52 protein-coding genes and 7 tRNA genes (2 of these 59 running past the window's edge) are annotated in these 56,585 nt (G+C 67.1%); 26 read left to right on the top strand and 33 right to left on the bottom strand.

Features of this window, described 5'->3' with window-relative positions:
- From VG566_RS08225 to VG566_RS08215, 3 genes are all read left to right on the top strand, one after another.
- Positions 1–1,054, top strand: partial view of a Y-family DNA polymerase gene (locus tag VG566_RS08225; RefSeq protein WP_046431214.1) — the 3' portion only. The gene continues 356 nt to the left of window position 1, outside the view; only the last 1,054 of its 1,410 coding nucleotides appear in the window; its start codon lies off the left edge, out of view; it ends in the stop codon at positions 1,052–1,054.
- Between the two features lie 6 nt (positions 1,055–1,060).
- Complete coding sequence (locus VG566_RS08220; protein WP_032957267.1) at positions 1,061–4,171, top strand: error-prone DNA polymerase; 3,111 nt, start codon at positions 1,061–1,063, stop codon at positions 4,169–4,171.
- Between the two features lie 81 nt (positions 4,172–4,252).
- Positions 4,253–4,759 (top strand): hypothetical protein, encoded by a 507-nt coding sequence (locus tag VG566_RS08215; protein WP_032957269.1) that lies wholly within the window; start codon positions 4,253–4,255, stop codon positions 4,757–4,759.
- A 102-nt stretch (positions 4,760–4,861) separates the two neighbouring features.
- Here VG566_RS08215 and ptsJ read toward each other — a convergent pair whose 3' ends face one another.
- Positions 4,862–6,148: a transcriptional regulator PtsJ gene (ptsJ, locus tag VG566_RS08210; RefSeq protein ID WP_241884041.1), complete on the bottom strand. Its 1,287-nt coding sequence runs from the start codon at positions 6,146–6,148 to the stop codon at positions 4,862–4,864.
- Between the two features lie 76 nt (positions 6,149–6,224).
- Here ptsJ and VG566_RS08205 point away from each other — a divergent pair, with 76 nt between their 5' ends.
- From VG566_RS08205 to VG566_RS08165, 9 genes are all read left to right on the top strand, one after another.
- Positions 6,225–6,998, top strand: a complete 774-nt coding sequence (locus VG566_RS08205) for a YggS family pyridoxal phosphate-dependent enzyme (protein WP_164167525.1) — start codon at positions 6,225–6,227, stop codon at positions 6,996–6,998.
- The gene (locus VG566_RS08200) at positions 6,995–7,696 is read left to right on the top strand and encodes a glutamine amidotransferase (protein ID WP_046431222.1); all 702 of its coding nucleotides are present in this window, start codon (positions 6,995–6,997) and stop codon (positions 7,694–7,696) included. The genes VG566_RS08205 and VG566_RS08200 overlap by 4 nt, the downstream gene beginning before the upstream one ends.
- Complete coding sequence (locus tag VG566_RS08195) at positions 7,693–7,917, top strand: hypothetical protein (RefSeq protein ID WP_014647516.1); 225 nt, start codon at positions 7,693–7,695, stop codon at positions 7,915–7,917. Before VG566_RS08200 ends, VG566_RS08195 begins: the two co-directional genes overlap by 4 nt.
- A 115-nt stretch (positions 7,918–8,032) precedes the next feature.
- Complete coding sequence (locus tag VG566_RS08190) at positions 8,033–8,539, top strand: hypothetical protein (protein WP_241884510.1); 507 nt, start codon at positions 8,033–8,035, stop codon at positions 8,537–8,539.
- A gap of 123 nt (positions 8,540–8,662) precedes the next feature.
- Complete coding sequence (locus VG566_RS08185) at positions 8,663–9,172, top strand: RNA polymerase sigma factor (RefSeq protein WP_014647518.1); 510 nt, start codon at positions 8,663–8,665, stop codon at positions 9,170–9,172.
- The gene (locus VG566_RS08180; protein WP_423172615.1) at positions 9,169–10,095 is read left to right on the top strand and encodes a FecR family protein; all 927 of its coding nucleotides are present in this window, start codon (positions 9,169–9,171) and stop codon (positions 10,093–10,095) included. The genes VG566_RS08185 and VG566_RS08180 overlap by 4 nt, the downstream gene beginning before the upstream one ends.
- 64 nt (positions 10,096–10,159) lie before the next feature.
- Positions 10,160–12,631 carry a TonB-dependent receptor gene (locus VG566_RS08175; protein ID WP_241884511.1) on the top strand — a complete coding sequence of 824 codons (2,472 nt, stop codon included), beginning with the start codon at positions 10,160–10,162 and terminating at the stop codon, positions 12,629–12,631.
- Positions 12,618–13,418, top strand: coding sequence for a ChaN family lipoprotein (locus tag VG566_RS08170; RefSeq protein ID WP_032957281.1), 801 nt, complete (start codon positions 12,618–12,620; stop codon positions 13,416–13,418). Before VG566_RS08175 ends, VG566_RS08170 begins: the two co-directional genes overlap by 14 nt.
- Positions 13,411–14,124: an energy transducer TonB family protein gene (locus VG566_RS08165; RefSeq protein WP_049406194.1), complete on the top strand. Its 714-nt coding sequence runs from the start codon at positions 13,411–13,413 to the stop codon at positions 14,122–14,124. The genes VG566_RS08170 and VG566_RS08165 overlap by 8 nt, the downstream gene beginning before the upstream one ends.
- Here the strand turns inward: VG566_RS08165 and VG566_RS08160 are convergent.
- The 8 genes from VG566_RS08160 to VG566_RS08125 form a co-directional block, all read right to left on the bottom strand.
- Positions 14,121–14,555 carry a RidA family protein gene (locus VG566_RS08160; RefSeq protein WP_049406192.1) on the bottom strand — a complete coding sequence of 145 codons (435 nt, stop codon included), beginning with the start codon at positions 14,553–14,555 and terminating at the stop codon, positions 14,121–14,123. The two genes, VG566_RS08165 and VG566_RS08160, sit on opposite strands and share 4 nt — an antisense overlap.
- Before the next feature lie 185 nt (positions 14,556–14,740).
- Entirely contained in the window at positions 14,741–15,643 is a 903-nt protein-coding gene (locus tag VG566_RS08155; RefSeq protein ID WP_014647524.1) for a cation diffusion facilitator family transporter, read from the bottom strand.
- Positions 15,644–15,671: 28 nt separating this feature from the next.
- Positions 15,672–17,960 (bottom strand): Orn/Lys/Arg decarboxylase N-terminal domain-containing protein, encoded by a 2,289-nt coding sequence (locus VG566_RS08150; RefSeq protein WP_014647525.1) that lies wholly within the window; start codon positions 17,958–17,960, stop codon positions 15,672–15,674.
- Positions 17,961–17,980: 20 nt separating this feature from the next.
- On the bottom strand, positions 17,981–19,333 hold the full coding sequence (gene adiC, locus VG566_RS08145) for an arginine/agmatine antiporter (protein WP_021204506.1): 1,353 nt from the start codon (positions 19,331–19,333) through the stop codon (positions 17,981–17,983).
- A gap of 76 nt (positions 19,334–19,409) precedes the next feature.
- A complete protein-coding gene (locus VG566_RS08140; RefSeq protein WP_241884512.1) occupies positions 19,410–20,843 on the bottom strand; it encodes a DcaP family trimeric outer membrane transporter in 1,434 nt (477 codons plus the stop codon).
- A gap of 525 nt (positions 20,844–21,368) precedes the next feature.
- The gene (dsbG, locus tag VG566_RS08135) at positions 21,369–22,211 is read right to left on the bottom strand and encodes a thiol:disulfide interchange protein DsbG (protein WP_032957294.1); all 843 of its coding nucleotides are present in this window, start codon (positions 22,209–22,211) and stop codon (positions 21,369–21,371) included.
- Between the two features lie 30 nt (positions 22,212–22,241).
- Positions 22,242–23,045, bottom strand: a complete 804-nt coding sequence (locus VG566_RS08130; protein WP_032957295.1) for a redoxin family protein — start codon at positions 23,043–23,045, stop codon at positions 22,242–22,244.
- Positions 23,046–23,126: 81 nt separating this feature from the next.
- Positions 23,127–24,194, bottom strand: a complete 1,068-nt coding sequence (locus tag VG566_RS08125) for a GlxA family transcriptional regulator (protein WP_032957296.1) — start codon at positions 24,192–24,194, stop codon at positions 23,127–23,129.
- A 186-nt stretch (positions 24,195–24,380) separates the two neighbouring features.
- Between VG566_RS08125 and VG566_RS08120 the strand changes: the two genes are divergently transcribed.
- The 7 genes from VG566_RS08120 (at position 24,381) to VG566_RS08090 (ending at position 25,692) form a co-directional block, all read left to right on the top strand.
- Positions 24,381–24,779 (top strand): heavy metal-responsive transcriptional regulator, encoded by a 399-nt coding sequence (locus VG566_RS08120; RefSeq protein WP_241884513.1) that lies wholly within the window; start codon positions 24,381–24,383, stop codon positions 24,777–24,779.
- A gap of 78 nt (positions 24,780–24,857) precedes the next feature.
- Positions 24,858–24,933 (top strand) — tRNA-Ala (locus tag VG566_RS08115).
- A 54-nt stretch (positions 24,934–24,987) separates the two neighbouring features.
- A tRNA-Glu gene (locus VG566_RS08110) sits at positions 24,988–25,063 on the top strand.
- 184 nt (positions 25,064–25,247) lie between these two features.
- Positions 25,248–25,323: transfer RNA gene (locus VG566_RS08105), tRNA-Ala, on the top strand.
- Positions 25,324–25,372: 49 nt separating this feature from the next.
- Positions 25,373–25,448, top strand: a tRNA-Glu gene (locus tag VG566_RS08100).
- A gap of 45 nt (positions 25,449–25,493) precedes the next feature.
- Positions 25,494–25,569, top strand: a tRNA-Ala gene (locus VG566_RS08095).
- Positions 25,570–25,616: 47 nt separating this feature from the next.
- Positions 25,617–25,692: transfer RNA gene (locus tag VG566_RS08090), tRNA-Glu, on the top strand.
- Between the two features lie 101 nt (positions 25,693–25,793).
- On the opposite strand, the gene VG566_RS08085 is transcribed toward VG566_RS08090, so the two are convergent.
- Positions 25,794–26,210 carry a GNAT family N-acetyltransferase gene (locus VG566_RS08085; protein WP_032957300.1) on the bottom strand — a complete coding sequence of 139 codons (417 nt, stop codon included), beginning with the start codon at positions 26,208–26,210 and terminating at the stop codon, positions 25,794–25,796.
- 76 nt (positions 26,211–26,286) lie between these two features.
- On the opposite strand from VG566_RS08085, the gene VG566_RS08080 reads away from it, so the two are divergent.
- Complete coding sequence (locus VG566_RS08080; RefSeq protein WP_197557357.1) at positions 26,287–27,243, top strand: SOS response-associated peptidase family protein; 957 nt, start codon at positions 26,287–26,289, stop codon at positions 27,241–27,243.
- A gap of 124 nt (positions 27,244–27,367) precedes the next feature.
- Here VG566_RS08080 and VG566_RS08075 read toward each other — a convergent pair whose 3' ends face one another.
- On the bottom strand, positions 27,368–27,748 hold the full coding sequence (locus tag VG566_RS08075) for a response regulator (protein ID WP_032957303.1): 381 nt from the start codon (positions 27,746–27,748) through the stop codon (positions 27,368–27,370).
- 132 nt (positions 27,749–27,880) lie between these two features.
- Between VG566_RS08075 and VG566_RS08070 the strand changes: the two genes are divergently transcribed.
- Together VG566_RS08070 and VG566_RS08065 are read left to right on the top strand one after the other, a co-directional pair.
- Positions 27,881–27,966, top strand: a tRNA-Leu gene (locus VG566_RS08070).
- 305 nt (positions 27,967–28,271) lie between these two features.
- Entirely contained in the window at positions 28,272–29,711 is a 1,440-nt protein-coding gene (locus VG566_RS08065) for a GGDEF domain-containing protein (protein WP_241884514.1), read from the top strand.
- On the opposite strand, the gene VG566_RS08060 is transcribed toward VG566_RS08065, so the two are convergent.
- On the bottom strand, positions 29,708–31,534 hold the full coding sequence (locus VG566_RS08060; RefSeq protein WP_069118262.1) for a methyl-accepting chemotaxis protein: 1,827 nt from the start codon (positions 31,532–31,534) through the stop codon (positions 29,708–29,710). The genes VG566_RS08065 and VG566_RS08060 overlap by 4 nt on opposite strands.
- Positions 31,535–32,113: 579 nt before the next feature.
- Between VG566_RS08060 and VG566_RS08055 the strand changes: the two genes are divergently transcribed.
- On the top strand, positions 32,114–33,202 hold the full coding sequence (locus tag VG566_RS08055; RefSeq protein ID WP_241884516.1) for a DUF5694 domain-containing protein: 1,089 nt from the start codon (positions 32,114–32,116) through the stop codon (positions 33,200–33,202).
- Positions 33,203–33,264: 62 nt separating this feature from the next.
- Complete coding sequence (locus tag VG566_RS08050) at positions 33,265–33,555, top strand: putative quinol monooxygenase (protein WP_046431272.1); 291 nt, start codon at positions 33,265–33,267, stop codon at positions 33,553–33,555.
- Here the strand turns inward: VG566_RS08050 and VG566_RS08045 are convergent.
- The 16 genes from VG566_RS08045 to ppsR form a co-directional block, all read right to left on the bottom strand.
- A complete protein-coding gene (locus VG566_RS08045) occupies positions 33,497–33,799 on the bottom strand; it encodes a hypothetical protein (RefSeq protein ID WP_080052993.1) in 303 nt (100 codons plus the stop codon). The genes VG566_RS08050 and VG566_RS08045 overlap by 59 nt on opposite strands.
- 62 nt (positions 33,800–33,861) lie before the next feature.
- The gene (locus tag VG566_RS08040; RefSeq protein WP_014647539.1) at positions 33,862–36,051 is read right to left on the bottom strand and encodes a PAS domain S-box protein; all 2,190 of its coding nucleotides are present in this window, start codon (positions 36,049–36,051) and stop codon (positions 33,862–33,864) included.
- A gap of 207 nt (positions 36,052–36,258) precedes the next feature.
- Complete coding sequence (locus VG566_RS08035) at positions 36,259–38,646, bottom strand: Tex family protein (RefSeq protein WP_241884518.1); 2,388 nt, start codon at positions 38,644–38,646, stop codon at positions 36,259–36,261.
- A gap of 207 nt (positions 38,647–38,853) precedes the next feature.
- Positions 38,854–39,069, bottom strand: coding sequence for a hypothetical protein (locus tag VG566_RS08030; protein WP_005410085.1), 216 nt, complete (start codon positions 39,067–39,069; stop codon positions 38,854–38,856).
- Between the two features lie 828 nt (positions 39,070–39,897).
- The gene (locus VG566_RS08025; protein ID WP_046431279.1) at positions 39,898–40,350 is read right to left on the bottom strand and encodes a hypothetical protein; all 453 of its coding nucleotides are present in this window, start codon (positions 40,348–40,350) and stop codon (positions 39,898–39,900) included.
- The gene (locus VG566_RS08020) at positions 40,347–40,550 is read right to left on the bottom strand and encodes a PspC domain-containing protein (protein ID WP_014647543.1); all 204 of its coding nucleotides are present in this window, start codon (positions 40,548–40,550) and stop codon (positions 40,347–40,349) included. Before VG566_RS08020 ends, VG566_RS08025 begins: the two co-directional genes overlap by 4 nt.
- Before the next feature lie 64 nt (positions 40,551–40,614).
- Positions 40,615–40,983: a YfeK family protein gene (locus VG566_RS08015; RefSeq protein WP_241884520.1), complete on the bottom strand. Its 369-nt coding sequence runs from the start codon at positions 40,981–40,983 to the stop codon at positions 40,615–40,617.
- 33 nt (positions 40,984–41,016) lie between these two features.
- Complete coding sequence (locus VG566_RS08010; RefSeq protein ID WP_423172722.1) at positions 41,017–41,496, bottom strand: SMI1/KNR4 family protein; 480 nt, start codon at positions 41,494–41,496, stop codon at positions 41,017–41,019.
- A 97-nt stretch (positions 41,497–41,593) separates the two neighbouring features.
- Positions 41,594–42,661 (bottom strand): class III poly(R)-hydroxyalkanoic acid synthase subunit PhaC, encoded by a 1,068-nt coding sequence (gene phaC / locus VG566_RS08005; RefSeq protein WP_241884522.1) that lies wholly within the window; start codon positions 42,659–42,661, stop codon positions 41,594–41,596.
- Positions 42,658–43,737, bottom strand: coding sequence for a class III poly(R)-hydroxyalkanoic acid synthase subunit PhaE (gene phaE, locus VG566_RS08000; RefSeq protein ID WP_241884524.1), 1,080 nt, complete (start codon positions 43,735–43,737; stop codon positions 42,658–42,660). The genes phaC and phaE overlap by 4 nt, the downstream gene beginning before the upstream one ends.
- Positions 43,738–43,759: 22 nt before the next feature.
- The gene (locus VG566_RS07995; protein WP_014647547.1) at positions 43,760–44,374 is read right to left on the bottom strand and encodes a CDP-alcohol phosphatidyltransferase family protein; all 615 of its coding nucleotides are present in this window, start codon (positions 44,372–44,374) and stop codon (positions 43,760–43,762) included.
- Between the two features lie 455 nt (positions 44,375–44,829).
- Complete coding sequence (locus tag VG566_RS07990; RefSeq protein ID WP_241884526.1) at positions 44,830–46,191, bottom strand: MATE family efflux transporter; 1,362 nt, start codon at positions 46,189–46,191, stop codon at positions 44,830–44,832.
- Positions 46,192–46,309: 118 nt separating this feature from the next.
- Complete coding sequence (locus tag VG566_RS07985; RefSeq protein ID WP_032956104.1) at positions 46,310–46,927, bottom strand: DUF2239 family protein; 618 nt, start codon at positions 46,925–46,927, stop codon at positions 46,310–46,312.
- Positions 46,928–47,051: 124 nt separating this feature from the next.
- Positions 47,052–47,540 carry an NUDIX hydrolase gene (locus VG566_RS07980; protein ID WP_014647550.1) on the bottom strand — a complete coding sequence of 163 codons (489 nt, stop codon included), beginning with the start codon at positions 47,538–47,540 and terminating at the stop codon, positions 47,052–47,054.
- A 41-nt stretch (positions 47,541–47,581) separates the two neighbouring features.
- Positions 47,582–48,091 carry a DUF1249 domain-containing protein gene (locus VG566_RS07975; RefSeq protein WP_049444258.1) on the bottom strand — a complete coding sequence of 170 codons (510 nt, stop codon included), beginning with the start codon at positions 48,089–48,091 and terminating at the stop codon, positions 47,582–47,584.
- 178 nt (positions 48,092–48,269) lie between these two features.
- Positions 48,270–49,091 (bottom strand): posphoenolpyruvate synthetase regulatory kinase/phosphorylase PpsR, encoded by an 822-nt coding sequence (ppsR, locus tag VG566_RS07970; RefSeq protein ID WP_014647552.1) that lies wholly within the window; start codon positions 49,089–49,091, stop codon positions 48,270–48,272.
- Between the two features lie 144 nt (positions 49,092–49,235).
- On the opposite strand from ppsR, the gene ppsA reads away from it, so the two are divergent.
- Together ppsA and VG566_RS07960 are read left to right on the top strand one after the other, a co-directional pair.
- Positions 49,236–51,614 carry a phosphoenolpyruvate synthase gene (gene ppsA, locus VG566_RS07965; protein WP_241884528.1) on the top strand — a complete coding sequence of 793 codons (2,379 nt, stop codon included), beginning with the start codon at positions 49,236–49,238 and terminating at the stop codon, positions 51,612–51,614.
- 148 nt (positions 51,615–51,762) lie between these two features.
- Positions 51,763–52,656, top strand: a complete 894-nt coding sequence (locus VG566_RS07960; RefSeq protein WP_241884529.1) for a mechanosensitive ion channel domain-containing protein — start codon at positions 51,763–51,765, stop codon at positions 52,654–52,656.
- A 114-nt stretch (positions 52,657–52,770) separates the two neighbouring features.
- On the opposite strand, the gene VG566_RS07955 is transcribed toward VG566_RS07960, so the two are convergent.
- The 5 genes from VG566_RS07955 to VG566_RS07935 all read right to left on the bottom strand — a co-directional run.
- The gene (locus VG566_RS07955; protein ID WP_014647555.1) at positions 52,771–53,886 is read right to left on the bottom strand and encodes an alkene reductase; all 1,116 of its coding nucleotides are present in this window, start codon (positions 53,884–53,886) and stop codon (positions 52,771–52,773) included.
- Positions 53,887–54,095: 209 nt separating this feature from the next.
- Entirely contained in the window at positions 54,096–54,968 is an 873-nt protein-coding gene (locus VG566_RS07950) for an EcsC family protein (protein ID WP_049441668.1), read from the bottom strand.
- Between the two features lie 170 nt (positions 54,969–55,138).
- Positions 55,139–55,711, bottom strand: a complete 573-nt coding sequence (gene orn / locus VG566_RS07945; protein ID WP_014647557.1) for an oligoribonuclease — start codon at positions 55,709–55,711, stop codon at positions 55,139–55,141.
- 75 nt (positions 55,712–55,786) lie between these two features.
- A complete protein-coding gene (tadA, locus tag VG566_RS07940; RefSeq protein ID WP_069118269.1) occupies positions 55,787–56,311 on the bottom strand; it encodes a tRNA adenosine(34) deaminase TadA in 525 nt (174 codons plus the stop codon).
- A gap of 75 nt (positions 56,312–56,386) precedes the next feature.
- Positions 56,387–56,585: the 3' portion of a winged helix-turn-helix transcriptional regulator gene (locus VG566_RS07935; protein WP_032961582.1), read on the bottom strand. The gene runs 161 nt beyond the window's last position; 199 of the gene's 360 nt are visible here — the last part of the coding sequence; the start codon falls outside the window, past its right edge; the stop codon is at positions 56,387–56,389.

Genomic DNA, 56,585 nt, shown 5'->3' with positions numbered 1-56,585 from the left:
GATCGAAAAGCGCCTGCGCAACGAACTGCATGAACTCGGTTTCCGCCACCGCCTGGTGGCCGCGCCCACGGCGCATGCCGCGCGCGTGCTGGCCAACGTCCACGACGGCCTCGGCATCGATGCGCAGCAGCTGCCAGCGGCACTGGCGCAGCTACCCTTGCCGCGCTGCGGCCTGCCCAGCGACGCGGTGACCGTGCTCGGCCGTTCCGGCCTGCGCACGCTGGGTGCGGTGCTCGAGCTGCCGCGTGACAGCCTGGCCCGGCGCTTCGCACCGGAGGTACTGCAGCAGCTGGATGCACTGCGCGGCCTGCCCACCGCGCCGCTGCGCTACTACCAGCCACCGGACCGTTTCGATGCGCGCATCGAATTCGAATACGAGATCGAATCCAGCCAGGCCCTGCTGTTCCCGCTGCGCCGCCTGCTGCTGGACCTGGCCGCCTTCCTGTGTTCGCGCGATGGCGGCGTGCAGCGCTTCGACCTGCATTTCGAGCACGACCTGCTGCCGGCCAGCGTGCTGACCATCGGCCTGCTGGCCCCCGAACGCGATCCTGCGCTGCTGTTCGAGATCGCACGCAACCGCATGGAAGCGTTCGCCCTGCCGGCCGGCAGCCGCGCACTGCGCCTGCAGGCCGAGCAGCTGCCACCGTTCGTGCCCGCCGCGCGCGACCTGTTCGATACCCGGCCGGCGCAGGCGATGCCCTGGAACCAGCTGCGCGAGCGCCTGCGTGCGCGGCTGGGTGATGACGCCGTGCAGCCGCTGGCGGTGCAGGCCGACCATCGCCCCGAACGCGCCAGTGGCACCCAGCCACCGGCCAAGCCCCCGTCGTACTGGCCACTGCGCCCCGGCTGGTTGCTGGACACCCCACAACCGTTGCGTGACCCGCGCCTGCGCATCGTCGCCGGGCCGGAGCGGATCGAATCGGGCTGGTGGGACCAGGCCGACGCACGCCGCGACTACTACGTGGTGGAAACCGCACACGGCCAGCGCGGCTGGGCCTTCCGTGAGCGCAACGATCCGCATGCGCCGTGGATGCTGCACGGCTGGTTCGGCTGAGCCGCCATGCACAGCGAACTGCCCGGCTACGCCGAACTGCACTGCCTGTCGGCCTTCAGTTTCCAGCGCGGTGCTTCGATCGCCGAAGAACTGTTCGCGCGCGCCGCTGGCCAGGGTTACCGGGCACTGGCGATCACCGACGAATGCTCGCTGGCCGGCATCGTGCGCGCCTGGCAGGCGGCGAAGGCGCATGGCGTGGCGCTGATCGTCGGCGCCGAATTCCAGGTCGAGGACGGCCCGAAGCTGGCCCTGCTGTGCACCGACCAGGCCGCCTATGCCGGGCTCTGCCAGTTGATCACCACCTGCCGGCGGCGCGCAGCCAAGGGCGAGTACCGCTGCCTGCGCGAGGATCTGCTCGGCCTGCCCGACGGCCTGCTGTGCCTGTGGCTGGACCGGCAACCGGCCGCCACCGACCTGGAACTACTGCGCGCCGGCTTCAATGATCGGCTGTGGTTGGCGGTGGAGCTGCACCACGAACACGACGACGCACGCCGCCTGCAGCAGCTGCAGGCCTTCGGCCAACGCCACCGCCTGCCGCTGGTCGCCAGTGGCGACGTGCACATGCACGTGCGCCGCCGCCGCGCCCTGCAGGACACCCTGACCGCGATCCGCCACCGCTGCAGCGTGGCCGAGGCTGGCTGGCGCCTGTTCCCCAACGGCGAGCGCCATCTGCGTCCGCGCACCGCGCTGGCCCAACTGTATCCGCCCGAATTGCTGGCCGAGACCCTGCGCATCGCCGAGCGCTGCCACTTCACCCTGGAACAGCTGCAGTACACCTACCCACGCGAGCTGGTGCCCGAGGGGCATGACCCGGACAGCTGGCTGCGCGTGCTGGTCGAGCGTGGCATCCCCTGGCGCTGGAAAGGCGGCATCGAACCGAAACAACGCGAGCAGATCGAACACGAACTGGCGTTGATCAAGCAGAAGAACTACGCCTCGTACTTCCTCACCGTGCAGGACATCGTGCGCTTCGCGCGCAGCCAGGACATCCTCTGCCAGGGCCGCGGCTCGGCGGCCAACTCCGCGGTGTGCTTCGTGCTGGGCGTGACCGAGATCGACCCGGCACGCAGCAACCTGCTGTTCGAGCGCTTCATCTCCGCCGAGCGCGACGAGCCACCGGATATCGACATCGATTTCGAGCACGAGCGCCGCGAGGAAGTGCTGCAGTACGTGTTCAAGCGCTATGGCCGCGAGCGCGCCGCACTGACCGCGGTGGCAATCAGCTACCGTGGCCGCAGCGCGATCCGCGACGTGGCGCGTGCACTTGGCCTGCCGATGGACCAGGTCAACGAACTGGGCGCGGCGATGGACCACTGGGGCGGCAACATCCCATTGCCGGAAACCCTGCGCGAGCGCGGTTTCGATCCGGACACGCCCTTGATGCGACGCCTGCTGGCGCTGACCGCCGAGTTGATCGACTTCCCGCGCCACCTGTCGCAGCACCCCGGCGGTTTCGTGATTTCCGAACATCCCCTGTCGACCCTGGTGCCGGTGGAAAACGCGGCGATGGCCGACCGCACCGTCATCCAATGGGACAAGGACGACCTCGACGCCACCGGCCTGATGAAGGTCGACTGCCTGGCGCTGGGCATGCTTACCGCCATCCGCAAGTGCCTGGCCATGCTGAAACAGCATGGCCTGCATGAAGGACGCATGGATGCGATCCCGCCCAAGGATGCAAAGACCTTCGACATGATCTGCGCCGCCGACACCATCGGCGTGTTCCAGATCGAATCGCGCGCACAGATGGCGATGCTGCCGCGCATGCAGCCACGCACGTTCTATGACCTGGTGATCGAGGTGGCAATCGTGCGCCCTGGCCCGATCCAGGGCGACATGGTGCACCCCTATCTGGAGCGGCGCCGGATCCTGCGCGAACAGGGACCGGACGCGTTGAACGACCCGGACAACCCGCTCTACCCACCGCAGCTGGAACGCGTGTTCGCACGCACGCTGGGCGTGCCATTGTTCCAGGAACAGGTGATGCAGCTGGCGGTCGAAGCAGCCGGTTACACGCCTGGCCAGGCCGATGCCCTGCGCCGTTCGATGGCGGCCTGGAAACGCCGTGGCGGCTTGGAACCGCATCGTGAAAAACTGCTGGCAGGCATGTTGAAAAACGGCTTCAGCCGCGAATACGGTGAGCACCTGTTCGAGCAGATCAAGGGGTTCGGTGATTACGGTTTCCCGGAAAGCCACGCCGCCAGCTTCGCCCTGCTGACCTATAACAGCTGCTGGCTGAAATGCCACCATCCGGCCGCGTTCACCGCCAGCCTGATCAACAGCCAGCCACTGGGTTTCTACAGCCCCGACCAGCTGCTGCAGGACGCGCGCCGGCATGGCATCCGCGTGCTTCCCGTGGACGTGCGCCACAGCGACTGGGACTGCACGCTGGATTTCAGCAGGGGCGCGGCCGCGATCCGGCTCGGCCTGCGCCTCGTCGACGGCTGCAATGAAGCGGCTGTACAGGCCATCATGCGCGAACGTGCACGGCGCCCGTTCGACGATGTGGGCGACCTGTGCCAGCGCACCGCCCTGGATCGCCGCCAGCAGGGCCTGCTGGCCGATGCCGGTGCGCTGCGCGGGCTCAGCGGCCATCGCCATCGTGCACGCTGGGATATCTCCGGCGTGGAGAACCGGCTGCCGCTGTTCGACCAGGCCCGCGCCACCGCTGAAGCACGTGTGCCGCTGCCCCTGCCCAGCGCCTGGGAGGACATGCAGGCCGATTACCGCAGCATCGGCACCACCCTCGGCCGCCACCCGATCTCGTTCCTGCGCACGCAGCTGCGCAGCCGCGGCTGCCTGGATGCCGCGCAGCTTGCGGGCCACGGCCATGGCCGTCGCGTGCGCATCGCCGGCCTGGTCCGCATGCGCCAGCGCCCGCAGACCGCCAGTGGCGTTACCTTCCTCACCCTTGAAGACGAGACCGGCATGGTCAATGCCGTGGTCTGGCGGCACCTGGCCGATCGCCAGCACCGGGTCCTGGTCGATACCCGGCTGATGCAGATCGACGGCCGCCTGGAACGCGTCGATGGCGTGCAGCATGTCATCGTGCAGCGCATGCACTGCCTGGATGAACTGTTGCAGGGGTTGCGCAGCCACAGCCGCGATTTCCATTGACGATACACAGCGTCACACAATGAACTGGCCATCGGTCGCCCGCATCCGCTATCGTCGCTGCATCCAAGGAAGGACGACACGATGCCGCGCGCACTGCTGCTGACCACGCTGGTGGTCTCCACACTCGCCCTGCTGGTTTCCGGCTGGACCGCCTGGAGCCTGCATCGCAGCCAATCGCCACAGCGCATCATCGAAGCGCGCGGGCTGATCATCCACGATGGCACGGGCCAACCCCGGGTGATCCTAGGCGCGCCGGTGCCCGACCCCCTCAGCCGGGGCCGTATCCAGGGGCCGCGCGCCACCGCCCTGTCCGGCCTGATCCTGCTCGGCCCGGATGGCTCCGAACGCGGGGGCTATGGCACCAGCGATCGCGGCGGTGAAGCCGTGCTGACCCTGGACGATGCCAATGGCACCACGGAAGTGTTCAAGGTGGTGGCCAACCCGGACCGTGGTGCCAGCCTGATGGTCAAGCACCAGAACAACACCGGCGCCATGCTCACCTCATGGCAGGGCAAGCCGGAACTGATGTTCGTCGATGACAGCGGCCAGTCCTACTACGTGCGCCCGGGCGCCAACGCCGCGCCCTGATCTGCTTCTGTAGCGTCGAGCCATGCTCGACTGCTTCTACCAACAGCAGCCGAGCATGGCTCGGCTCTACAAAGGCGAAGCAACGTCGAGCATCGCTCGACGCTACAGACCGCACACCGCCGCCAGGTCGTCAGCCAGCGGCCGCAGTTGCGCCGCGCCCAGCGCCGCGCAGGTGATGCGCAGGCCATGTGCCGGCGCCGCCACCGCGAACACCTCGCCAGCGCGCACATGCCATCCGCGCGCGGCCAGCGCCAGCACCTGCGGATGGCTGTCGCCCGGCAACGGCAGCCACAGGTTCAATCCCTCCATCGGCAGCGGCGTCGGCACGCCACGCGCGCGCAGCAGTTCCTGCAGCGACTGCAGGCGCTGCTGGTAACGCTCGCCTGCCGAGGCGATCTTCGCCCGCTGCGTTGACGACGCCAGCACCGAGGTTGCCGCGTCCTGCAGCAGGTGACTGACCCAGCCGATACCGGATGCCAATCGCAGCCGCAACCGCATCGCGGTTTCTTCATCGCAGGCCAGCCAGGCCAGCCGCAGGTCCGGGCCGAGCGGTTTGGACAACGAACGCAGCAGCGCCCAGCGCCGCCCATCCAGCGGCAGTACCGAGTGATAGGCCTGCTGCGAGAGCAGCGCATAGTGATCGTCGATCAGCACTGCTACCTGCGGGTACCCCGCCAGCAACTGCCGCAACGCCCGCGCCCGCTTCGCATCCAGGCTGGCCCCGGTCGGATTGTGCGCCCGGGGGGTGAGCAGCACCGCACGTGCACCAGCCTCCAGCGCCTGCCGCAGCGATTCGACCTGCATGCCCTGGGCATCCACCGCCACCGGCAACGGCGCATGACCCGACGCATTGAGCACATTGAGGCTGCCGAGGAAGCATGGATCCTCCACCGCGATGCGATCACCCGGCAGCAGCCACGCCGCCAGCAGGCGCTCGATGCCATCGACGGCGCCATGGGTCAGCTCCAGCGCATATCCCTCGGGGCAATCCGCATCCAGCGAGGCGCGTGCCAGCGCCTGCAACCTCGTGTCGACCGTACCCACGCCATACAGCCGCGGCGCCGCCGGGGTCAGGCGCAGGTTCGGCAGCAGGCGCGGATCCGGGTTGCCACCGGCCAGGTCCTGCAGCGCCAGCCCCGGGGTGCTGCCCTCGCGCGCCAGCGGCGGCGGCAGGCCACGCACCACCGTGCCGCGGCGGCCCGCCGTGCTGGCCAGTCCCGCCGCATCCAGGCGCTTGTAGGCAGCAGCCACGGTGTTGCGGTTCACGCCCAGCTGCTCGGCCAGTTCACGCACCGGCGGCAGCACGCTACCGGCCGGCAGGCGGCCCTTGCCGATGCCGTCGCGGATGCTGTCGAAGATCGACTCGGCGCTGTACCCGGTGATTTTCATTTTGTCCTATGCCAAAATATCTCTTGTCCTGTGCCAGTGTATCCCACCCTGGCCACCCTGCATTGGAGGTGCCCGCATGCCCCTTGCCGCTGCCGACTGGCCCGTCGCCCAGTCCGTTGAACAGATCGCCGCCAACCTGGTCACGGTGCGCCAACGCATCGCCGATGCTTGCGCCCGCGTCGGCCGTGACCCGGCCAGCGTGCGCCTGCTGCCGGTCAGCAAGACCGTCGATGATGCCCGCATCCGCATGGCGGTGGCCGCCGGTTGCCGCGAGCTGGGCGAGAACAAGGTGCAGGAGGCGCAACGCAAGGCCGAGACGATGGCCGATCTTGGCGTGCACTGGTCGGTGATCGGGCATCTGCAGACCAACAAGGCGCGCTACGTGGCGCGCTTCGCCAGCGAGTTCCAGGCGCTGGACAGCCTGCGCGTAGCCGAAGCACTGCAGCAGCGCCTGCAGCTGGAAGACCGCACGCTGGATGTGTTCGTGCAGGTCAACACCTCCGCCGAACCCAGCAAGTACGGCCTGGAACCCGCTGCCGTCGAGGCCTTTGTGCAGCAGCTTCCAGCGTTCGATCGCCTGCGCGTACGCGGCCTGATGACGCTGGCCATCTTCACCCCGGAGGTCGAACGCGTGCGTGCCTGCTTCGTGCGCCTGCGCGAACTGCGCGACCAGCTGCAGCGCACTGCACCTCCCGTCATCGACCTTTCGCAGTTGTCGATGGGCATGTCCGGGGACTTCGAAGTGGCGATCGAGGAAGGTGCCACCGTGGTCCGCGTCGGGCAGGCCATCTTCGGCGCACGCGCCACCCCGGACAGTTTCTACTGGCCCAGCAATGGAGCCCCCGCATGAAGCACGCGGTCGTCCTGCAACACGTCGCCTTTGAAGACCTCGGCACCCTGCAGCCACTGCTGTCGGCACAGGGCTGGCAGCTGCAGGTGCTGCAGGCCGGTATCGACGCGCTCGACTCCGCCGAAACCGCCGACCTGCTGGTCGTGCTGGGCGGCCCGGTCAGCGTCAACGATGTTGATCGCTATCCTTTCCTCAACGACAGCATCGCGTTGTTGCAACGTCGGCTGCAGCAGCAACGGCCCACGCTGGGCATCTGCCTCGGCGCGCAGCTGATGGCGCGCGCACTCGGTGCCGACGTCGCCGCCAGTGGCGGCAAGGAGATCGGCTTTGCGCCGCTGCTGCTCACCGATGACGGCCAACGCTCGCCACTGCAGGCCCTGCAGGGCATTCCGGTACTGCATTGGCATGGCGAGGCGTTCGAACTCCCGGCCGGTGCACGTCGCCTGGCCAGCACGCCGGCCTGCCGCCACCAGGCCTTCGCCATGGGCAGCCATGCGTTGGCCCTGCAATGCCACCCGGAACTGGATGCCCGCCAGTTCGAACGCTGGCTGATCGGCCACACCCTGGAGCTGGCGCAGGCCGGCATCGATCCGAACGATCTTCGCGCCCAGGCACGCCGTTACGGTGCACCGCTGGCAGCGGCGGCCACCGCGATGTTCGACCATTGGCTGCAGGAGCTGCCGGAGACACCGCAATGAACTACCGATTGCAGATCCACCGCGATGGCGCCCACTGGGGCCACTTCGACTGCAGCGGCCCCGATGCCATGCAACGCATGGACACCATCGCCGCGCAGCTGCCTGCCGAACAGGGCTTCCAGCTGAAACGGCAGAAAGGTGTCGGCGAAGAGCGCATCCTGTCCAGCAATGCCGACGGCCTGCGCGTACTGGCTTCGCAGATCCAGTACCGCGACATCTGACGATCGTCGGGGGGGGGGGGGGGGGGGGGGGGGGGGGGGGGGGGCGGCCACCGGATTTTGGCGGGCCCGCGGCGGGCACTACCACGGCTGTTCGCCCGCGTGCGAAGCTTCACGCATGCTGACCCTGCAACGCGGCAGCCACCACGGGCTGCTGGTCGCCCCGCGCTGGCCCTCCACCCGTATCCAGCTGGAAGAAGAGGTACTGCAACGCCTGCTCGATGCGCAGGCAATGCTGCCTGCCGGGCTGCGACTGCTGCTCACGCGCGGCTTCGAACCCAGCCACAGCCGGCTCGGCAGCTTCCCTCGTGGCGTGCGTTGGCTCGGTATCGCGTTGTTCCGGACCTGCTATCCGCAACGCCATGATGAGGTCGATGCCATCTTCGGCGCCAACGGCCACGACATCGATGGCCGTCATATCGATGTCTCGCTGGTACTGCACGGCAAGCGGCTACGGCTGCTGCCCATGGGCGTATTCACCCCGCCACGCTGGCAGGATCGTCGCGTCGCCCGCCATGCCGAAGCGGTCGCGCGGGTGAAGCGCAGCCTGCAGCGCTGCGGCTTCAAGCTGCATCACAACCCCACCGAAGCCCTGCAGATCCACTGCGATTATCGCCCGCGCTGATCTCCCGTCCCGGGCAGGCGTGTAACGCCCATCGATAGATGCAAATGATTCTCTTTTGCTGTAAGGTGCAGCCGCTGCCCTTGCCGCCGCGGGCTGTTCCCTTTCCCAGTTGTCGCCCGCCCCGTGTCCACGCCTGTCGAACCGACGGATGTCGCGCAGCTGTGCGCGGCCCATTACCGGCCGCTGCACGCCCATGTCCGCCGTAAACTCCCGCAACGCAGCGACGCCGATGACGTCGTCCAGGAAACCTGGCTGCGTGTCATCAAGGTCGCCGCCAGCGGCCTGCTGAGCAACGGCCGCGCCTACCTGTACCGCGTCGCCCACAATCTGATCGCCGATCACTACCGGCAACGCCAGCGCCGTCGTGAGGAAGCGCTGGATGACGCCCAACTGCACGCCCTCGCCGATCCTGCACCGCTGCCGGAGCAGCACCTGCTGGACGCCGAACAGCTGCGCCATCTCGACGCGATCATCGCCGCGCTGCCACCGCGCTCGCGCCAGGTATTCCTGCTGGCCCGGGTGGAGCAGATGGCACTGGCCGAGATCGGCCGCCGGCTCGGCATCAGCCGGCAGACCGCGCACGGCCATCTGCTGCGTGCGCTGGTGGCGCTGCAGCAGGTACCCGGCGCATGAGCCCGGAGGCGATCGCGCGCGAGGCCGCGCGCTGGTGGCTGGACGGCCACGACGGCGGCCGCGACGAGCGTGCCTTCAACCAGTGGTACTACGCCGATTGCCGCCACGCCGCGCAGTACCAGCACCTGCAGGCGCTCTGGCAGGCCGGTGATGCCACGCCCAGCCTGCAGCGGCATCAGCGCAAGCGGCAGCGCCGGCACCTGCGCGACGCCGGCACTGCCGTGCTGCTGCTTTGCGCCTTGGGCCTGTATACCCGCCAGGCCGCACCACCGGCCGCGCAGGTGATGCGCACGGCGGCAGGCGAGATCCGTGAAGAAGTACTGCCGGACGGCTCGCACGTGCTGCTGTCACCCGGAAGCGAAGTCCATGTCCGCATCGATGCACAGCGCCGCCAGCTGCAGCTGCAGCACGGCCAAGCCTGGTTCAAGGCAGCCGCCGATGCGCAGCATCCGTTCCAGGTGCATACGACGCACGGCATGGTCACCGCGCTCGGTACGGCCTTCGACCTTGCCGTGCAGGACAACGACAGCGTGGTCACCGTCACTGAGCATCGCGTCCGTGTGGACAGCGGCACCCGCAGTGAGCAGGCCATCGAAGGGCAGCAGCTGCGCTTCGATGGACAGGCACCGATCATCGGCCTGGCCGCCAGCCACAGTGCCCTGGCCTGGCGCGAGCGTCGCCTGCATTGGGTCTCCACGCCCTTGGCCGAGGTCACCCAGGGCCTGGATCGCTGGCATAGCGGCCACACCTGGATCATCGGCGCACACCTGCGCCAGCAGCCGGTCACCCTGCTCGGCAGTGCAGACGGTGCGGCGCGCAGCCGCGACCAGCTGGCCACGCAGCTGCATGTACGCGTGCTGCGCCTGGGCGCGGGCGTGCAGGTGTGGCTGCCGCCACGCAGGGAACATCGCGATGCACCCTGACATCGGCCCTGCCACTGCGTCTACCCAGGATGACGACGCGCCGCGTCAGCCCCTGGAGCTCCCGATGCTGTTTCACCGTCCCCTTGTCCTCGCCCTGTCACTGGCCTGCGCCAGTCCGCTTCCGTTGTTACCTGCCAGCGCACACGCGCAGGCCGCCTCCCGTCACTTCGATCTTCCTGCGCAATCGCTGGCCAGCGCGCTGGATGCCTACAGCCGGCTGACCGGTGTCGATCTGGTGATCGGCGCGGCATTGCCAGGCGGCCAGACGGCGCCGGCACTACGCGGACGGTTCGACGACGCGCAGGCCCTGTCACGCCTGCTGGCCGGTAGCGGGCTGCGCCCCCGTTTCATCGACGCGCGCCGCGCCACCCTGGAACCGGCGCCGGCCGCCCCCTCCGATGGCAGCCGTCGAACCGGCCCGCTGCGCGTACAGGGCGATATCGCACACGGCCATTCCCCCGGTGCAGGCGCCAGCCAGTATGTCCCGGCGGCCCGCGATGGCTTTGCGCCCGCCGTCGGCAGCGAGCGCGTGGCGATGGCCGAACGCCAGGACGGCAACAGCCTGCTGCGTTCGATGCCCGGCACCCACAGTTTCCACTCGCGCAGCCAGCCCGGCCTGCAGGTCAACATCCGCGGCATGACCGGCGCCGGGCGGGTCAACACCATGATCGATGGTGTCACCCAGACCTTCCGCAACAACGCGGGCCACGGCTCGGGGGGGCCGTTCGCCTACGTCGATCCGTTCCTGCTGGCCGGCGTGGACATGCAGCGCGGCGCGGTCGCCGGTGGTGATGGCGCCGGCACGCTGGCCGGCAGTGCCAATTTCCGCACGCTGGACATCGACGACCTGCTTGGCGAAGGTCGTGACTGGGGCCTGCGCGCGGGTTACCGCCATGGCAACAACGGCTACGGCAATGGCCGTACCTTTGCCGGTGCCTGGCGCCACAGCGAGGATGGCGGCGACCGCCAGTTCGGCCTGCTGGCCGCTGCCAGCAGCAGCCGCAGCGGCGAATACGCCACCGCGCGCGGGCAGAAGAACACCGCCGATCCGGGCAGCCAGCAGCCCAGCAGCTGGCTGTTGAAAGCACGCCTGCAGCCCAGTGACCAGCATCGGCTGGACCTGAGCCACATGCGCTACGAAAACGACTTTTACCACAACTACCCGTGGCAGATTTCCGCACGCAACCAGCGCGCCAGCTACCACTACACGCCCTACACGCCGTGGATCGACCTGCGCGCGACCTTCGCCGGCAACAAGACCCGGCTGTTCTATCCGCCCGTGGAGGATTCCAGCTACATCGGTCGCCGCACCCACAGCAGCCTGAGCAGCTGGACGCTCGACAACACCAGCCGCTTCGACATCGGTGCACTGCAGGCACGCTGGAACACCGGCATCAAGCACCAGTCGGACGTCTACGTGGCCGACACCCCCATCCTGCGCGGCGCCAACCCGCAGGGCCGCAGCCAGCTGGACAGCGTGTTCAGCACGCTGGAACTGCAGTACGACATCTACGCGCTGACTGCAGGCCTGCGCCAGGATCGCTATGGCATCCGCGGCCACGTCCCGGTGTGCTCGGATGTGCCCGGCCAGTGCGCCGAGATCAACGGCGGCGGCATCGACGTGCGCCGTACCCAGCGCGCACTCAGCCCCAGCCTGGCGGTCTCGTGGCAGGCCACCGACTGGCTGCAACTGTTCGCCGAAGCCTCGCGTACTTCCCGCCCGCCGCGCGTGCAGGAGATGTTCTTCGAGAAGATCCCGCTGGAAGGCATGAGCGATGCCGATGGCGTGGGTGCCAACCCGTTCCTGCGCCGAGAGCGCTCGCGCAACCTGCAGTTCGGCGCCAACCTCAGCGCCTCCTCGCTGCTGACCGACGGTGACCTGGCGCAGCTGCGCGTCACCCGCTTCGACAACCGCATCCGCGACTACATCAAGCCGCAGTACCTGCTGATCGTGCACCCGCCGGAGGTGAGGCCTTTCGTGGTACCGATCGACAGCGATCAGCAGCTCACTGCCTGGACCGATGCGCTGGACGTGGACGACTTCAGCACCACCACGCGCTGGATGAACCACCCCGGCGTGGTGCGCATGCGCGGTATCGAGCTGGAAGCGCACTACGCCAGCGCGCACTACCACGCCACGCTGAGCTGGACCCGCTCGCGCACCAGTGCGCCTGCCATCGAATTCGTCAACCTGGAAGACATCACCGCCCTGCCCGACCGCTTCTGGACGTTGGATGTCGGCGGCCGCTGGTGGCAGCAGCGCGTGCAGGCCGGCCTGCGCGCCGAATACTCCGGGCCCACCGAAGAAGGCTACGACTTCTTCCAGACCCGCAGGACCGGCGGTACCGGTGTACTGCTCGACTTCTACGCCAGCTTCAAGCCCCAGCCCAACACCACGCTGTGGCTGAACATCGAAAACCTGCAGAACAAGGCCTATGACAACAATGCCTCGATCGACAGCATCTTCAGCCCGATCCTGGACCGCGGCAACGGCCGTGGCCGCACCGTCTCGATGGGCGTCAATGTGGCGTTCTAGCCGCCGCTGGCTGCCGCTGTGCCTGCTCGCACTGGCCGCAACGGCCAGCGCGCAGCCTATGCCCGGCACGGTGATCGACCTGGCCAGCGGGCAGCGCCTGGACGAAGCCGCGTTCGTGAAGCGTGCAGCGAACGCCCCGCGGCTGCTGCTGGGCGAACGCCACGACCTGGCCGGTGACCACGCCGCCCAGCGCTGGCTGCTGCACGCGCTGCAACGGCAGCGTCCACAAGGCGCGCTGGTGATGGAGATGATCGCCAGTGAACGCCAACCGCGCCTGCAGCGGGTGCAGCGCTGGCTGGCCAAGGGCAACCATGCCGATGGTGCGCGCCTGCAGGCGCTGCTGGGCTGGGATACACGCTGGCCGTGGGCCACCTATGGCGGGCTGGTACAGGACGCCACCGCCGCCGGCATCCCCCTGTTCGGCGGCAACCTGTCGCGTGCCGAGGTCGATGCGTTGCTTGCCTCCAACACGTCGGTGCGGTTTCCGATGCCCACCGCCCGGCAACGCCTGTCGGCCGTGGTGCTGGCCCAGCACGCAGACGCCGCACCGATGCTGGAAGGGATGCTGGCCGTGCAACAGGCCCGCGACACCCGCATGGCACAGGCACTGACCGCAGCCCCTGCACCAGCGCTGCTGGTGGCCGGCCGCTGGCATGTACTGCGCGGCACCGGCGTGCCGGGCTACCTGCCACCGGAGGTACCGGCACTGGTGATCGCGCTTGCGTCACCCGACGAAGGCGTCGATGCGGCCGACGCCGATCTGCTGTGGGTGCCGGGCGATGAGTGAACGCGGCCAACACTGGCAGGCGATTGCCATCAGCATCGGCCTGCACCTGTTGCCCTTGCTGCTGTTGGTGCACTGGATGGCCGCGCCACCGTTGCTGCCGCCGCCTGAGCAGGATGTGCGCATCAGCCTGCGCCTGCTGGCACCGGCTACGCCTCCCCAGCCGGTCGAAGAGCGCCTGGCCGACACCCCCAGCCAGGCGCAGCAGGCGCGCGCGTCGCAACCGGCGAAGTCGCCCCCTCCGCCAAAGCCCACCGCCGCGCGCGAGGGCGAGGTGGCCGCCAGCGAGCTCGGTGGCCCTGGCCGGCAAGCCCTGCCGGTCGCCCCGCCTGCGGCCGTGACCGATGCCAGTCCCGCACCGGCATCGATCACGGCCGCGCCGCCCGCTCCCGACGCACCACCGGCGGACTTCCAGGCCGGCGCCGCCAGCGACCAGTGGGAAGCCCGCCTGATGGCGCGCCTGGAGCGTTATCGCTACTACCCCGCCGTCGCGCGCTCGCGCCGGCAGCAGGGAACGACCTGGGTCAGGGCCAGCATCGATCGCGAGGGACGCCTGCAGGCCCTGCGGCTGGAGCAGTCCAGCGGCCAACCGATGCTCGACGACGCCGCACTGCAGACGTTCCGCCGCGCGCAGCCGCTGCCGCCCATTCCCATGGAAATGAAGGCACCGCAGGAACTGGTGGTGCCGGTGGAGTACTACCTGCGCTAGGCGGCGTAGGCCTCCGCCTCGATCTCGAACAGCATGCCGTCCAGCGCCAGCCGTGGCACAGGAATCAGGGTGCAGGTCGGCGCTGCGCCGTTCGGCCAACGCCGCCGTACCTGCCGGGCGATGATGCCCAGCCGGTCCTCGTCGTGGTCGACCACCAGGATGCGCAACCGCGCGACATCGGCCAGGCTGGCCTGCGCCGAACGCAATGCGATCTGCAGGTTGTCCAGTGCCTGCTCGACCTGTTCCCCGAAGCCGGGAGAGAGATGACCATCGGCATCCTCACCGCCCTGCCCGGCGATATGGATCACCCGGGCGGGAAGGCGCACCACCGCCACGTGCGAGTAGCCGTTGGCCGAGGGGTCGTAAAGCCCCGCAGGATTGAACAGTTCCAGCAGGCCGTGGCCCAGGTCCGGGGTGGTCAGCAGGTTCATGCCGCATGCCTCATGGGGAATGTGAAGCAGTCTGCGACCTCAACCAGAGTTGAGGTCAAACAGATCCGCTGCAACAGTCCGGTCTGCCATGCGCAACGATCGTGCCCACGTGTAGAGCCGAGCCCACGCTCGGCTGCTCAGCGCGAATGGCAGCCGAGCATGGGCTCGGCTCTACCGTGCCCGGCTCACGTCCACGCCGGGTCTGCGGTGAAATCAATGGTCAGCCAGAACGTGCTGCCCCGAGCATCCAGCCGCACCGCGATCTCGTCACGCATCGCATCGACCTCACCCACCGAGCCCAAGGGCGTCGCCGGATCGGCCAATACGTGGATCTCGATGAAGCGCATCCGCCCCATCTTCGCCACATGGCTGGTGAAACCGGCATAGCCACGCTCGGCCACGAACGCCTGCATCACCTGCTGCACGCGCCGGTCCAGATCATCCGGCGCCACCTGCAGCACTTCGCGCATGGCCTTCCACGCGCTGCGCGCCGGCACCGGCAGCATCGCCAGGCTGATCAATGCCAGCACGATCGAATCCAGGTACGGCACCCAATGGTGCCACTCACCACCGTGCAGGACCAGCGCCAACACGAAGGCCAGCACCACTGCCAGGCTCATCAACCCGCCCAGCAGCCAGCCACGCACATCCAGCCATAACAGCGCCGAGCGCAGATGCCGCGCCCGCTGCGCGACGAACGCCGCCATCGCCAGGTTGCTGGCACTCAGCAGTGCCGCCCACCACAGCGCGGGCCCGAATTTCACTTCGTGCCCGCCCGTGGTCAGGCCGATCACCGCGTTGGCCAGCGCATACACGCAGGCCAGCGACAGGATCACACCACCCAGCGCTTCGACCATCGGCTCCAGGTGCCAGTAGCCGTACTGGAAGCGCGGGCTTTGTTCCCGCGCCACCAGCCGCAGCACCGACAACGACACCAGGGTCAGGGCGACGTCGACCAGGCTGTACACGCCGTCGAACAGGATGGCCTGCGATCCCACCAGCAGGCCACCGCCGAAGCCGACCGCGCTCACCGCAAGGGTGACCCCGATCGAGAACGTCAGGATGCGTTGCTCGCGCGCGGTATCCATCGTTCGCCGATGAGCCGACCGTTACGGGTCAGGCCTTCAGCACCTCCACCTTGTACGAGACCGCATCACCCTCCTGCTCGATGATGAGCCCGTGCACGTCCGATTCGAAGCCCGGGAAACGGGCGTTCTGCTCGCGGGCGATGCGCAGCGACTGGATGATCGGCTCGTCGCTGTCGCCGAAGCGCTCGCCCGGCATGATGGTCGGGATGCCCGGCGGGTACGGCACCAGCATGGTCGCAGCGATGCGGCCACTGATCTGCTCGATGTCGACCCGCTCGATCTCGCCCTTGACCAGGTGGTTGTAGGCATCGGCCGGGGTCATCACCGGCGTCGGCAGGTCCACGTACATCTCGCGCATCACCTTGGCCACGGCAAATTCCTGGTTGAACGCATGCAGCGCGTCGCACAGGTCACGCAGGCCCCAGCCGGCGTAGGCATTCGGATAATCGGCGGCCAGCGTCGGCAGTGCCTGGCTCAGCGGCGCATTGCGGTCGTACAGTTCCTTGAACGCCATCAGCTCGGTGACCAGGGTGCTCCACTTGCCCTTGGTGATGCCCATCGAGAACAGGAACAGCACCGAGTACAGGTTGGTCTTTTCCACGGTGATGCCGCGGCCCCACAGGAACTTGCTCAGCACCGCCGCCGGGATGCCCAGCCTGCCCATGCTGCCGTCCATTGCCAGGCCCGGGGTCAGCAGGGTCACCTTGATCGGATCGATCAACACATAGTCATCCACCAGGTTCTCGAAGCCGTGCCAGTGCGCATCCGGCTGCAGGTACCACTCCTCGCGCTTGGCCACCATCGGTGCCGGCGTATCGCCCTTGTCCAGGCTGCGCTCGACCTGGGTCGGCTGCCACACGCTGAACCACCAGTCGTCGCGGCCGAGATCATCGCGGACGTGCAGCATCGCGCGGCGGAAGGCGATCGCCTCGTCGTGCATTTCCTGCACCAGCGAACGGCCGGCGTCGCCTTCCATCATCTTCGAGGCCACGTCACAGGCGGCAATCACGCCGTAGTGCGGGCTGGTCGAGGTGTGCATCATGAACGACTCATTGAAGCGCTCGGCATCAAGGTTGCGTTGCGCCGAGTTGCGGACGTGGATCATCGACGCCTGCGAGAACGCAGCCAGCAGCTTGTGGGTGGAATGCGTGGTGAAAATGATCGCATCCTGCTCACGCGGCTTGCCCTTGGCCATGCCGTAGTGGTTCTCGTAGAACGGGTGGAACGCGGCGTAGGCGTACCAGGCTTCGTCGAAATGCAGGAAATCAACTGCGCTGCCGATCTCGTCGGCGATCTTCTCGGCGTTGTAGCACAGGCCGTCATAGGTCGAGTTGGTGACCACCGCGATGCGCGGCTTGGAGCCGGCCTTGTAGGCCTGGCTGGCCAGCGGATTGGCGGCGATGCGCTGCTGCAGCGACTCCGGCGTGAACTGGTCCAGGCTGATCGGGCCGATGATCCCGTGCGCATTGCGGCTGGGCGTGAAGTACACCGGCACCGCACCCGTCATGATCAGCGCGTGCAGCAGCGACTTGTGGCAGTTGCGGTCAACGAACACCACGTCGCCGCGGGCCACCGTGCCATGCCAGACGATCTTGTTGGCGGTGGAGGTGCCATTGGTGACGAAGAAGGTGTGGTCGGCACCGAAGTTGCGTGCCGCCTCGTTCTCGGCATCCTTGATCGGGCCGGTGTGATCGAGCAGCGAGCCCAGCTCCGGCACCGAGATCGACAGATCGCTGCGCAGGGTGTTCTCGCCATAGAACTGATGGAATGCGCGGCCGACCGGCGACTTGGTGAATGCCACGCCGCCTGCATGGCCCGGCGTATGCCAGGAATAGTTCGACTCGGCCGCATGATGGATCAGCGCCTTGAAGAACGGCGGCAGCAGGTTCTTCATGTAGTCTTCGGCCGCGCGCATCACCTGCCGCGAGATGAAGCTCTTGGTGTCTTCGAACAGGAAGATGAAACCGTGGATGTACTTGAGCAGCTTGCTCGGCACCTTCTCGATGGTGCGGCGCTCGCCGTACAGGAACACCGGCAGATTGGCACGGCGTGCGCTCTGCTCGCGCAGGAAGGCGGTCAGGCGCTGGAACTCGCCATCCACCTCTTCGCTGCCATCGATCGAGATCAGCACCGCCGAGGCCGCCACGTAGGTGCGGGCACCGGCCCGGGCGTCATCCAGGTTCAGCCCGCACAGCACGCGCTGGTCGTTGCTGCGCAGCTCTTCCACCAGCGCACGGATCAGGATGCCACCGATGCGCGGCGACTCGTAGTCGTTGTCGATGACAATGACCGGGTAGTCCAGGGACTTGAAGTACACGTTGATTCTCCTTGTCGAACTCAGGAATGCCGGGCGCCGGCGCTGATCGCCGAGGCCTCGCGGGCGCGCTGCCGCTGCTGGCGGCGCTCCTCGCTGAAGAAGGGATAGAACACGGTGATGAACAGCACGAACAGGAAGGCGTACTGCACGATGGTCCCCGACGAGCCGTAGATCGCCCACAGGCAGTACACGACGGTCAGGCTGGTCAGCGTCCAGAACGCACCGGTGTGGACCAGGGTGTGCGAACGCTCGACCACGAAGTAGCACGCCACGCACGAGTAGATGTAGGGCAGCAGGGTCAGCACCACGGCCGCCGACGTGATCACGTCGAACTGGGCCGACGCGGTTTCCGAGGTGGAGGTCACCAGCACCGCCAGGGTCATCAGCACCGCCACGATCAGCACGCCCTTGACCGGCACGTCGTCCTTGTTGGTCTTGCTGAAGATGCTCGGGAACAGGCCGTCATCCGACGCTGCCTTGGCACTCTGCGCGGTCAGCAGGATCCAGCCACCCAGCGAGCCGGCGGCACCGATGAAGGCGCACAGGCTGACCAGCGCGCCGCCCCAGCCACCGACCGCCTTGGCCGCCGCCAGCGCGAACGGTGCGTCGGACACCTGCAGTTCCGCGTTCGGCACCATGCCCATGATCACCGACGAACTGGCGATGTAGGCGATGGCAGCCAGGAACACGCCGGCCAGCGTCGCGCGGGCGACGTTCTTCTCCGGATTTTCGACCACACCGGCAGTCACCGATGCAGACTCGACGCCGATGAAGGCCCACAGGGTCAGTGCCGCGGCGCTCGAGATCGCACCGAAGTTCGACTCGCCAGACACGTTGTAGGCGCCCTTGAAGATGTCGGCATCGAAGAAGAACCAGCCGAAAATGGCGATGCCCAGGATCGGCACCAACGCAAAGCTGGTGGTGACCGTCTGCACGCGGCTGACGAAGGCCGGACCGATCACGTTGGCAAAGCTCAGTGCCCACACCAGCACCAGCACCGCGATGCAACGCACCAGCGGCTCGGACAGGATCGGGAAGAAATAGCTGAAATAGCCCACCGCCGCGATCGGGATGGCGACGTTGCCGATCCAGTTGGCGAACCAGTAGATGGTGTTGGTCTGGAAGCCCATGTACGGCCCGAACCAGTCGCGCGCGTAGGCATAGGGACCGCCCGCCTTGGGTGCGAGCTTGCCCAGCTTGGCGAACACGAAGGCCAGCAGCAGCGCACCGGCGGTGGTGATCAGCCAGCCCCAGATCGAGGCGGTGCCGATCTTGGCCAGGCTGGACGGCAACAGGAACACGCCTGAGCCCATCATGTTGCCGGCGACGAGGAAGGTGGCTCCGACCACCCCGATTTTCTTTGCTTCTGCCATGACGATCTCCGGTACTGGCATGAGCCCGGCAGCACCGGGCGTGGGGACGGTTACGCTGGCGTACGACCGCTGGCGTCTATTTGATGAAGTTGTATTGCAGGCTGCCCTGCACCCGGACCGTGTCGCCGCGTGCGCCGCCCTGCTGTTCCAGCCGGCCGTACAGCAGCTCCATGCCCATCGTCCAGGACGGCGCCGGGCTCCAGATCAGGTTGAACACGCCGTAGCGGCTCTGCCGGAATGCATCAGCGGCGAGTGCGGCGTTGCGCTCCAGGGTCAGCTGGCCAAAGATCAGGTTGGAGCGCCACAGCGCGGACCAGTAATGGGTGTAGCCGACGAAACCGCCGTGCAGGTCCAACGCGGCGAGGCGGCCATCGGCACCGACCACCGCGTCCAGTCCGGAGCCGGTAAGGTCGGCGGTGTAGCGACTGAGGCCGCGCCCGCCGAGTACGCCGAACAGCAGCAGGTCGCGCTCGCCCACTGACGCCGAGCCGCTCAGCTGCAGGCCACCGGCCATGCGCCGGTCGCGCTCGCCATCGCCGTCGTAGGCCAGGCTGCGTGCCACCGCGCCCAACTGCAGGTGGCCCCAGTCGCGCTCCAGGCGCGCGGTCACGGTCACATCGGGCAGGCGGTTGACTGCCGTGCGAGCATCGCTGGCGCCGGCGAGTTCAGTCTTCGGGTCTTCAGCAGCGACGGTCAGGGTGTTGCCCTTGCCTATCACAAAACTGTGGTGGATGCCCGCCACCAGCAGGTATCCGGCGCCGCCCGGCCCGGCGAAGTCAAGCGTATCGGGCAGGCTGTCCGGGTCCATGAAGCTGGAGTAGCCATAGCCGGCATAGGTGTTGCCAAGCTGTCCATAGGCGTGTCGCAGGCGGAACTCATACCCCTCACTGCTGCCGAAGAAATCGTTCTCCAGGTAGAAACGCAGGTTGCCGTGCGTGGTCGGGCGCCGCGCCTCGAAGCTGAAGCGGGTCTGCTTGGCGTGGATGTTGAAGTTGGAGACATCGCGATGGCTGCCACCCACCGGCATCGACGACGGAATGAACTGATCTTCGTCACCGGCCGCACGCGAATCGGCAATCGCATCCAGCTTGGCGTAGCCGCCGATGCGGATCACCGTATCGGTGCCTGGAATGGCGAAGAAGCCTTTCAGATCGGGGTCGGTCGGACCGGCTGCACTGTCGGGACGCGACGCCGCCGTTGAGGGATCGGCCACCGATTCGCGCTGCGGCAGCACCGGTTGCGCCACGCCCGGCACCTGGGTCGGGTGCAGCATGCTGGCGCTGCCGCCCGCCGTTGCGGCCGGGGTCGGGGCCTGCGCCACGGCGGCAGGCGCTGAGCCCTCGCGCTGCTCAAGCCGATCCAGGCGCTGCTGCATGCCTTCCAATGCCTGGCGCATGGCAGCGATTTCCTGCCGCAACGCCTGCGCATCTTCCTGGCCATGCTGCTGCGCATACGCTGGCGCGATCGCCAGTGCGGTCGAACAGGCCAGACTCAGTACCGCCAAGCGCATTGCATCCTCCCTGGACAAACATTCGCAGCGCGCTGGCCGGATACAGGCGCACAGTGCCCTGGCCTCGCGTCGCCGTTGCTGGAAATGCGGATACTGCGTTGACGACACCGGCCAGCCTGCATCCGGCAGGCAACAGGACGATGACACTGCCCTGCCCGCACCGGTGTCCAGCCCATCAAGGCCGCGCTGCCAGAGAGGTGGCGACCGCAGCGGTCTGGGTAACAATCGGGGAGTGAGAGTGTCGTGAATGGCTGTGCCGACCGCCCTGGTTCAAGGCATGTCTGGCGCGGCATCCATGGCGCGTTGACGCTGTATTCCATGCGTCAACAGGCTAATCCGCCTGTCGTTTTTGACCTTGATTGGAATCAAGGCGCGATGCTTGATGTCAGTCACGATTCAGATGTGACGACGAACAGCTGCTGCGCAGCCCTGCTGCCCTCTCCGCCCGCCGCAGGAGCGCCGAAATGCAACAGGCCCGCATGCTGCCATGCGGGCCTGTCGGTTACATCACGACGTTGGCGGCGATCAGCGCGGACCCAGCACCGTCTGCAGGTCGGCGCCCTGCGGCAGGCCCGCGCGACGCTGCACCTGCCCTTGTGCATCCTGGAACAGGATGCCCGGCGTGCCCTGGAAGCCCATCTCGATCATCAGGACCTGGTTGGCATCAAGCTTGCCTGCGATCTCGCGACTGATGCTCGGTAGCGCCTTGATGCCGCCACGGTCGAACTGGTGCTCATTCTCCAGCAGCGCCGCGCTCGGATCACGCGCCGCGAGGATGGCGGCGGCCTTGGCCGGGCTGTCCTCGCGGATCACGCCAACCATGATGTGGCGCAACTGCACCTTGCCGGCGTCAACCCACGGACGCGCCGCTTCCCAGAACTTGTGGCAGTACGGGCAGTTGGCATCGCTGAAGGTATAGACCACACGCGGTGCATCGGCCTTGCCGTCACGCACCCAGGCGCTGGCTTCCAGCTTGGTCCACATCTTGGCCGACATCGGTGCAGCGACCAGCTTCTCCACCGCCTCGGCGGCCACATCGTTGCCTTCGGCATCGAACAGGCTGCCCACCAGCACATGCTTGCCGTCGGCGGTCACGTACGCGGCGGCGGGCTGCTGCCCCCCCACCACGCCGGCGAAGCCACGCAGGCCACCCGGTGCATCAAACTCGGCAACGACTTCGAAGCCGTGCTTCTCGATGCCTTTCAGCACTGCGGGACGGTCACCCTTGGCCGCGGTGGCCGGAGCGCCGGCGGCCGGCGCTGCCGCCGTCTTGCCCGGCGGGGTCTGGGCCTGGCTGCAGGCGGCCAATGCCAGCATGACCGGCAGCAACAGCACCGCCGGAGCGATGCGCAGGGAAGTCGACAACATGGGAACTCCGTAATGAGATGCCCGCGCAGGCTACCGCAGCCGGCGCAGTTTGTGTTCAAGACCCGCGGCCGTCAGTTCGCCAAGGTGCAGTTCACGCAGGCGACCTTCGGCGTCGAAGAACAGCGTCGACGGATAGGCCTGCACACCCAGCACGGTTGACGCCGAGGCGGTATCGTCCAGCAGTACATTGCCCAGCCGGAGCTGTTCGGATGCAATGAAACCCTTCACTTCGTCCAGGGTTTCCCCCTGGTTGAGGAACACGAACTGCACGTCGGTGTGGGTCTGCTGTGCGGATGCCAGCACCGGCATCTCGCGCCGGCAGGGCCCACACCAGCTGGCCCAGAGATTCAGCACCAGTGGCTTGCCCCGGAACTGCTGCAGGTCGATCACGCGCCCCTGCAGATCGGCCACCTGCACCGCCGGCAGCGGCATCCGCTGCTCCTGCCAGGCTGACAGCAGGTGGCTGCCCACCACCCACGACACCACGCCCACCAGTGCGCCCGCCAGCACCGGCGCACGCAACGCGCGCCAGAGCCGCAGCCGCCAGGTGCCCCACGCCAGGCCCGCAGCCAGCACGACTGCAAGGTGATACCCACCGTCGGCGATCTGCAGGATGCTCCACGGGGCCTCACGGTAAAGCGCGAAGTTCAAGGCGACGAAGCTGATGCGTCCGCACAGCAGGCCGATCAGCAACATGTCCAGAACCAGGCTGGCCGCGGAAGGCACTGCCATCCCGTCTTTCCGACGCGGCCACAGGCGTGCTACCGCCATGGCCAGCAGCACGCACATCAGGATCAACACCACCGGCATCGGCACCGGTCCCACACTCGACATCAGCCCACCTGCTCCATCATCCGTTACCTGCATGGTCGAAGCGTCGCGCCCAGGTTGCAAGCGCGACGCCTACTGCAGGCATCAGGCCACGCTGCGCGGCATCTGCATGCCGGGCGCCGGTTGCAGCCCGCGCAGGCTGCCTGCCACCGATGACAACAGCGGCCGCTCGCGCCGCTTGTTGTTGACCAGCCGGCGATAGTTGGCCGGCGTCATTCCAACAATGCGCAGGAACAGGCGACGGAATGCGCTCTGGTCGGCATAGCCCACGCCCCAGGCCACTTCATCGATGCCCGCCCCCTGCTGCAACAGCGTCTGCGCCTTGGCGATACGCAACCGCTGGCAATACTCGATCGGGCGCAGGCCGGTGGCCTTCAGGAAGCGCCGCTGCAGGGTTCGCGGCTCCAGCCCGGAAATCTCACAGATCGCACCGAGCGTGGCGCCGCGCGCAGCGGTGGTATGCAGCCAGCGTTGCGCCTTCAGTACGTCGCGATCGCCGTGGGCGAAGTTGGCACTGAAACGCTCGAGATCCTGCTGGATCGCCGCCGGAACCGTGATCCCCAGCTGCTGCGCCACGGAACTCGCCACGCCCTGGCCGTGCAGCCGGTACAGCAGGCGCAGGGCGAGGAAGCGCCAGGCCTGGGAACCGGCCACCGTCAGCAGGTCGCCGTCATCGACCAGCGCGCGCTCGCTGGGTACCCAGCTGGCCGACTGCCCCTGCAGGCCCGGATGGCGCCCCAGGTCCGGACCACTGACGGTGCGCCCAGCCAGCAGACCGGCGCGTGCCAGCATGCTGACACCGTCGCTGGCGGCAGCCAGCAGACTGCCACCGTCGTAATGCGCGCGCAGCCAATCCAGCAGCACCTCATCGGCGCGCAGGCAGACGCCCTGGCTGATCTGGCCAGGCACGGCGATCACGGCGGGGATGTCCGCCTCGAGCATCTCCGCGCCGGCAATGCGATGCACGCCGGTCTGGCTGGCCGGCACGATCCAGCGGGTCACCAGGACACGCTTGAACGGACGGCGCTGCTGCTGGGCAAGCCGGTTGGCGACATGTGCCATCTCGGTCAGCACGGAGGCGGCCGACGGGTCGCCTCCCGGGTATTCGACCACCGCGACCTCGACGAATCCTTCGTTCCTGAATCCTTCCACAGACCATCTCCTCGGTTCGTTGCAGGCCGTCCAGCGGCCGGTTCAGGCGCAGGGTAGGAACTGCCACGACGGTGGGGCTATGAAGAAAGTTGCAAAGTGCGCTGAATGCGCCGTCAGCGACGGGACCTTGACCCTGGACCAGACTCAAGGCTTCACAATGAGCGGCAGCATCCGCAGGAATCCGCCATGAACATTGGTCAACTGGCACGCCAGGCCGGCGTGCCGATCGATACGGTGCGCTACTACGAACGCCAGCAGTTGCTGCCCACGGCGGCACGCTCGGCCGGGGGCTACCGCATCTTCGGTGAGCAGGACCTGCGCCGGCTGCGCTTCATCCGCCGCGCCAAGACGCTGGGCTTCAGCCTGGAAGAAATCGCCGAACTGCTGGCGCTCAGTGACCGCCACTCACAGGACATGGGCAGTGTGCGCGACACGACGCAGGCCCGACTGCAGGACATTGCACAACGCATGGCCGAACTGCAGCGCATGCACACCGCGCTTTCTCAGCTGGTCGACGCCTGCCCCGGCCACGGCACGCTGGATCAGTGCCCGATCCTGGCGGCGCTGACCGACGACGCGGCATAGCAACGCGCGTGAAGAAAAGTGCAACAAATGCTTGCCAACCCCCGGGGGCAAGGCTATTATTTCGCTCCTCAGCGACGTGGGGCCATAGCTCAGCTGGGAGAGCGCCTGCATGGCATGCAGGAGGTCAGCGGTTCGATCCCGCTTGGCTCCACCAATCTTTCGGCATTAGGCCGTCGAAAGGTCGCTAAAGAACATTGATGAGAATTGCGTCCCCATCGTCTAGAGGCCTAGGACATCACCCTTTCACGGTGGCGACCGGGGTTCGAATCCCCGTGGGGACGCCACTCATAACGAACAACGAGGACCCGGCCGATAACCGGGTCTTTTTTGTTCACCGCCTACCGGCATTCAGGTTGTGGCGTTGCGGTTCCCCTGCCCTCGTGGCGATGGTCGAACCGGAACGAAAAAAGTTCAAAAAAAACTTCCACAAACGTGAACACGCAGGTATGATAGGCGGCTCGGTAACACGGGGCCATAGCTCAGCTGGGAGAGCGCCTGCATGGCATGCAGGAGGTCAGCGGTTCGATCCCGCTTGGCTCCACCACTTTCGACATTAGGCCGTCGAAGGTTCTACAACTTGAAGTTTTTCGTGCGTCCCCATCGTCTAGAGGCCTAGGACATCACCCTTTCACGGTGGCGACCGGGGTTCGAATCCCCGTGGGGACGCCAGTTTCAAAACGGACTCTGCTCCCGGCAGATCATCCGGAGTTTCATGGGGCCATAGCTCAGCTGGGAGAGCGCCTGCATGGCATGCAGGAGGTCAGCGGTTCGATCCCGCTTGGCTCCACCACTTCGACATTAGGCCGTCGAAGGATCTACAACTTGAAGTTTTCGTGCGTCCCCATCGTCTAGAGGCCTAGGACATCACCCTTTCACGGTGGCGACCGGGGTTCGAATCCCCGTGGGGACGCCAATTCTTGAAAACCCCGACTCCGGTCGGGGTTTTTCTTTACCTGTGATTCCTGGGAAGGCCCTATCCACGCATGGTGTGGATGGCTTCACCCCGATTACGGCTCAGAACCGCCGATACATCCCGATCGATGCCGGTGCCGTGGGCGCGAAACCAAACTGTGCGTACAACCGATGCGCCTCGCCATCGGCCAGCAGGCTGACGTACGCCGATGGCGGCAGGTTGGCCTGCATCCAGCCATCCAGGCGCCGCATCACTTCCTTGCCCAGGCCCTGCCCCTGCAACCGCGGCAGCACCGCGATATCACAGATCTGCAGGTGGCAGCCGCCATCGCCGACGATACGGCCCATCGCCACCAGCTCAGTGCCCTGGTAGGCACACACGCCGAACAGCGTATTGGGCAGCGCGCGGGCGGCCGCTTCCCGGGCCTTGGCACTGAGGCCTGCAAGCACGCGCAACCGGCAGTAGTCCTCGACCGTGGGCACGGCTTCGCGGAACTGGCAGGTGATGGAATCAGTCATGCGGCATCTCCAGATGGGTCGGGCTATCCTGCCGCATCCACGTCGCAGCCGCTGCGACCCAGGCCCCCAGAGTCCCATGTGCTATTCCGCCCTGATCCGCGCTGACTACGCCAAGCTGGTACGCGAGTTCGGCGCCATCCTGTCGCTGGAAGAGTTCGCCGAACTGTACGCACACGATCCAGGCAAGAAGCGGCCGAAGACGCCGAAGGCGATGGATGACGGGTTCGCCGGTGCGCGTACCGAACAGGGCCGGGACATCGTGGCGAAGATCCAGCAATGGCATGCGCAGGAGCAGCAGGCGCTGGAGGCTGAACTGGTCCGGCAGCGCGAACGACGCGATATTGCCCATGCCACGCTGGCCACCCGGCCCACGCAGAAAGCGCGCAATGACCTGCGCGTGGCCGGCAACCGCATCGAGCGCGCGCAGGCCCGGCTGGACGACCTGCATCGGGTGCAGCTGCTGCCGCGCGACAACCGCATTTTCCCCGGCACCTACGCGCCGGTGATGGTCAGCGAGAACGGCCGGCGCGTGATCAAGCCGATGCGCTACCAGTGCCGGTTGCCGGACAAGCCGGCGCGCAACGACGTGCTGTACCCCGGCACCTACAACGCGCGGCGCGACAGCCTGGAAGGTTACTGGCGGGGTGCGTTCGGACTGCGCCACGGCGTGGTGGTGGTGCAGGCGTTCTACGAGCACGTGCCCCGCCACGCCATCGCCGGCCGCAGCCTCGATGCCGACGAAAAGGAGCAGGACGTGGTGCTCGAATTCCGCCCCGATCCACCCCGCGACCTGCTGCTGGCCTGCCTCTGGGCAGAATGGGAAGGACCGGAAGGCCGCCTGCTTTCGTTTGCCACGATCACCGACACACCGCCCAGCGACGTCGCCGCTGCCGGGCATGACCGCGGCGTGGTACCGATCCGCAGGGAACACCTGGACGCCTGGCTCAACCCCGAACCGGATGATCTGGCGCGCCAGTACCGCATCCTCGATGACCGCGAGGAAATCCGTTACGTGTACGAGGAAGCGGGCTGAGCGCCGGACGCGAATGAAAAACCGCGCGTGGGCAGGGCTCCTGGATCAGGGGTTGCCGCCGCACATCGCAGACGTGAGGATTCAGCCCCCCGCAGCTTCCCCCCGCCGGTGCGTGGCGAGCGGCTCAGGCCTTGGCGCTGGAGCGTCCCACCGCACGCGCCAGCGCCCGCGACAGATCGGCCGACAGGTACGGCTTGACCAGCAACAGGCCGGCCAGCATCGGCGCAGGCAGCTGCTCGGCCAGCATCCCGGTGGCCAGCACGAACGGAATGCCACGCGCCGAAAGCGCTGCAGCCACTGGTTCACTGGTCTCGTTGCGGGCCAGCCGGTAATCCAGCAGGGCCACGTCAGGAGTGCTCTGCTCCAGCAGCCGCAGGGCCTCGGACACACTCGCGGCAAGCCCGACCACAGTCGCACCGGCATGCACCAGCTGCATCTGCAGCAGGGCCGCACTCATCTCGTCGTTCTCGACCACCAGCACCCTCAGGTCCTGCAACACTGTCATCAGCTACCGCTCCTGGAGGCAATTGCACGTCGGGAGTATAGCTACCAAGGGGCCAATGCCGACAGGAACCGCCCTGATAGGCTCTCCTACTAGGCATCTCCTGCCGACCTCGGTTACACTCGCATGCTGCCTGCCGGTGTGGCGGAATGGTATACGCAGCTGACTCAAAATCAGCCGGGGGTGACCCCATGAAGGTTCGAGTCCTTTCACCGGCACCACTGCATCAAAGGCCAGGTCCATGACCTGGCCTTTTGCATTTCCCGGGCCGGAGCGCCGGCACTGGCGAGGATGCCCCAGCATGCCCCTCCCACGCTTGCCGACATACTGCGCGCCCATCGCCACGTGCGGGGGCAGCCCCGCGACTTCTGGACGTACGCCCACGTCAACGCCGTCGTGTCACCCCGCTGAAACGAAAATGTGACAGTCGACAAGGTTGCGAATAGCACTAGCGCACACTTTTCTTGCCAGCCTCACCTACTTCTGCCTATCGTGATCCCAGCCGGATCTGGGGGCGGGGGAATGCATGACGTTGCGTGCGGCACTGTTTTTCATGGTCACGCACGCGCTCGTCATTGCCTTGATCGGCCCGCAGGACCCGGTTGGCTCCTACCTGATGCTGATCACCGCCCCCCTTCTGGCCGCTCTGGCCTGCGTGCGACGCGCGCGCGACAGCCAGGCGGCCTGCAAGTGGCGAACGCTGGGCGCTGCCGTCGGCCTGTTCTCGCTGGCCCTGCTGGCCCTGCTGTATCGCAATGTGGCCGGCCTCAGCCCTGCGCAGATGACCGCCTCGTCGCTGATCCTGTATGTGTTCTACCGGATTCCGCTGACCTACGTTGCCGCCAGCCCAGGCGGCGGCAACCGCTGTATCCGTGCGGTGGACCTGGCGGTCATCGCGCTGCTGTGGTTGCTGTACTTCGTGCATACGCGGGCGATGGCACACCTCAACACCGCATTGTGGACGCAATGCCTGCACACCCTGAGCAACGTGCAGAACAGCCTGGTGTTCTGCTTCGCGCTGATCCGCTTCCTGGCCGAGGACAATGCCGACCGCCGCGACTTCTTCCGCACGTTGACGATCTACGCGCTCGGCTACTTCCTGATGGCGCTCTACATCAATACCTGGCAGCCGCAGGTACCCGATGGTGGCTGGGGCGACCTGCTGATCAGCGGGCTCTTCGTGCTGCTGGCAGTGCTGGCCGGCAGCACGTACCGCCCACCGGCGGTGGCTGTGCCGCGCAACCTCCGCCGCATCGTCGATGCCGGCGTGCCGCTGATGCTGCCGTTGCTGCTGATAATGGTGGCGCTGCTGGTGGCACGCCTGCAGCCGACCCTGGCCACCGTGGGGTTCATCGGTGCCATGCTCGGCCATGCCCTGCGCAGCGTGCTCACCCAGGTGCAGATCCAGCGTGAGCGCGACGAGCTGGCGCTGCTGGCCCGGCGCGATCCGTTGACCGGGCTCGGCAACCGGCGCAACTTCGATGAAGCGCTCGGCAGCGCGCACGGCCGCGCCCGTCGCCAGGGCGTGGGGCTGGCGGTGCTGATGATCGATATCGACCACTTCAAGCGACTCAACGACACCTACGGGCATCCGGAAGGTGATCGCCGCCTGCAGGCGGTCGCCGCGATCCTCGACGGCTGCCTGCAACGCGGTGATGACCTGCTGGCCCGCTACGGCGGCGAGGAGTTCATCGCCGCCCTGCCCGCGCCCGACATCGGCCACGCCCTGGGCCTGGGCGAGCGCCTGCGCGCCGCCGTGGAAGCCGCCGCCCTGCCCGCCGCCCAGGCCCACGTGACCATCAGCATCGGCGTGGCCTGGCAGGCCGCGCATGATGAGGGTGACCCGCGCAGCCTGGTCGAGCGTGCCGACCAGGCCCTGTACCGGGCCAAGCATGCCGGCCGCAACTGCGTGCACGCCGCCCCGGCCGTCGAGGCCGGGGAACAACACGCCGACCGCCGCGCCTAGACCGCGCGCAGCACCGCCGCACCATGCATGTGCCCCGCCCCACCCTGCACGCGGAAGCTGGCCACCGTCTGCAGCAGCTGCGCCGACTGTTCTTCCATGCTGCGCGCCGCGGCCGAAGCTTCCTCGACCAGCGCGGCGTTCTGCTGGGTGCCCTGGTCGATCAGATCGACGGCATGGTTCATCTGCTGGATGTCGTCGCTCTGCTGCTGCGCGGCCGTGCTGATCTCGGACATCAGGTCGCTGACCCGGCGCACGTTGACCACGATCTCGTCCATGGTGCGGCCGGCGCTCTCAACCTGCGCGGTACCGGCACCGACATTGGCCACCGACGCATCGATCAGTTGCTTGATCTCCTTGGCGGCACTGGCCGAGCGCTGCGACAGTTCCCGGATCTCGGTGGCGACCACGGCGAAGCCACGCCCGTGTTCGCCCGCACGCGCGGCTTCCACCGCGGCGTTCAGGGCAAGGATGTTGGTCTGGAAGGCGATGCCGTCGATCACGCCGATGATGTCGACGATGCGGCGCGAGGACGCGTTGATCACCGCCATGGTTTCCACCACTTCGTGCACTACGTTACCGCCGCGCGCGGCGACATCGGCGGCACCACCGGCCAGCTGACTGGCCTGCCGTGCGTTGGTCGCGGTGCGCTGCACGGTCTCGGCCAGGCCCTTCATCGACACCGCGGTCTCCTCCAGCGACGCTGCCTGCTGCTCGGTGCGCTGCGACAGATCGCTGTTGCCCTGCGCGATCTCGGTGGCGCCGACGGCGATGGTGTCAGCGGCGAACTTGATCTGGCCGATGATCGCGGCCATCGCCTCGACCAGCGAATTCACCCCTTCGCACAGCTCGGCGATCGGCCCGTTCTTGTCGGCGGTGGCCACGCGCCGGGTCAGGTCGCCTTCCTTGGCGGCCGCCACCACTTCACGGGTCTGCGCCACGGCACGCTGCATGGCCTGGTTCTCATGCACCTGCGCGGTGATGTCGGTGGCGTACTTGACCACCTTGAACGGCTTCCCGTTGAGGTCCAGGATCGGGTTGTAGGACGCTTGGATCCAGACCTCGCGTCCGCCCTTGCCGAGGCGCCGGTACTGGCCGGCATCATATTCGCCACGGCCGAGCTTTTCCCAGAACTGCCGATACTCGGCACTGCTGCGATACTCAGGTTCGACGAACAGCGAGTGGTGCTGGCCACGCACATCATCCAGGCTGTAACCGGTGGCAGCCAGGAAGTTGTCGTTGGCCGACAGGATGCGGCCATCCATGCTGAACTCGATCACCGCCTGCGACTTGTCGATCGCCGCCAGCTGGCCGGCCGAGTCGGCCGCCTGCAGCTTCTGCGCAGTGATGTCAGTGGCGAACTTGACCACCTTGTACGGACGCCCCTGCCGGTCCAGCACCGGGTTGTACGAGGCCTGGATCCAGATCTCGCGCTGGTTCTTGCCAAAACGCCGGTACTGGCCCGCGTCATATTCGCCACGACCCAGCCGCGCCCAGAAGTCACGGTATCCGGCGCTGCGCGCCTGCTCGGGGTCGACGAACAGGGAATGATGCTTGCCCTGGATCTCCTCCAGCCGGTAACCCATCGCCTGCAGGAAGTTCGCGTTGGCCTGCAAGATGGTGCCATCGAGGGCGAACTCGATGACCGCCTGGACCCGGTGCAGCGCCGCGACCTGCGCCTCCAGCTCGGCACGGCCATCGGCCGCCGCCTCGACGCCGCTGCGGTGCTGCGGTGCCAGCGCGCCCAGCAGGGCGCGCCACGGTGACCAACGGGTATGCAGCTCGGCTGGCGCCTGCGCGCCCGCCGTAAAGCCTGGAATGAGCATTGTCTGATCCTCGGTGTCCGGTAAGCGGTTGCGACCCGACGGGCGGGATGCCCGGCGGCAACTTCAGTTGCTTGGGACTACAGGTACCGGCAGGCACCCCTCGAGCGGCTGGCAAGAACGTCTGGTGCGGGTGCGATCGGCATAGGGAGCGGCGGAACACACAGCGCGGGCCGCCCGTCGGGGCAGCCTGGGGTCCTGCAGCGGGCGACTTGAGCGGGATCCAGAGGGAATATCGGCGATGCGATCGGTGGCTTTAGCCGGATTCCGCGACGTCCGTCGCATCTTCAGATGCTGCTGCAGGGATGCGGTAGACAATCGCGATGCACTTCACATTCTGCTCACGCGCGACAGGGGCACCGCCGAGCGGTTTCGCCAGGCGCCGGCTGGGCAGGTTCTGCTCGGCACCGGGTGTCGTCAGGGCATATGTCGCGCGTTGTCGCCGTCACTGGGCATAGCCTTGCCCGGCACGCGGATGCAGTTCAAGCGGAAAAGGTTTGCATGACCAACGGGAGATCCGGTGGTAGATGAAACTGGCCAGCATGCAGCGAACCGCAGGACGCTCACTGACATGGAGATCGCATGTTCCCACGCCTGGCCAGTTTCCTCATCCTGGGCCTGTGCAGCAGCGGCGCCTTCGCTGCCGACGCCACCTACCGCCCCAGCTTCCATCCCGACCAGCTGAAGGGCCCGCCTGCCGGGCGCCCGAACGAAGTGCTGGTACTGGGCACCCCCCACTTGTCCGGCCTGCCCAAGTCCTTCCAGCCCGCCTTGCTTGAACCGTTGCTGCAGCGACTGGTCGCCTGGAAGCCCGAGCTGATCGCCACCGAAGACCTGTCAGGCCTGCAGTGCGATTTCATGCGTCGCTACCCGGCACGCTATGCGGAGAGCGTGGCCACCTACTGCTTCGACACCACCGCTGCGCAGGCTGCGACCGGACTGGACGTGCCTACGGCGAACACCCAGGCCGAGCACCTGCTTGCGACCTGGCCGGACGAGCCGACGCCCGCCCAGCGTCGTCGGCTCGCAGCATTGTTCCTGGCAGCGGGTGAACGCGGCTCGGCGCAGGTGCAGTGGCTGCGCCTGCCTGCGTCCGAGCGCAAAGGCGGTGATGGACTGACACCTGCCTTGGTCGAGATCCTCGAAAAAGGCCTGGTTCGCCGCAATGAAACCCACCTGATCGCCGCCGAGGTCGCCGCCCGCCTCGGGCAGGAACGCCTGTGGGCCGTGGACGACCACACGGCCGATTCGCCCACGCCCGCCGAGGATGAAGCGGCGGCCAGCGCGGCCATCACCGGTGCCTGGAACAATACGCACTCGCGCGCGCGGCGGGAGGCCGATGAACGCCTCGTGGCCGGTCTGGACAAGCCCGGCGGTGTCATGGCGCTGTATCGGGACTACAACAGCCCGGCGGCGGCGATGGCCGCCTACCAGAGCGACTTCGGCGCGACGCTCGTCGAGCCGTCCTCCAAGGCGTTCGGCCGGATGTACGTCGGTTACTGGGAAACCCGCAACCTGCGCATGGTCGCCAACATCCGCGACGTGCTGAGCCAGCATCCTGGCAGACGCATGCTGGCCATCGTGGGTGCCTCGCACAAGGGCTACTACGAGGCCTACCTCAATCAGATGCATGACGTGCGGCTGGTCAGTGCGGACACGGTATTGCGTTGACGGGAACAGGTGCCGGCCATGCGCCGGCACTATCCTGCAAGACCCGATTCGCAGGTGCCGACATGCTGAAAGTGATCGCCGAGGATTTCATCCATCCCGATGCGGTGGACACCGTGCTTCCCCTGTACCGGGAGCTGGTGGCGTGCACGCTGCGCGAGCCGCGCTGCCTCGGCTATGAACTGTTCGTCGACCAGAAGGATCCGGGCCACTTCATCTTCATCGAGCTGTGGCCCGACCGCGCCGCGCTCGACCTGCACTGTGCCAGCGAACACTTCCAGCGCCTGGTGCCACAGATCAATGCCTTCCAGTGTGCGCCGTGCCGGTTCCTGCTGATGGATGCCGTACGGGTGTAGTGCCTGCAGCGGGATGCACATGATCGCTGCGGCCATGCCGCCACAGCAACAGACAGGCCGCAACCGTGCAGGACAGGCTCAGGACCAGCAGCGCGACTGCACCTTGCTGCAACACGGGCAACAACGCCCTTGCGTGCAGGTCGCCGCGCAGCTGTTCGGCGCGTAGACAGGCGGCCAGCGCCAGGCACCAGCCGATCAGGGCCGGAATGAACTTGCGTACCGCAACCGGGTTCCAGGCATTCATGGAGGTTACCTGCGTGAGTGGAGTGCGCGCAGTATTCGCGCGCGTCCTCTCACAGGCTGAGATCAGTCCTCCGCGGCGTCGGGATCGTCACCCGGAAGCTGGGACAACTCGCCCTGCACCTGCACGTTGTTGCGCCCCATCGCCTTGGCCCGGTAGCACTGGGCATCGGCCGCAGCCACCGCCTGGTCCACGCTCATGCCGCCGGCCAGCGGCGCGATACCGATGCTGGCACCGATCCGCAGCCGGTCCTGGTCCCACGGAATGGACAGCGCGGCCAGGGTGTGCAGCAGCTCGCCCCCGATGCGGGCCGCACGCCGCGGCGTGCAACCGGACAGGATGACCGCGAATTCATCACCGCCCAACCGCGCCACCACGTCCGAATCGCGCACGCCATGGCGCAGCACGCTGGCCACCGCCCATAGCACGGCATCGCCGGCCAGATGGCCCCAGGTGTCGTTGACCGGCTTGAAGCGGTCCAGATCGATGTACATCAGCGAGGCAGCCTGGCCGGTGCGCTCCACGCGGGTGATCGCCTGCTGCAGGTGTACCTCGAAACCGCGGCGGTTGCTCAGTTCGGTGAGCGGATCGATCTCGGCCAGGTGGCGGGCTTCGCGCTGGCGTGCCCGCTGCTGGGTGTCGTCGCGCAGCACCCACACCGCGCCGCGCACGTGGCCTTCGTCATCGCGCAGCCAGGCGCGGGTCAGGTCCACCGGCACCGTTGCCGTGCCCAGGCGCAGCAGCAGGTCGGCGTGCAGGTCCACCGCGTTGCTCTCCGGGTCCAGCAGCACCGTCACATCCAGTACCGAACCGGGCGCGTACTCGGTGGTCAGCGCCAGCACGTCCTGAACCTTGTGCCCGGCCAGCGACAATGCGCCATCACCGGCCAGGGTGCGCACCGCAGCCGCGTTGGCGTAGTCGATGCGGCCATCAAGGCTGACGCTGAGCACCAGGTCGGCCACCGCATCCAGCGTGATTCGGCTGCGTTGTTCACTCTCGAACAGGCGCTGCTCGCTGCTGCGCTGGGCGGTGATGTCCTGGATCTGCGACACGAAATGCAGCGGTTCGCCATGCTCGTTGCGCACCAGCGACACCGACAGCCGCGCCCAGATGATGCGGCCGTCGCGGTCGAGGTAGCGCTTTTCCAGGTGATAGTGGCTGCGTCGCCCGGCCAACAGGTCCTGTACCAGGGCCAGGTCGGTCTGCAGGTCATCGGGATGGGTCAGGCGCTGGAAATCGACCTGCAGCAGCTCTTCTCGCGGGTAGCCCAGTATCCGGCACAGCGCGTCGTTGACATCCAGCCAGCGTCCTTCCAGCGACACCAGTGCCATGCCCAGTGCGGCGGAGGTGAACGCGCCAGCGAACTTCTCTGCCGAAAGTCGTGCTTCGGCGCGTGCCTGCAGGATCTCGGTAATGTCGATGGCCATGCCGACGTAGCCGATGCGCGTTCCATCGGCACTCTCCATGCGGCTGATCGACAGGCGTACCTGGCGTGACTGGCCATCCTTGCGCAGCAGCGTCCACTGCCGCGAGTAGGTCTGCCCGTCGGCACGCGCGCTCAGCGCCTCGAACACGCCGGGAAGATTGCCATCAGCATCAGCCAGCGGCTGCAACCACGCTTTCAGTTCGGCTGGATCGTGGAAGGCGTCGAGCCGGCGCTGGCCGACCACCTCCGCCGCGCTGTAGCCCAGCAGGCGCTCCGCCCCCGTGTTGAACAGGGTGATGGTGCCATCGGTATCGGTGGCGATCACCGCCACCTCATCGGACGCATCGACCACGGCCTGCAGGCGCTGCCGGGTCTCGGCCGCGTCCTGCCTTGCCTGCTGCAGTTCGGTGACATCGGCATGGGCACCGGCCATCCACAGCGGCTTGCCCTGCCCGTCCCATTCAAAGACCCGGCCACGGTCCTGGATCCAGATCCACTGGCCGTTCCTGTGGCGCATGCGCAGCAGGCAGGCGTAGTTGTCGCTGCGCCCTTCGAAATGGTCGTCCAGCGCTGCATCGGACAGCGCAATGTCATCGGGATGGACCAGCTTCAGGAACGTCTTCTGGCAGATCGGTTCCAGCTCATCCAGGCGATAACCGACAATCTCGGCCCAGCGCGCATTGACCCGCATCTCGCCGGTCTGCACGTTCCATTCCCAGGTACCCGCAGCGGTACCGTCGATGATCATCGCCAGCCGGCGACGCTCTTCAGCCAACGCCTGCAGGCGGCGCTCCAGCAGTCCATTGCCGTGGGTGCCCTGGCCCGGCATCACTCCGGTCCCCTGCCGGCACGGGCAGGCGCCGACCGCAGCGAAGCACTGCGGCCTGCAACGAAGACGGCGGGTCGTGCTGGCGTCATGGTCCTCCCCAGCGACAGCGGGGAGGCCAAACGCCCCCCTCAGGCGCAAGTGTGCGCAATCACGGGGAAAACCGACAAGCCCCCCGCCCCGGATCAACCGTGACGGGGGGCACGATCCTCAGCTGCGCTTGGCCCGGGCAAAGGCTTCGGCCAGGGCATTGTTGGCCGGCGGCGCAGACTGGGCCGGACGGCCGCCAGCGCCCTGGCCGCGGTTCGGTCCACGGTTCTGGCCGCCAGCGTCACGGCGCGGCCCTTGGCCCTGGCCCCGCTCATCGCGCTGGCCCGGGCGGCTGGTGGCCTGGCCCGGGGTATCGTCCAGGCGCCGGGTCAGGGCGATGCGCTTGCGCGCCACGTCCACCTCCAGCACCTTCACCTTGACGATGTCACCGGCCTTGACCACGTCGCGCGGGTCCTTCACGAAGGTATCGGAGAGCGCCGAGATGTGGATCAGGCCGTCCTGGTGCACGCCGATATCGACAAAGGCTCCGAAGGCGGCCACGTTGCTGACCACGCCCTCCAGCACCATGCCCTCGCGCAGGTCCTTGATGTCCTCGACGCCCTCGGCGAAGCGCGCCGCCTTGAACTCCGGACGCGGGTCGCGGCCCGGCTTCTCCAGTTCCTTCAGGATGTCGCGCACGGTCGGCAAGCCGAAGGTGTCATCGGTGAACTGCTCGGCCTTCAGGCCACGCAGGAAGCTGCCATCACCGATCAGCGCCTTGATCGGGCGTGCGGTGCTGGCCACGATGCGCTCGACCACCGGATAGGCTTCGGGGTGCACCGCCGAAGCATCCAGCGGCTGGTCGCCGTCGGCGATGCGCAGGAAGCCGGCGCACTGTTCGAAGGTCTTCTCGCCCAGGCGCGCGACCTTCAGCAGATCCTTGCGGCGCTTGAACGGGCCGTTGTCGTCACGATGGCGCACGATGTTCTCGGCCACCGTGGCCGACAGGCCGGACACCCGCGACAGCAGCGCGGCCGAGGCGGTGTTGACATACACGCCGACCGCGTTCACGCAGTCCTCCACGCGCGCGTCCAGCGCCCGCGCCAGGCGGTACTGGTCCACGTCGTGCTGGTACTGGCCGACACCGATCGCCTTGGGTTCGATCTTGACCAGTTCGGCCAGCGGGTCCTGCAGGCGACGAGCGATCGATACCGCGCCACGCAGCGACACGTCCAGCCCCGGGAACTCCTTGGCCGCGAACTCGGAGGCCGAGTACACCGAGGCGCCCGCCTCGCTGACCACGACCTTCTGCAGCTTCGGGTTGGCGGCAGCCTTGATCGCTTCGCCGGCCAGCTTGTCGGTTTCGCGGCTGGCGGTGCCATTGCCGATCGCGATCAGCTCCACGTTGTGCTTGGCGCACAGCTGCTTGATCGTCTGCACCGACTGCTCCCACTGACGGCGCGGTTCGTGCGGGTAGATGGTGTCGGTGGCGACCAGCTTGCCGGTGGCATCGACCACGGCAATTTTGCAGCCAGTACGGATGCCAGGGTCCAGGCCCAGCACAGTCTTCGGGCCGGCCGGTGCGGCCAGCAGCAGGTCCTTCAGGTTGTCGCCGAACACCGCGATGGCTTCGGCTTCGGCCTTTTCGCGGGCCTGGTTGAACAGGTCCAGCAGAAGATGGGTGTGCAGCTTGGCGCGCCAGGTCAGGCGGCAGGCATCCAGCAGCCAGCGGTCGGCAGCACGACCCTGGTCGGCGATACCGGCCTTGCGTGCCACCCGAGCCTCGGCGTACTGGTGGCCCGCTTCGGCATCGCTGCCCGGGTCCAGTTCCAGGAACAGGATCTCTTCGCGGCGCGCGCGGAACAGCGCCAGCAACCGGTGCGAGGGAATCTTCGCCAGAGATTCGGCGTGTTCGAAATAGTCGCGGTACTTGGCGCCTTCGGTTTCCTTGCCCTCGGCCACGCGGGCACGGATCACGCCGGTCTCGCCCAGCCAGGTGCGCAGCTCGCCAACCAACGCGGCATCTTCGCCCCAGCGCTCCATCAGGATCGCGCGGGCGCCTTCCAACGCGGCCTTGGTGTCGGCCACACCCTTGTCGGTATCGACGAAGGTGGCCGCGAACGTCTGCGGGTCCTGCGTCGGATCGGCCAGCAGGCCATCGGCCAGCGGCTCCAGACCGGCCTCGCGGGCGATCTGGGCGCGGGTACGGCGCTTGGGCTTGTACGGCAGGTACAGGTCTTCCAGCCGGCTCTTGGTATCGGCGGCCAGGATGTCATTGCGCAGCTCGTCGCTGAGCTTGCCCTGCTCGCCGATGCTGGCCAGCACCGCCGCACGGCGGTCCTCCAGCTCGCGCAGGTAGGTCAGCCGGGTTTCCAGGTTGCGCAGCTGGGTGTCGTCCAGGCCACCGGTCACTTCCTTGCGGTAGCGTGCGATGAACGGAACGCTGGCGCCCTCGTCGAGCAGGCCGACGGCGGCGCGTACCTGGGCGGACTGGGCACCGATCTCGTCGGCGATGGTCTGGGCGATCTGCTGGGCGAGCGCGCTCTGGGCGTTCTTGGCGTCGTGCATTGCTTCAGGTCTGAGCCGCGTTACGGGAAGACCCCATTCTGGCAACCGACGACGGAGCCGGACAAGGCATTGACAGGGGACGGGGTTCAGCGGCGTAGCCGGAGTGGACGCCGGCATCCTGGCAAAGAGCGGGCCCGGACTGGCCCGGGGCTGGGATGCCGGCGCGGGCGCGCGATGGTGGGCGCGCCCTGCCGCGTGTTGCGAAGGTCAGCGGTAGTGGCGGGCAGCGCGCTGCATGACGATCTCGTCACGCATGCCTTCCAGGGCCATCAGGCGAACCTTGCCGACACCCTGCAGTTCCATGAACCGCTCCGTGTAGAACTCCGGCCCCAGCGCGGTGTCGGCGCGGGATTTGCTGAAGCCGTAGGGCACCACGCCCTTCTCGCCATCCTTGCTACCACCGACATAAAGAACGATTGCCATGTGATGTATTCCTCCAAATTGCTACTGCGTACTGCACTCGATGAGCGATGCTGCGAGCTCATCGGGGGAGAGCTTACCGCGTCGAACCTGACTGGAACGTCACGAAGGCTAATGACGATCGGTTGCATGCAGATGACTGCGGGATCGCAGCAGAATGCTTACGGATCCTTAACTTCCGGCTAACGAATCCGTGGGGGATTCCCGCCAACGGCGCAGCCCCTCGTGGGTGGTCGTGTAACGCGTTTGATGTGATTGGGCCGGGCGAGGTGGGTGCGCGGGACACGCCGTGAACCCGTCCCTGGGGGCTCGATGGCGCCATCCATGGCGCCAACGGTCCCGCGCACCCACCCCGCCCGGCCCCTGACAGTTTTTCGGGCACGTCCAGCCACGGAAAAGAAAAAAGAAGATCAAAAGCAAAAACAGCTTGGCTGGCCGCTTTTTGTAGAGCCGAGCCCACGCTCGGCTGCTTTCAGGCCAGTCCGCGAAGCCGAGCGCAGGCTCGGCTCTACACGAGCAAGCGCAGCGCGCGACCCGCTTCTGCTGTTCTTTATCTCTTCCGTGGCTGGACGCGCACGGAATCTGTCAGCGGCCGGGTGGGTGGGGGTGGCGGGTATCCGCGGCTTGGGTCGGGCGCATGCGCCCGACGGGTTGGGCAGGACGCCCAACCCCGGTCTTGCCGTGTGCGCAGGACAGCGCACACGTGCAAGCCGCGGCCAAGCCCCCATGGATGGGGTCACGGCGTCCGCGCTGGCCCCACCCACCCGGCCAGCCCCCAGGAAGCAGGCATTCCGCGACCAAGCCACGAGGGGCTGTGCCGTTGGCTGGAAACTACGGCCACCAGCCTTGCCCGAACCGGGCGAAATGATCGGCCGCCCGCTCGAACGGATTGCGCGCACTCACTCCGCCACACAGCAGGTACACCGGCAGGTACAGCGGCCCCAGCACCATGTACTGGTAGACATGCGCACGCTCATGGTCGTCCAGCCGGATCAGCGGCTCCACGCCCCACCCCGCCTGATGCGCGTAGGTCCGGCAGGAAATGCCAAGATCGTGGCCCGTGTGCAGGATCACATTGCCCAAGGTGATCGCCCCACCCGGCCCCCAGGGCCAGCGGTCGAACACCAGCGCGCAGTCACGCCGGCTCCAGCGCAATGTCGCGCCGCCGAGCATGCCGGCCAACCCACCCATCAGGCCGATCAGGGTGTTGGGCAGGGTCCACACCGCGCCCAGCACCTGCAGCGCGCGCAGCCAGATCGGCCAAGGCCGGGAGGCGGTGTTCAATCGGCCTCGTTCGGCATCAGCAGCCACAGGATCAGGTAGACCAGGATGCCGGGGAAGGCCGCCGAGGCCAGCGACAGCAGCACGTAGACCACCCGCAGGAGGGTGGCATTCCAGCCGAAGCGATGGGCAATGCCACCCATCACGCCGGCGATCATGCGGTCGTTCAATGAACGCGACAGTGTCTTGGGCGTGGTGTTCATGGCGGCGGCTCCGGGCAACGGACAGGGCAGTCGAGCGTGGCTCGACTCTACACCCTGCCCATGTCTACGGCGTGCGGTGACGCAGCGCCTGCAGGCGCGCACCGAACCAGGCGGCTGCGGTCTGTTCAGGCTGCCCCGGGCACTGGATGCGATAGGGTTTGCCGCTCATGCTGCTCTGGCTGGCGGCGCGCTCGATGAACTGCTCGGCGCTGTCCACCATGTCCTTCTTCAGCAGATAGTCGTACTTGCGCTGCAGATGCGCGCGCGCATCGCCGCCGTCATACCAGCTGCCATTGCGCTGGAACCGGCACTGGGAGCCGTCCAGGCTGGCGATCAACTGGGCGATCTCCCGCCGTGCATCCGCACTGGGTGCGGCCTGGGCAAGTGGTGCTGCCAGTAGCGCGGCCAAGATCAGAGGAATTCGTCGGGACATCAGGGGCCTCATGGCGGCCGAGCAAGCTCGATTCTATCGCTGCATGGCCTGAATATTCTCGCAAAACGAGAGGAAGTCCGGGGCGACAAGAATCGCGTCGTCCGCACGGATATGCTCCCCCGCAATTGTGAATTTCACACTACCTGTCCGCGTATCAAGCCAATAGTCGTTGTCGCCGCAGTCAACCCCAAAGGGGATGTGAGATTCAAAGAACGCCAGAGCGTCACGATGGCGGTCTGCCCTCCATTCCATCACATCAACGATTGACACAAGCCGAGGATTGGGAGGCACGCCCGGCACCTCGATGCAATGGAATGCCTCCAGCTCAAGCCGATTTCGATCTTCTGCGGTAACTTCGTAGAACGTGTCCCGATAGAACACCGCGCCGCCGTCGAAGTAGCCACCATTGTGCTTCGAATAGAATTCGATAAAGGCATCTCTGCCGGGAAATCTGCCCGGCACCATCACTGCAATCAGATCGATCGGCACCGGTGGCGACGAATCGTTGAACACGACGTTGTTCCGGGCGAAAACTGCTGGCTGAGCCATGTGCCTGTCCATCAAACGGTGTTTGAGCTTATCCACCTTTCGAAGTCGAGCAAGCTCGACTCTACAGGTCGCGCGCCTTCAGCCAACCATCGATCGTGGCCGGCACTTCGCGCTGCGCGCGCCCGGACACGTAGATGCCGATATGGCCACCGCAGAAGCTGGACTCGGTGTAGTCGTCCGTGCCCAGGCGCCCGCGCATCGCGCGCGAGGCGTCCGGCGGCACCAGATGATCCTGCTCGGCGTAGATGTTCAGCACCGGCAGCGTCACCTGCGACAGGTCCACTGCTTCCTCGCCGATCCTTACCGTGCCCTTCATCAGGCCATTGGCCTGGTAGAACTGCTTGATGAAATCGCGGAACGCCTCGCCCGCCAGGTCCGGCGAATCGAAGATCCACTTCTCCATGCGCAGGAAGTCCTCCAGCGCCGCCTTGTCATCGAGGATGTCGAGCAGGCCGACGTACTTCTGCACGTTCAGGCGGAACGGCTTGAGCATCAGGTAGCTGGCGTTCATCAGGTCGGCCGGGATGTTGCCCAGCGTATCGACCAGCAGGTCCACGTCCACCTGCCGCGCCCAGTGCGAGAGCATGTTGTCGGCGGTCTGGAAATCGACCGGGGTGACCATGGTGATCAGCTTGCCCAGCTTCTGTTGGCGCAACGCTGCGTAGCACAGCGCGAACACGCCGCCCTGGCAGATGCCGAGCAGGTCGACCGGGCCACCACTGCGCACGCGCAGCGCATCGACCGCTCCGTCGATGTAGCGCAGCAGGTAGTCCTCCAGGGTCTGGAAGCGTTCGGACCGGTCCGGGTAGCCCCAGTCCAGCACGTACACGTCCTGGCCCAGCGCCAGCAGCTTCTGCACCAGCGAACGGTCGGCCTGCAGGTCGACCATGTACGGCCGGTTGACCAGCGCGTAGACGATCAGCAGCGGCGTGCGCCGGGTCGGCGCCTGCTCACCGACGAAGCGATACAGCACCACCTTGCCGTCGCGCCAGACTTCCTCGCGCGCGGTCACGCCATAGTCCACGTCTTCCACCTGCGGCAGCAGCTTCAGCCCTTCCATCAGCTTGCGCTGCATGGCCAGGCTCTCCTGCATCAGGTCATCGGCGTTGAAGCCCAATGGTCCCTTCATCGGTCACGCGCCCGAGCGGAAGCGCGAGGTGCGGCCTTCTTCGCAGATGCCTTCTTCGCAGATGTCCTCTTCGCAGGCGCCTTCTTTGCCGGCGCGGCCTTCTTCGCGGCCTTGCGCGCAGTTGGCTTCACCTTCGCCGGCGCCGGCTGCGCCACCGGATCGACCTCAGCGGTTCCGGCCAGCACAGCCACCTGCGCCTGCAGGCGGCGCAGGCTGCGCTCCAGCTCGGCGATGCGGCGGTGTGCGGCATCCATCTCGCTGCGGGTGGGCAGACCGATCCGTTCACTCATCTGTTCCACCTCCCGCTGCAGGCCGGCGCGCAGGCGCATCTGCGCGTTGCCCAGCGAGGCGTACACCTGCTGGAACGGTTCGGACATGGCGACCTTGGCGTAGGCCTCCTCGGCAACTTCGATCCACAGGTCGAACATCGCGCGGGCGCTGGTCAACTGGCTGCCGGGCTGTTCGTGCTCGGCCAGGCGCTGCTCGAACAGCGCAAAGGCTTCGTCCAGTGCCTGCTTGATCTGATCGACATAGGCGCGCGAATGCTGCTGGTATTCCTCCTGCGCACGCAGCAGGGCCTGCCAGCGCGCCTGGTGCTCGCGGCCGGGGCCGAATGCCGGGCTCTGCAGCCACGGGCCCGCCTGCAGCTGGAACTGCTGCAGCCAGGCGGCGAATTCGGGTACCGCGGCGCCAGCGTGCGTGCTGCCACGGGCGCCCTGCAGCATCCACTGGAGCATGCCGTCGCCCTGCCCCTGCACCGCCTCGCGCCAGGCCTGGGCCACATCGGCACTGCTGGCGTCGCGGCCCGCAAACCGTGCGGCGACCTCCTGCATGGTGCCGTACCAGCTGCCCGCCTGTTCGCGGAACCGGCGCACGGCATCTTCCGGCGCGCCCTGCGCCTGCTCGGGCAACAGATGGCCCCACCAGTCGAACAACCGCTGCCAACTGCCGGGATCGTCACCGGCGGGTGCGCCGGGCGTGCTCGCATGGCGCAGGGCATCGCCCCAGGCGCCGAAATACTGCCGGGCCAGGGTTTCGAAATCGCTGCTGCCGGTGTCGTGGGCCGAGCTGGTCATCGCAGGCCTCCGCAGGGCTGGCTCATGGCTTGGGAATACGCAGGGTCTTGCTGATCATCAGCGACCCGGACAGGGCGAACAACAGCACCATCGGGTGCAGCTGCCACGGGCCGATCTGCCACTGGCCGAACCAGATGTTCTGGCCGATGGCATCGGTGCCGGCGGCAATCGCCAGTACGATCACCAGCACCAGGCTGGTCGGGATCGGGGTGCCCTCGAAATACGTGACCTTGCCCTCGTCGCCGGCGAGCGCCTCGGCAGTGACGTTGTAGCGTGCCAGGCGGCTGACGCCGCAGCAGACGAAGTAGCTCAGCACCAGCCAGTCCCATCCGCCCTGCATGCCGCAGGCATAGGCCAGCGCCGCCGGCGCCACGCCGAAGGAGATCACGTCGGACAGCGAGTCCAGCTCGCGGCCCAGGGTGGAGCTGGACTTGCGCCAGCGCGCGATGCGCCCGTCGAGGGCGTCGAAGATGAAGGCCAGCGGGATCAGCGCCATGCCGAACAGCAGATAGCCGCGCTCGCCGTCCTGCAGGAAGCGCATCGCGGCAAAGACCGCACCGGTGCCGCAGAAAGCATTGGCCAGGGTGAACCAGTCGGCCAGCTGGAATTCGCGCAGCATCGAGAAGTGACGTTTCATGGGGTCTCACGGAGCATCAAGGCCCACAGGTTACCGCGAGCGCCGCCGCTGGCGACAGCGCTGGCGCGGCCGATCCTTCACCGCCCCCTCACCCGTCGTCACCGGCGGTGAATTTTTCGCCACCCATCTTGACAGCCTAGGGGGGTGGCGCCTGTCGGGGCTTATCCACAAAGTTGCCCACGCGTAATCCACACCCCCTGTGGACAACCAGATCTCACCGACTGCGACGGTGGACATTTCCTCATCACTCTTCCGCGGGGTTTCCCTACTTCCCAAGCCGCAGAGTCGGCGCTATGGTCACCGGCGGGCCCGCCGCCGCCGCGTCCGATTCCTGGTGACGGGCGGCGATGATGCCGGATGCTTCCACCTGCCGCTGGCGCAGCGGCCCTGAAGTGGTAGAGCCGACCGCTCGCCGGCTGCCCCGACCGTTCAGCGTTGCCGGCCAGCGGCCGGCACTACCCAGCCTGCACCCGCCGCCAGCGCTCGAAACAGAACACCTGCATCACCAGCATCGCCAGCAACCCCAGCGGCCACGCCCACCACACGCCGGCCAGCCCATGCCGCGCCTGCAACCACATCGCCAGCGGCAGCTCCAGCAGCAATACCGCCGTCATGCCCAGCAGCGCTGGCCGCCATACCGTGCCACTGCCGCGCATCACCCCTACCAACACGGTGCTGCCGCCCATCGCCAGCACGCCCCATGCCACCGTGCGCAACTGCAGCGTGGCCAGTTCATGCGCTTCGGCAGCCACCAGGATCAGGCCGGTCAGCCAGGGCGCAAGCGCCATCACCAGCAGCACCACTGCACTCAGCATCGCCAGTCCAAGCAGCACGCCGGTGCGGGCGATGCCGGGCAGCCGTGCCGTACGCCCCGCGCCCATCGCATGCGCCGCAAGGATGGTGGCGGTAATGCCCAGTGACATGGCCGGCAGCTGCACCCAGCTCATCAACTGGTTGACCGCACCGTAGGCCGCCGTGGCCGTGTAGCCGTAGCGGTTGATCCAGCCCAGCAATACGATCTCGGCAATGGCCAGGCTGAGCATCTGCAGCGAAGACGGTACGCCGATGCGCAGCATCGCGCGGATGAGCGCGCCATCGAAACGGATGGCACGCAGCAGCTCGCGCCGTGGCGCCAGGGGATGTCCTACCCGCTGCCAGCGCCACAGCAACCAGCCCAAGGCCAACAATGAGGCAAACGCCGCCGATACAGCCGCACTGGCCGACCCCAGCCGCGGCAGGCCGGCCCAGCCCAGGATCAGCAGCGGCGTGCACAGCAGGCCGACCACCGTGGCCAGCAGCAGCGCCTGCAGCGGCGTCTTTGCATCGCCCACCGCGCGGCTCACGGCAGTGGCCAGCCACAGTAGGAAGAACACCGGAGCCGCCAGCAACAGCACGCGCGCGTACACGATGGACTCGCCGAGGATCGCTGCCGGCGTGCCCAGTGCCGCCAGCAGCTGTGGCGCGAAACCGCCGCCCAGGGCCATCACCAGCACCGACAACAGCAGGATCAGCGCCACCGCGCTGCCGGCCACCGCGCGCGCCTGTTGCGGGCGGCCCGCGCCCCAGGCCTGGCCGATCAGCACCATCGCGCCCGTGGCCAGGCCCATCACCAGGGCCAGCAGCAGGAAAAAGACCGGGAAGAACGCCGCGGCCGCAGCCACCGCCTGTGTGCCAAGCAGGTGGCCGAGATAGATGTTGTCCAGCGTGCCTGCGGCCAGCTGCAACGCATTGGTCAGCAGCATCGGCAGCAGCAGCGTCAGGTAGGTGCGCCACAGCGGGGGTGCTGCCGGAGGTGTCGGATGTACAGGGGGGCTCATGGGATTCTCTGGGCAAGGCGCCGCCCTGCCCGGCGTTTCCGCCAGCAAAGCAAGCACAGGGGAAGCGGGCCGCGGCCCGCGATCAGATGACGCCGTCGCTCAGCAACGGCGCGATGGCTCAGCCGTCAGCGTCTTCGAACGCCAGCCGCAGGGCGTGGTCGCGCACATCCCTGGGCCAGGAATGCAGCGCCGCTTCCAGGCCCGCGCGGTCATGCGCGAACAGCACCCGAATGGCCTCCTCGAAGCCCGGCAGGTCACCGGCGATGGCCTGCAGGAAGTGATAGGTACGCTCGCTGTGGCGGCGCTGCCGATCCTCGTCGGCACCGGCACGGCTGGCCGCTTCCACCAGCCTGCGCAGCACCACCGAAGCCCCACCCGGCTGTTCGGCCAACCACGCCCAATGCCGCGGCAGCAGCGTCACTTCGCGGGCGACCACGCCCAGTCTGGGGCGGCCACGGCCACGCGGGGTTGCGGGCGCCTCTCCGGTAGTGACGTCGGCATCCGCCTCCACGGCGGAGGGAAACGCTTCGGTCACCCGTGCCAGCAGCTCTGTGTCGCTGCCGCGCGTGTCGAAATCGCGGGTTCGCCCGCTGGCGTTGTCGAACACCAGCAGCGGACCGGCTGCGTTGTCGGCACGCAGTTGTTTCAACGCCAGCGCTGCCACTTCCGGCGTGCCGGAAGCGACCAGGCGATGGCCGTCGAAACAGCTGAAGGGAGGAAGTCGGGACACAGGCATGGCAATGGCATCAGAGGCGATGCGTGAATATTGCCCGGGTAATTTAACCGAGTCAATATTGTCCGGGTATTAATTTGCCAGAAGAGCGTGCCAACCAAGGTTGGCACCCACCCGATTCGTCACCTCACAGCCGGCTGTAGGACCAACTGACCATGCGGCCGTCCTTGTACGGCATCACGCCGTGGAACGGGCGCGGGTCGGCGTCGAACACCAGCGGCAGGAAGTTGCGGTCGCCCTCCCACATCGGCAGCGTGTCCAGCTTGTCCAGGTCCACCCACTCCAGCGTGCCCTCGTGGTTGCCGCCGTGCGGGGTGCCTTCGAAAGTGTCGATGACGAACACGAAGCCCAGCCAGTCTTCACCGTGCTTGCCGAAGCCCGGCCAGCTGAGGGTGCCGCGCAGGCGCATGCCGGTGCAGTCGATGCCGGCTTCCTCGGCGATCTCGCGACGCATGCTGGCTGCCACGTCCTCGTCCGCTTCGATCTTGCCGCCCAGCCCGTTGTACTTGCCCAGGTGGTGGTCACCCGGACGGGTGTTGCGATGGATCATCAGCACCTGGCGACGATCAGGCGACAGCACGTAGCCCAGGGTGGCGACGATCGGGGTGTACGGCATGGGCGGCATCCAGCGGCAGGTCAGCCGTGGATTATGGCCGATCAGCGCACCAGCGACAGGCGGCGCTCGGCGAGTGTGCCTGCGCCATCGGGATCGCGGCGCAGGGTGGCCACGCCGTGACCGCGCTCAGCCAGGTATTCCAGCCACTTGCCGAGGAAGGTGTTCATCCGCATGCGGTGGCTGATCAGCTCGGCCGGCGGCGGGTACAGGCCCATCGTGTCCTGCCAGCGGCGGCCGACGTAGCAATGGGTGGTCTCGGCCTGGCGTGCGTCACGGTAAAGACGCACATACGCCGAGGGATCCGGCTCACCGGTGACCGGGTCAGCCAGGTCGTAGGTCAGGCGCAGCTCCACCGTGTAGCGGTGGCACTCGATCACGTCCAGGCGTACGTCCAGGCCGTCGCCGATCGAGGAAATGTAGCTGCCCGCCACCAGTCCGGCCGGTTCGAACAGGCGCACCAGATGGCGGTAGTTCTCCGCGTACAGGCCCATGAGCCAGCTCAACCGGCTCAGGCGGGGAATGCGTTCGGTGCGGGGCGAGGCTTGGGCCATGGGTCGATCCTACACGTTGGTGCTTCAACGTGGGGGCGCCTCAAGCCACAGCCAACCCGTCAGCGACGATCCCTGTGTAGAGCCGAGCCCATGCTCGGCTGCTGTTCGGGAAGAACCCGGCGGCCCAGCCGAGCGTGGGCTCGGCTCTACAGGGCGAAGTGCGGCGCGCCGGAAAGGCTCAATACAGCTCGCGCTGCAGCCCCAGCGTGGCCAGCACCTTGCTGGAAATCTCCTCGATCGAGGTATGCGTGGTGCTCAGGGTCGGGATCCGCTCCATGCGGAACATGGTCTCGGCCGCAGCCACCTCGCGCTTGCAGGTCTCCAGGTTGGCGTAGCGCGAGTTCGGACGGCGCTCCTGGCGGATCTGCTGCAGCCGGTCCGGATCGATGGTCAGGCCGAACAGCTTGCGCCGGTAATTGCGCAGTCGCGGCGGCAGGCGATCGCTTTCCAGGTCTTCGTCGGTCAGCGGGTAGTTGGCCGCGCGTACCCCGTAATGCAGGGCCAGGTAGATGCAGGTCGGCGTCTTGCCCGCGCGCGACACCGCCACCAGGATCACGTCGGCATCGTCGTAGTTCACCGCGATGCCGTCGTCATGGGTCAGGGCGAAGTTCATCGCGTTGATGCGACGGTGGTAGGTATCGAAATCGACCATGCCGTGGGCCTGGCCGACCCGGGCCAGGCGCGGGCTGGCCAGTTCACGCTCCAGCGGCTCGATGAACGGCGCGAACACATCCAGCATCAGCGCCCCGCTGTCGGCCAGGATCAGGCTCAGGCTCTGGTCCACGCAGGAGTTCACCACGATCGGCCGGACCTGGTAGCGCTCCCCTGCCGCCTGGATCCGGGCACAGGCTTCACGCGCTTTTTCGGGGTCGTCGACAAACGACATGCGGTCGGTAATGAAGCTGAACCCGGAGAACTGGGTCAGCAGGCTATGCCCAATGGTTTCAGCGGTGATACCGGTTCCATCGGAAACGTAGAACACCGGACGGATGGTCGACATGCGCGCTTTTACCCCCTACGAAGCTTAAAAAGGCCGCCAGCACAAGCTTGTGCCGACGGTGCTCTGCCCGGCATCATATCGGCTTCTTCCTACGGACGCGGCCACTCAGCCCGCCTCGGGCGATGGCCAAACGGAGCATCGCGCTTGAACGAGAACATCCTGTGGTTGCACGAACTGCGTCTGGCCGATCTGGCCCGCGTAGGCGGCAAGAATTCGTCGCTGGGCGAGATGATCGGCAACCTGGCCGGTCTGGGCGTTTCGGTGCCGGGCGGTTATGCCACCACCGCTGAAGCCTTCAAGGACTTCATCGCGCACAACGACCTGTCCAAGCGCATCTTCGACAAGCTGGCCACGCTGGACGTCGAGGACGTCAACGCGCTGACCGCCGCCGGCAAGGAAATCCGCAGCTGGGTGATCGATGCGCCGCTGCAGCCGCAGCTGGACCAGGACATCCGCACCGCCTACGCCAAGCTGAGCGCCGAAAACGGCGGCGGCGACGTGGCCGTGGCCGTGCGTTCGTCGGCCACCGCCGAGGATCTGCCGGATGCCTCCTTCGCCGGCCAGCAGGAGACCTTCCTCAACGTCACCGGTGCCGACGATGTCGTGCACAAGGTCAAGGAAGTGTTCGCCTCGCTGTACAACGACCGTGCCATCGCCTACCGCGTCCACCACGGCTTCAAGCATGAGGACGTGTTCCTGTCCGCCGGCGTGCAGCTGATGGTGCGTTCGGGCGTCGGTTCCTCCGGCGTGCTGTTCACCCTGGACACCGAGTCCGGCTTCCGCGACGTGGTGTTCGTCACCTCTTCGTTCGGCCTGGGCGAAATGGTCGTGCAGGGTGCGGTCAATCCGGACGAGTACTACGTTTACAAGCCCACCCTGCAGGCCGGCAAGCCGGCGATCCTGCGCCGCTCGCTCGGCAGCAAGGCGATCCGCATGGTGTATTCCGATGTTCCGGGTGAGCGCGTCAGGATCGAGGACACCCCGGCCGAACTGCGCAACACCTTCTCGATCAGCGACGAGGACGTGCAGGAACTGTCCAAGCAGGCGCTGGTCATCGAAAAGCACTACGGCCGCCCGATGGACATCGAGTGGGCCAAGGACGGCGTCAGCGGCAAGCTGTTCATCGTGCAGGCGCGCCCGGAAACGGTGAAGTCGCGCAGCCACGCCACCCAGATCGAGCGCTTCGCGCTGACCGAAAAGGGCGGCAACGTGCTGGCCGAAGGCCGCGCCGTCGGCGCCAAGATCGGCTCGGGCGTGGCCCGCGTGGTGAAGACGCTGGACGACATGAACCGCGTGCAGCCGGGCGACGTACTGATCGCCGACATGACCGATCCCGACTGGGAACCGGTGATGAAGCGCGCTTCGGCCATCGTCACCAACCGTGGCGGCCGTACCTGCCACGCCGCGATCATCGCGCGCGAGCTGGGCGTGCCGGCCGTGGTCGGTTCGGGCAACGCCACCAAGGTGATCGAAGATGGCCAGCTGGTCACCGTCAGCTGCGCTGAAGGTGATACCGGCTTCATCTACGAAGGAAAGCTCGGCTTCGAGCGCACCACCACCGATCTGGGCAACATGCCGCCGGCACCGCTGAAGATCATGATGAACGTGGCCAACCCGGAACGTGCCTTCGACTTCGGCCAGCTGCCGAACGCCGGCATCGGCCTGGCTCGCCTGGAAATGATCATCGCCAGCCACATCGGCATCCACCCGAACGCGCTGCTGGAATACGACCGCCAGGATGCGGCGACCAAGAAGAAGATCGACGAGAAGATCGCCGGCTACGGTGATCCGGTCAGCTTCTACGTGGACCGCCTGGCCGAAGGCATCGCCACGCTCACCGCCTCGGTTGCACCGAACCCGGTGATCGTGCGCCTGTCGGATTTCAAGTCCAACGAGTACGCCAACCTGATCGGCGGCAGCAACTACGAGCCGCACGAAGAAAACCCGATGATCGGCTTCCGCGGCGCCAGCCGTTACGTCGACCCGAGCTTCTCGGCCGCCTTCGCGCTGGAGTGCAAGGCCGTGCTGCGCGTGCGCAACGAAATGGGCCTGGACAACCTGTGGGTCATGATTCCGTTCGTGCGCACCCTGGAGGAAGGCCGCAAGGTCGTCGAGGTGCTGGAACAGAACGGCCTGAAGCAGGGCGAGAACGGCCTGAAGATCATCATGATGTGCGAAGTGCCGTCCAACGCACTGCTCGCCGATGAGTTCCTGGAGATCTTCGACGGCTTCTCGATCGGCTCCAACGACCTGACCCAGCTCAGCCTGGGCCTGGACCGCGACTCGTCGATCGTCGCGCACCTGTTCGACGAACGGAACCCGGCAGTGAAGAAGCTGCTGTCGATGGCGATCAAGGCCGCACGCGCCAAGGGCAAGTACGTCGGCATCTGCGGCCAGGGCCCGTCCGATCACCCGGATCTGGCCGAATGGCTGATGCAGGAAGGCATCGAGTCGGTGTCGCTGAACCCGGACACCGTGGTCGATACCTGGCTGCGCCTGGCCAAGCTGAAGGCCAACGGCTGATGCCGTAATGGGCTGACGTCGCTTTCATCGACGTCCGCCCATACTGCTGCCGCACGCAAGCCCCGCCTCTGCGGGGCTTGCTGTTTCTGGCGTCCGTGCACGCCACGCGCACCTCGCGCCTGTCCCTCAGCAGCAAAGGAACTCCCGCATGATCGCCGCCGCCCCACCCGCCCCCGCCGCAACGCCCCGGTTCCACTCGCTCGACTGGGAGCGCCTGCTGGAAACCTACGGCGTACCGTTGCTGGCCGCGATCGTGGTGCTGCTGGTGGGCCTGTGGGTGGCACGACGCCTGTCCAACGCGATGCCGCGCGCTACGGCTCGCATGGGTGTGGACCCGATGCTGGGCAGCTTCCTGCGCAACGTGGTGTATGCCGCATCGCTCGTGATCGTAGTGGTACTGGCGATCGGCACGCTGGGCGTGCAGATCACCCCGTTGCTGGCCGTGCTCGGTACCGCTGGCCTGGCCGTCGGCCTGGCATTGAAGGATTCGCTGTCCAACATCGCCTCGGGCGTGATGCTGGTGACGTTGCGACCGTTCCGCGTGGGCGATGTGGTCACCGTGGCCGGACAGACCGGCACGGTGCGCGAAGTGCGCATCTTCCAGACCGTCATCACCGGTGCCGACAACCAGCACACCACCATTCCGAACACGCTGATCACTGCCGCACCGATCATCAACCTCACCGCCGAACCGACGCGCCGCGTCGAGCTGGTGATCGGCATCGGCTATGAGGACAACATCCAGCTGGCACGCGATACCGCGCTGGCGTTGATGAAGGCCGACCCACGCGTGCTGCAGACACCGGCACCGGACGTGGTGGTGTATGAACTGGGCGCGCACGCCATCAACTTGGGCATCCGCTGCTACGTGAAGTCGGCCGACTGGTTCGGTACCAAGGTCACGCTGCTGGAGCAGCTGAAGCTGGGCTTTGACAAGGCGGGCATCAACATCCCGTACCCGCAGCAGGACATGCACCTGTACCTGCATGGAAAGGATGGCGGCGTGATAGAGGCTGACGCGCTGGTGCGCGACAAGCCCTGATCCATGCCGGTAGTGCCGACCAACGGTCGGCACCCACCCATCGGCGATACGACATTGAAATGCCGGCCAGCGGCCGGCACTACCCCCGCCGCCTGACTGGAATGCCGGCCAGGATCAGGCCGCGACGCTCTCTTCCAGCGTCGGATAATCGGTGAAGCCCGCCGCGCCACCGCCAAAGAATGTCGCACGATCCGGCGGATTCAGCGCCGCACCGGTACGCAGTCGCTCCGGCAGGTCCGGGTTGGCGATGAACGGGCGACCGAAGCCGATCAGGTCAGCCCAGCCTTCAGCCAGTGCCTGCTCGGCGCGTTCGGCGGTGTACTTGCCGGCGTAGATCAGCGTGCCCGGGTAGACCATGCGCAGCGCCTGCTTGAACGCCACCGGCATCAACGGTGCATCGTCCCAGTCGGCTTCGGCGATGTGCAGGTAGCCCACGCCCAGCTCACCCAGCAGGTGCGCCGCGGCCAGATAGGTCGCCTGTGGCGTATCGTCCACCGCGCCCTGCAACGTCGTCAGCGGCGCCAGACGGACACCGACGCGGTCACCACCGGCTACGGCCGTCACCGCCTGCACGACCTCGCGCAGGAACCGCAGCCGGTTCTGCAACGCGCCGCCATAGCCGTCGGTGCGCCGGTTGGCCTGCGAGTCGATGAACTGGTTGATCAGGTAGCCATTGGCCCCGTGCAGCTCCACGCCATCGAAGCCGGCGGCCAGTGCATTGCGGGTGGCCTGTGCATAGTCGGCGACGATGCCCGGAATCTCGTCTTCGCGCAGCGCGCGCGGCATCGAGTGCTGGATCATCTCGCCTACGCCCGCTTCCGGGCCAGCGCCTGCAGGGTCGACAAACACCTTCACGCCTTCGGCCAGCAGCGCCGACGACGACACCGGTGCGGCACCACCCGGCTGCAGGGCCACGTGCGAGACCCGGCCCACATGCCACAGCTGGGCGTAGATGCGGCCGCCAGCGGCATGCACGGCATCGGTCACCCGGCGCCAGCCCTGCACCTGTTCCGGGCTGTGGATGCCCGGGGTCCAGGCATAGCCCTGGCCCTGCGGGCTGATCTGGGTGCCTTCGCTGACGATCAGGCCAGCACTGGCACGTTGGGCGTAGTAGGCGGCCATGTCCGCGGTGGCGACGTTGCCGTCGGCGGCACGCGAGCGGGTCATCGGCGGCATCACGATGCGGTTGGGCAGGGTCAAGGCGCCCAGGCGGTGGGGAGTGAACAACATGGCGGCGATCTCTTGCGGGGGGGGACTGCCGCAAAGGATGGGGATGCCAGCTGCCAGGCAACAGGCATGTACTGGCAAAACAATTGTTCCCCGAAGGCAAGGATGACCGGCCGGGGGGCAGAGCCCCTTCCTGCGGAACGGGATCCGACCCCGCGCGCAACCGGGGTCGGATCCCTTTGCAACGCAAAGGGCTCCGACCCCGAAGCCGGTTACAGCGTGGGCTCGATCAGTACGCCGCCATGCGCCACGCGGTCATAGCAGGCGCGCACCACGTCTTCTCCGTACTTCAGCTCCAGCCGACGCACGATGAAGTGGCCGCGCGCCATGTCCTGGTAGTAGTCGGTGAACATGGTATTCAGTGTTGCACCGGCGGCGGCACCGACGATCGGCACCGCCTGCGCAGCGAATTTCTCGGTAACCACCACGCCGAAGCGCGCCGCCACCTTTTCCACCATCTTCGCCAGCAGCTTGCCAGCTTCCTTTGGCGCCACGCCCAGGGTCAGGTCGCGGCCGGTCACCACGCGCCCGGCCAGCTCGGCCGACAGGTGGCGCATCACATCCGTGGTGAAGCCGCGGGCCAGGTAGTAGCCGGTCTCGCTGGCATCATCGCGCGGCGAGTTGCCGCCCAACGCGAACACCTCCAGGCACGCCTGGCGGGTGCTGAACTCGGACAGGTCGAAGCCCTCGCTGCGGGCCACGTCGGCCACCGCACGCATCATGATGGTGGTCGACACCGGCAGCTCGATGAACAAGGCCGCGAAGCCGAAGGCCCCACCGACCGCGCCCGAGGTGGCCGCCGCCAGTTTGTGCCAGCGGGTGGACGCCCCCTTGCCGGGGGTGTTGTCCATGCTCCACAGCGCGGCCTGTGCCGATTTGCTCAGCGCCGCCTGCACGGCGCCGTGGATGCGGTTGGAGACCGAGCTGGGCAGCGCCTTCACAGCGAACTCCAGCGGCGTGCCGACCAGGTTGGCCATGCGCGCGGTCAGGGTCGGCGCTTCCAGCAGGGCCACCGCGCGCTGCAGGTCGGACCAGTCGCGGGCGTCATGGGCGATGTCGCGGGGGAGCAGGATCGGCTCGTTCATGGCGCCGATCTTAGCGCCAGGAAGTTGAACGGTTCGTCGCGGGGTACGACAGAGGGGTCAGAGCCCTTTCCGCAGGAAAGGGATCCGACCCCGGCGCCTTGCCGGCCAGCGGCCGGCACTACCCGTTGGCGTGTCATCCGATAGCGCCGGGCCATGCCCGGCGTCGTTGTTCAGGCAACCGGCAGCCCCGACAGCGCGCCCATGAACTGGCGGTAGTGGCGCAGCTCAGCGATCGAATCGTGCACGTCGCTCAGCGCGGTGTGGTTGCTGTTCTTGCCGACGCCGGCGGCCACGCTCGGCGCCCAGCGCTTGGCCAGTTCCTTCACCGTGGACACGTCCAGGTTGCGGTAGTGGAAGTACTTCTCCAGTCGCGGCATCTGGCGGTGCAGGAAGCGGCGATCCTGGCAGATCGAGTTGCCGCACATCGGCGACAGGCCGGCCGGGATCCACTGCGCCAGGAAGTTCACCGTCTGCGCCTCGGCCTGGCCCAGGGTGGTGGTGCTGTCCACCACGCGCTGCCACAGGCCCGAGCGGCGATGCTGGTTGCGGTTCCACTCGTCCATCGCTTCCAGCGTTTCCAGCGGGTGGTGGATGGCGAATTCCGGCCCTTCGGCCAGTACGTTGAGCTGGGCATCGGTGACCACGGTGGCGATCTCGATGATCGAATCGTTGTCGGTATCCAACCCGGTCATTTCCAGGTCGATCCAGATCAGTCGCTCGTTGGCCGCGCCGTTGTCCGCCATGTGTCGCCTCGTTGCTGGGCAGGCGCGCGGCCTGCCGGTGATGGAAAGAGGCGCCCATCATACCGGTTCGCCCCCTCAGGCCTCGCCGGCATGGTCTTCCAGCCGCAGCGGCGGCTTGCCACGCTTGGCACGGAAATAATTGGTCAGGCGCATGCTGGCCTCCTTGGCCAGCACCCCACCGTGGATCTCCACCCGGTGGTTGTGGCGGGCATCGCCCAGCAGGTCGAACACGCTGCCGCAGGCGCCGGTCTTGGGGTCGCTGGCGCCGTAGACCAGGCGGGCAACGCGTGCATGCACGATGGCCATCGCGCACATCGCGCACGGTTCCAGGGTCACGTACAGGGTGCTGCCGAGCAGCCGATGATTGGCCAGCCGCGTGCCACCGGCCCGCATGGCCACGATCTCGGCATGCGCACTGGGATCGTGCGAGGCGATGTTGAGGTTCCAGCCCTCGCCCAGCAGCTGGCCATCGGCGCCCACCAGTACCGCACCAACGGGGATCTCGTCGTACTCGCGCTGCGCACGCTCGGCCAGCGCCAGCGCATGGCGCATCCAGTGTTCATCGGCGTCGTGCACCGGTACACCCAGGGCGTCGGTCATGGCGGTTCTCGCGTGTCTGCAGGGCCAGGATGGCCGCCGGGGCCGCATTGTACGCCCGCGGCCGTGCAGGCGCCGCTAACGTGCGTCGAAGCGCTCGCGGGCGGCGTCCAGCGCCGGGAAATTGTGCTCGGCCCAACGGTCCAGGGCGGACAGCGTGTCAACCAGTCCACGTGCGACCTCGGTCAGCCGGTATTCCACATGCAGTGGCTTGCTGCCCCGCTCACACCGCTCGACCAGCCCGTTGCGCTCCAGCTGCCGCAGGGTCTGGGTCAAC

Origin of the sequence: Stenotrophomonas sp. CASM114 (assembly GCF_049384325.1) — a bacterium.
Classification (GTDB): Bacteria; Pseudomonadota; Gammaproteobacteria; order Xanthomonadales; family Xanthomonadaceae; genus Stenotrophomonas; species Stenotrophomonas muris.
This window is presented reverse-complemented; position numbering and strand designations above follow the sequence as displayed.

Excerpts from the sequence above, each read along its gene's own strand:
- VG566_RS08220 (WP_032957267.1), top strand. The coding sequence starts at position 1,061 with ATGCACAGCGAACTGCCCGGCTACGCCGAACTGCACTGCCTGTCGGCC.
- VG566_RS08215 (WP_032957269.1), top strand. The coding sequence starts at position 4,253 with ATGCCGCGCGCACTGCTGCTGACCACGCTGGTGGTCTCCACACTCGCC.
- ptsJ (WP_241884041.1), bottom strand. The coding sequence starts at position 6,148 with ATGAAAATCACCGGGTACAGCGCCGAGTCGATCTTCGACAGCATCCGC.
- VG566_RS08205 (WP_164167525.1), top strand. The coding sequence starts at position 6,225 with ATGCCCCTTGCCGCTGCCGACTGGCCCGTCGCCCAGTCCGTTGAACAG.
- VG566_RS08200 (WP_046431222.1), top strand. The coding sequence starts at position 6,995 with ATGAAGCACGCGGTCGTCCTGCAACACGTCGCCTTTGAAGACCTCGGC.
- VG566_RS08195 (WP_014647516.1), top strand. The coding sequence starts at position 7,693 with ATGAACTACCGATTGCAGATCCACCGCGATGGCGCCCACTGGGGCCAC.
- VG566_RS08190 (WP_241884510.1), top strand. The coding sequence starts at position 8,033 with ATGCTGACCCTGCAACGCGGCAGCCACCACGGGCTGCTGGTCGCCCCG.
- VG566_RS08180 (WP_423172615.1), top strand. The coding sequence starts at position 9,169 with ATGAGCCCGGAGGCGATCGCGCGCGAGGCCGCGCGCTGGTGGCTGGAC.
- VG566_RS08175 (WP_241884511.1), top strand. The coding sequence starts at position 10,160 with ATGCTGTTTCACCGTCCCCTTGTCCTCGCCCTGTCACTGGCCTGCGCC.
- VG566_RS08170 (WP_032957281.1), top strand. The coding sequence starts at position 12,618 with ATGTGGCGTTCTAGCCGCCGCTGGCTGCCGCTGTGCCTGCTCGCACTG.
- VG566_RS08165 (WP_049406194.1), top strand. The coding sequence starts at position 13,411 with ATGAGTGAACGCGGCCAACACTGGCAGGCGATTGCCATCAGCATCGGC.
- VG566_RS08160 (WP_049406192.1), bottom strand. The coding sequence starts at position 14,555 with ATGAACCTGCTGACCACCCCGGACCTGGGCCACGGCCTGCTGGAACTG.
- VG566_RS08155 (WP_014647524.1), bottom strand. The coding sequence starts at position 15,643 with ATGGATACCGCGCGCGAGCAACGCATCCTGACGTTCTCGATCGGGGTC.
- adiC (WP_021204506.1), bottom strand. The coding sequence starts at position 19,333 with ATGGCAGAAGCAAAGAAAATCGGGGTGGTCGGAGCCACCTTCCTCGTC.
- VG566_RS08140 (WP_241884512.1), bottom strand. The coding sequence starts at position 20,843 with ATGCGCTTGGCGGTACTGAGTCTGGCCTGTTCGACCGCACTGGCGATC.
- dsbG (WP_032957294.1), bottom strand. The coding sequence starts at position 22,211 with ATGTTGTCGACTTCCCTGCGCATCGCTCCGGCGGTGCTGTTGCTGCCG.
- VG566_RS08130 (WP_032957295.1), bottom strand. The coding sequence starts at position 23,045 with ATGTCGAGTGTGGGACCGGTGCCGATGCCGGTGGTGTTGATCCTGATG.
- VG566_RS08120 (WP_241884513.1), top strand. The coding sequence starts at position 24,381 with ATGAACATTGGTCAACTGGCACGCCAGGCCGGCGTGCCGATCGATACG.
- VG566_RS08085 (WP_032957300.1), bottom strand. The coding sequence starts at position 26,210 with ATGACTGATTCCATCACCTGCCAGTTCCGCGAAGCCGTGCCCACGGTC.
- VG566_RS08080 (WP_197557357.1), top strand. The coding sequence starts at position 26,287 with ATGTGCTATTCCGCCCTGATCCGCGCTGACTACGCCAAGCTGGTACGC.
- VG566_RS08075 (WP_032957303.1), bottom strand. The coding sequence starts at position 27,748 with ATGACAGTGTTGCAGGACCTGAGGGTGCTGGTGGTCGAGAACGACGAG.
- VG566_RS08065 (WP_241884514.1), top strand. The coding sequence starts at position 28,272 with ATGACGTTGCGTGCGGCACTGTTTTTCATGGTCACGCACGCGCTCGTC.
- VG566_RS08060 (WP_069118262.1), bottom strand. The coding sequence starts at position 31,534 with ATGCTCATTCCAGGCTTTACGGCGGGCGCGCAGGCGCCAGCCGAGCTG.
- VG566_RS08055 (WP_241884516.1), top strand. The coding sequence starts at position 32,114 with ATGTTCCCACGCCTGGCCAGTTTCCTCATCCTGGGCCTGTGCAGCAGC.
- VG566_RS08050 (WP_046431272.1), top strand. The coding sequence starts at position 33,265 with ATGCTGAAAGTGATCGCCGAGGATTTCATCCATCCCGATGCGGTGGAC.
- VG566_RS08045 (WP_080052993.1), bottom strand. The coding sequence starts at position 33,799 with ATGAATGCCTGGAACCCGGTTGCGGTACGCAAGTTCATTCCGGCCCTG.
- VG566_RS08040 (WP_014647539.1), bottom strand. The coding sequence starts at position 36,051 with ATGCCGGGCCAGGGCACCCACGGCAATGGACTGCTGGAGCGCCGCCTG.
- VG566_RS08035 (WP_241884518.1), bottom strand. The coding sequence starts at position 38,646 with ATGCACGACGCCAAGAACGCCCAGAGCGCGCTCGCCCAGCAGATCGCC.
- VG566_RS08030 (WP_005410085.1), bottom strand. The coding sequence starts at position 39,069 with ATGGCAATCGTTCTTTATGTCGGTGGTAGCAAGGATGGCGAGAAGGGC.
- VG566_RS08020 (WP_014647543.1), bottom strand. The coding sequence starts at position 40,550 with ATGAACACCACGCCCAAGACACTGTCGCGTTCATTGAACGACCGCATG.
- VG566_RS08015 (WP_241884520.1), bottom strand. The coding sequence starts at position 40,983 with ATGTCCCGACGAATTCCTCTGATCTTGGCCGCGCTACTGGCAGCACCA.
- phaC (WP_241884522.1), bottom strand. The coding sequence starts at position 42,661 with ATGAAGGGACCATTGGGCTTCAACGCCGATGACCTGATGCAGGAGAGC.
- phaE (WP_241884524.1), bottom strand. The coding sequence starts at position 43,737 with ATGACCAGCTCGGCCCACGACACCGGCAGCAGCGATTTCGAAACCCTG.
- VG566_RS07995 (WP_014647547.1), bottom strand. The coding sequence starts at position 44,374 with ATGAAACGTCACTTCTCGATGCTGCGCGAATTCCAGCTGGCCGACTGG.
- VG566_RS07990 (WP_241884526.1), bottom strand. The coding sequence starts at position 46,191 with ATGAGCCCCCCTGTACATCCGACACCTCCGGCAGCACCCCCGCTGTGG.
- VG566_RS07985 (WP_032956104.1), bottom strand. The coding sequence starts at position 46,927 with ATGCCTGTGTCCCGACTTCCTCCCTTCAGCTGTTTCGACGGCCATCGC.
- VG566_RS07980 (WP_014647550.1), bottom strand. The coding sequence starts at position 47,540 with ATGCCGTACACCCCGATCGTCGCCACCCTGGGCTACGTGCTGTCGCCT.
- VG566_RS07975 (WP_049444258.1), bottom strand. The coding sequence starts at position 48,091 with ATGGCCCAAGCCTCGCCCCGCACCGAACGCATTCCCCGCCTGAGCCGG.
- ppsR (WP_014647552.1), bottom strand. The coding sequence starts at position 49,091 with ATGTCGACCATCCGTCCGGTGTTCTACGTTTCCGATGGAACCGGTATC.
- VG566_RS07960 (WP_241884529.1), top strand. The coding sequence starts at position 51,763 with ATGATCGCCGCCGCCCCACCCGCCCCCGCCGCAACGCCCCGGTTCCAC.
- VG566_RS07955 (WP_014647555.1), bottom strand. The coding sequence starts at position 53,886 with ATGTTGTTCACTCCCCACCGCCTGGGCGCCTTGACCCTGCCCAACCGC.
- VG566_RS07950 (WP_049441668.1), bottom strand. The coding sequence starts at position 54,968 with ATGAACGAGCCGATCCTGCTCCCCCGCGACATCGCCCATGACGCCCGC.
- orn (WP_014647557.1), bottom strand. The coding sequence starts at position 55,711 with ATGGCGGACAACGGCGCGGCCAACGAGCGACTGATCTGGATCGACCTG.
- tadA (WP_069118269.1), bottom strand. The coding sequence starts at position 56,311 with ATGACCGACGCCCTGGGTGTACCGGTGCACGACGCCGATGAACACTGG.